Origin of the sequence: Larkinella punicea, from assembly GCF_003334855.1 — a bacterium.
Classification (GTDB): Bacteria; Bacteroidota; Bacteroidia; order Cytophagales; family Spirosomataceae; genus Larkinella; species Larkinella punicea.
Genome location: NZ_QOWE01000005.1, coordinates 230686 through 286864, shown reverse-complemented (window position 1 = coordinate 286864; position 56179 = coordinate 230686). Strand labels below are relative to the sequence as shown.

At 51.7% G+C, this 56179-nt stretch carries 55 protein-coding genes (2 of these 55 running past the window's edge); 27 read left to right on the top strand and 28 right to left on the bottom strand.

Features of this window, described 5'->3' with window-relative positions:
• Positions 1 to 333 carry the 5' portion of an RNA polymerase sigma-70 factor gene (locus DUE52_RS08125; protein ID WP_114405486.1) on the bottom strand. The gene continues 327 nt to the left of window position 1, outside the view, so 333 of the gene's 660 nt are visible here — the first part of the coding sequence; it begins with the start codon at positions 331 to 333; its stop codon lies beyond the left edge, outside the window.
• A 404-nt stretch (positions 334 to 737) separates the two neighbouring features.
• On the opposite strand from DUE52_RS08125, the gene DUE52_RS08120 reads away from it, so the two are divergent.
• Positions 738 to 3743, top strand: coding sequence for a DEAD/DEAH box helicase (locus DUE52_RS08120; protein ID WP_114405535.1), 3006 nt, complete (start codon positions 738 to 740; stop codon positions 3741 to 3743).
• A 5-nt stretch (positions 3744 to 3748) separates the two neighbouring features.
• Here the strand turns inward: DUE52_RS08120 and DUE52_RS08115 are convergent, their stop codons facing one another.
• Positions 3749 to 4240, bottom strand: coding sequence for a GtrA family protein (locus tag DUE52_RS08115; protein WP_114405485.1), 492 nt, complete (start codon positions 4238 to 4240; stop codon positions 3749 to 3751).
• Positions 4241 to 4530: 290 nt separating this feature from the next.
• Between DUE52_RS08115 and DUE52_RS08110 the strand changes: the two genes are divergently transcribed.
• The 4 genes from DUE52_RS08110 (at position 4531) to DUE52_RS08095 (ending at position 7562) form a co-directional block, all read left to right on the top strand.
• On the top strand, positions 4531 to 5682 hold the full coding sequence (locus DUE52_RS08110) for a 5-(carboxyamino)imidazole ribonucleotide synthase (RefSeq protein ID WP_114405484.1): 1152 nt from the start codon (positions 4531 to 4533) through the stop codon (positions 5680 to 5682).
• 84 nt (positions 5683 to 5766) lie between these two features.
• The gene (gene purE / locus DUE52_RS08105; protein ID WP_114405483.1) at positions 5767 to 6249 is read left to right on the top strand and encodes a 5-(carboxyamino)imidazole ribonucleotide mutase; all 483 of its coding nucleotides are present in this window, start codon (positions 5767 to 5769) and stop codon (positions 6247 to 6249) included.
• Positions 6250 to 6323: 74 nt separating this feature from the next.
• A complete protein-coding gene (locus tag DUE52_RS08100; protein ID WP_114405482.1) occupies positions 6324 to 7100 on the top strand; it encodes a LysM peptidoglycan-binding domain-containing protein in 777 nt (258 codons plus the stop codon).
• A gap of 75 nt (positions 7101 to 7175) precedes the next feature.
• Positions 7176 to 7562 carry a Dabb family protein gene (locus DUE52_RS08095; protein WP_114405481.1) on the top strand — a complete coding sequence of 129 codons (387 nt, stop codon included), beginning with the start codon at positions 7176 to 7178 and terminating at the stop codon, positions 7560 to 7562.
• A gap of 105 nt (positions 7563 to 7667) precedes the next feature.
• On the opposite strand, the gene DUE52_RS08090 is transcribed toward DUE52_RS08095, so the two are convergent.
• On the bottom strand, positions 7668 to 8237 hold the full coding sequence (locus DUE52_RS08090; protein WP_114405480.1) for a YcxB family protein: 570 nt from the start codon (positions 8235 to 8237) through the stop codon (positions 7668 to 7670).
• A gap of 191 nt (positions 8238 to 8428) precedes the next feature.
• On the opposite strand from DUE52_RS08090, the gene DUE52_RS08085 reads away from it, so the two are divergent.
• Entirely contained in the window at positions 8429 to 8938 is a 510-nt protein-coding gene (locus DUE52_RS08085) for a phosphoribosyltransferase family protein (protein ID WP_114405479.1), read from the top strand.
• An 11-nt stretch (positions 8939 to 8949) separates the two neighbouring features.
• Here DUE52_RS08085 and DUE52_RS08080 read toward each other — a convergent pair whose 3' ends face one another.
• The 5 genes from DUE52_RS08080 to DUE52_RS08060 all read right to left on the bottom strand — a co-directional run bounded on the left by DUE52_RS08080 (position 8950) and on the right by DUE52_RS08060 (position 15463).
• Positions 8950 to 9762 carry a class I SAM-dependent methyltransferase gene (locus DUE52_RS08080; protein WP_114405478.1) on the bottom strand — a complete coding sequence of 271 codons (813 nt, stop codon included), beginning with the start codon at positions 9760 to 9762 and terminating at the stop codon, positions 8950 to 8952.
• Positions 9763 to 9989: 227 nt separating this feature from the next.
• Positions 9990 to 10907 (bottom strand): helix-turn-helix domain-containing protein, encoded by a 918-nt coding sequence (locus tag DUE52_RS08075; RefSeq protein ID WP_114405477.1) that lies wholly within the window; start codon positions 10905 to 10907, stop codon positions 9990 to 9992.
• Positions 10908 to 10910: 3 nt separating this feature from the next.
• Entirely contained in the window at positions 10911 to 11825 is a 915-nt protein-coding gene (locus DUE52_RS08070) for an NAD(P)H-binding protein (RefSeq protein WP_114405476.1), read from the bottom strand.
• Positions 11826 to 11932: 107 nt separating this feature from the next.
• Positions 11933 to 13684 carry a M14 family metallopeptidase gene (locus DUE52_RS08065; RefSeq protein ID WP_114405475.1) on the bottom strand — a complete coding sequence of 584 codons (1752 nt, stop codon included), beginning with the start codon at positions 13682 to 13684 and terminating at the stop codon, positions 11933 to 11935.
• Positions 13685 to 13786: 102 nt separating this feature from the next.
• A complete protein-coding gene (locus DUE52_RS08060; RefSeq protein WP_114405474.1) occupies positions 13787 to 15463 on the bottom strand; it encodes a M14 family metallopeptidase in 1677 nt (558 codons plus the stop codon).
• A 173-nt stretch (positions 15464 to 15636) separates the two neighbouring features.
• On the opposite strand from DUE52_RS08060, the gene DUE52_RS08055 reads away from it, so the two are divergent.
• On the top strand, positions 15637 to 16569 hold the full coding sequence (locus DUE52_RS08055) for a sugar phosphate isomerase/epimerase family protein (RefSeq protein ID WP_114405473.1): 933 nt from the start codon (positions 15637 to 15639) through the stop codon (positions 16567 to 16569).
• Between the two features lie 302 nt (positions 16570 to 16871).
• Here the strand turns inward: DUE52_RS08055 and DUE52_RS08050 are convergent, their stop codons facing one another.
• Both DUE52_RS08050 and DUE52_RS08045 read right to left on the bottom strand, forming a co-directional pair.
• Entirely contained in the window at positions 16872 to 18104 is a 1233-nt protein-coding gene (locus DUE52_RS08050; RefSeq protein WP_114405472.1) for an ABC transporter permease, read from the bottom strand.
• Positions 18105 to 18110: 6 nt separating this feature from the next.
• Positions 18111 to 18737, bottom strand: a complete 627-nt coding sequence (locus tag DUE52_RS08045) for an ABC transporter ATP-binding protein (RefSeq protein WP_114405471.1) — start codon at positions 18735 to 18737, stop codon at positions 18111 to 18113.
• 74 nt (positions 18738 to 18811) lie between these two features.
• Here DUE52_RS08045 and purN point away from each other — a divergent pair, with 74 nt between their 5' ends.
• Both purN and DUE52_RS08035 read left to right on the top strand, forming a co-directional pair.
• Positions 18812 to 19405, top strand: coding sequence for a phosphoribosylglycinamide formyltransferase (purN, locus tag DUE52_RS08040; RefSeq protein ID WP_114405470.1), 594 nt, complete (start codon positions 18812 to 18814; stop codon positions 19403 to 19405).
• On the top strand, positions 19405 to 19839 hold the full coding sequence (locus DUE52_RS08035; RefSeq protein ID WP_229312101.1) for a YbjQ family protein: 435 nt from the start codon (positions 19405 to 19407) through the stop codon (positions 19837 to 19839). Before purN ends, DUE52_RS08035 begins: the two co-directional genes overlap by 1 nt.
• Before the next feature lie 3 nt (positions 19840 to 19842).
• On the opposite strand, the gene DUE52_RS08030 is transcribed toward DUE52_RS08035, so the two are convergent.
• From DUE52_RS08030 to DUE52_RS08010, 5 genes are all read right to left on the bottom strand, one after another.
• Positions 19843 to 20079 (bottom strand): DUF4834 domain-containing protein, encoded by a 237-nt coding sequence (locus tag DUE52_RS08030; protein WP_114405469.1) that lies wholly within the window; start codon positions 20077 to 20079, stop codon positions 19843 to 19845.
• Between the two features lie 66 nt (positions 20080 to 20145).
• On the bottom strand, positions 20146 to 20580 hold the full coding sequence (locus tag DUE52_RS08025; protein ID WP_114405468.1) for a putative toxin-antitoxin system toxin component, PIN family: 435 nt from the start codon (positions 20578 to 20580) through the stop codon (positions 20146 to 20148).
• Positions 20581 to 20656: 76 nt separating this feature from the next.
• Complete coding sequence (locus DUE52_RS08020) at positions 20657 to 20872, bottom strand: hypothetical protein (protein ID WP_114405467.1); 216 nt, start codon at positions 20870 to 20872, stop codon at positions 20657 to 20659.
• Positions 20873 to 20975: 103 nt separating this feature from the next.
• Positions 20976 to 23870, bottom strand: coding sequence for a carbamoyl-phosphate synthase large subunit (gene carB / locus DUE52_RS08015; protein WP_114405466.1), 2895 nt, complete (start codon positions 23868 to 23870; stop codon positions 20976 to 20978).
• Between the two features lie 308 nt (positions 23871 to 24178).
• Positions 24179 to 25012, bottom strand: coding sequence for a class I SAM-dependent methyltransferase (locus DUE52_RS08010; RefSeq protein WP_114405465.1), 834 nt, complete (start codon positions 25010 to 25012; stop codon positions 24179 to 24181).
• A gap of 140 nt (positions 25013 to 25152) precedes the next feature.
• Between DUE52_RS08010 and DUE52_RS08005 the strand changes: the two genes are divergently transcribed.
• On the top strand, positions 25153 to 26631 hold the full coding sequence (locus DUE52_RS08005) for a hypothetical protein (RefSeq protein WP_114405464.1): 1479 nt from the start codon (positions 25153 to 25155) through the stop codon (positions 26629 to 26631).
• 14 nt (positions 26632 to 26645) lie between these two features.
• Positions 26646 to 27437, top strand: coding sequence for a class D beta-lactamase (gene blaOXA, locus DUE52_RS08000; protein ID WP_114405463.1), 792 nt, complete (start codon positions 26646 to 26648; stop codon positions 27435 to 27437).
• Positions 27438 to 27517: 80 nt separating this feature from the next.
• Here blaOXA and ggt read toward each other — a convergent pair whose 3' ends face one another.
• Positions 27518 to 29275: a gamma-glutamyltransferase gene (gene ggt, locus DUE52_RS07995; protein WP_229312100.1), complete on the bottom strand. Its 1758-nt coding sequence runs from the start codon at positions 29273 to 29275 to the stop codon at positions 27518 to 27520.
• Positions 29276 to 29436: 161 nt separating this feature from the next.
• Between ggt and DUE52_RS07990 the strand changes: the two genes are divergently transcribed.
• Entirely contained in the window at positions 29437 to 29742 is a 306-nt protein-coding gene (locus DUE52_RS07990) for a GNAT family N-acetyltransferase (protein ID WP_114405462.1), read from the top strand.
• A gap of 113 nt (positions 29743 to 29855) precedes the next feature.
• Here the strand turns inward: DUE52_RS07990 and DUE52_RS07985 are convergent, their stop codons facing one another.
• Positions 29856 to 31208 (bottom strand): DUF418 domain-containing protein, encoded by a 1353-nt coding sequence (locus DUE52_RS07985; protein ID WP_114405461.1) that lies wholly within the window; start codon positions 31206 to 31208, stop codon positions 29856 to 29858.
• Positions 31209 to 31405: 197 nt separating this feature from the next.
• Here DUE52_RS07985 and DUE52_RS07980 point away from each other — a divergent pair, with 197 nt between their 5' ends.
• Both DUE52_RS07980 and DUE52_RS07975 read left to right on the top strand, forming a co-directional pair.
• A complete protein-coding gene (locus DUE52_RS07980) occupies positions 31406 to 32077 on the top strand; it encodes a DUF4369 domain-containing protein (RefSeq protein ID WP_114405460.1) in 672 nt (223 codons plus the stop codon).
• Between the two features lie 94 nt (positions 32078 to 32171).
• A complete protein-coding gene (locus DUE52_RS07975) occupies positions 32172 to 33095 on the top strand; it encodes a phosphate/phosphite/phosphonate ABC transporter substrate-binding protein (protein ID WP_114405459.1) in 924 nt (307 codons plus the stop codon).
• A 12-nt stretch (positions 33096 to 33107) separates the two neighbouring features.
• Here the strand turns inward: DUE52_RS07975 and DUE52_RS07970 are convergent, their stop codons facing one another.
• On the bottom strand, positions 33108 to 34040 hold the full coding sequence (locus DUE52_RS07970) for a sugar phosphate isomerase/epimerase family protein (protein ID WP_114405458.1): 933 nt from the start codon (positions 34038 to 34040) through the stop codon (positions 33108 to 33110).
• Positions 34041 to 34330: 290 nt separating this feature from the next.
• On the opposite strand from DUE52_RS07970, the gene DUE52_RS07965 reads away from it, so the two are divergent.
• Complete coding sequence (locus DUE52_RS07965) at positions 34331 to 36358, top strand: caspase family protein (RefSeq protein ID WP_165840892.1); 2028 nt, start codon at positions 34331 to 34333, stop codon at positions 36356 to 36358.
• Between the two features lie 31 nt (positions 36359 to 36389).
• Here the strand turns inward: DUE52_RS07965 and recG are convergent, their stop codons facing one another.
• Positions 36390 to 38492, bottom strand: a complete 2103-nt coding sequence (gene recG, locus DUE52_RS07960; RefSeq protein WP_114405456.1) for an ATP-dependent DNA helicase RecG — start codon at positions 38490 to 38492, stop codon at positions 36390 to 36392.
• A gap of 235 nt (positions 38493 to 38727) precedes the next feature.
• Between recG and DUE52_RS07955 the strand changes: the two genes are divergently transcribed.
• Positions 38728 to 41127 (top strand): T9SS type B sorting domain-containing protein, encoded by a 2400-nt coding sequence (locus DUE52_RS07955; protein WP_165840891.1) that lies wholly within the window; start codon positions 38728 to 38730, stop codon positions 41125 to 41127.
• 176 nt (positions 41128 to 41303) lie between these two features.
• A complete protein-coding gene (locus DUE52_RS07950; RefSeq protein WP_114405454.1) occupies positions 41304 to 41774 on the top strand; it encodes a response regulator in 471 nt (156 codons plus the stop codon).
• Here DUE52_RS07950 and DUE52_RS32760 read toward each other — a convergent pair.
• The 5 genes from DUE52_RS32760 to rplU all read right to left on the bottom strand — a co-directional run bounded on the left by DUE52_RS32760 (position 41760) and on the right by rplU (position 45936).
• On the bottom strand, positions 41760 to 42911 hold the full coding sequence (locus DUE52_RS32760; protein ID WP_229312099.1) for an OmpA family protein: 1152 nt from the start codon (positions 42909 to 42911) through the stop codon (positions 41760 to 41762). The two genes, DUE52_RS07950 and DUE52_RS32760, sit on opposite strands and share 15 nt — an antisense overlap.
• A 12-nt stretch (positions 42912 to 42923) precedes the next feature.
• Complete coding sequence (locus DUE52_RS07940; RefSeq protein WP_114405453.1) at positions 42924 to 44363, bottom strand: DUF5723 family protein; 1440 nt, start codon at positions 44361 to 44363, stop codon at positions 42924 to 42926.
• Positions 44364 to 44466: 103 nt separating this feature from the next.
• Positions 44467 to 45069 carry a NifU family protein gene (locus tag DUE52_RS07935; protein ID WP_114405452.1) on the bottom strand — a complete coding sequence of 201 codons (603 nt, stop codon included), beginning with the start codon at positions 45067 to 45069 and terminating at the stop codon, positions 44467 to 44469.
• A 154-nt stretch (positions 45070 to 45223) separates the two neighbouring features.
• A complete protein-coding gene (rpmA, locus tag DUE52_RS07930) occupies positions 45224 to 45535 on the bottom strand; it encodes a 50S ribosomal protein L27 (protein WP_114405451.1) in 312 nt (103 codons plus the stop codon).
• A gap of 89 nt (positions 45536 to 45624) precedes the next feature.
• Complete coding sequence (gene rplU, locus DUE52_RS07925) at positions 45625 to 45936, bottom strand: 50S ribosomal protein L21 (RefSeq protein WP_114405450.1); 312 nt, start codon at positions 45934 to 45936, stop codon at positions 45625 to 45627.
• A gap of 279 nt (positions 45937 to 46215) precedes the next feature.
• Between rplU and DUE52_RS07920 the strand changes: the two genes are divergently transcribed.
• From DUE52_RS07920 to DUE52_RS07910, 3 genes are all read left to right on the top strand, one after another.
• Positions 46216 to 46845 carry a thioredoxin family protein gene (locus tag DUE52_RS07920; protein ID WP_114405449.1) on the top strand — a complete coding sequence of 210 codons (630 nt, stop codon included), beginning with the start codon at positions 46216 to 46218 and terminating at the stop codon, positions 46843 to 46845.
• A gap of 136 nt (positions 46846 to 46981) precedes the next feature.
• Positions 46982 to 47497, top strand: coding sequence for a sll1863 family stress response protein (locus tag DUE52_RS07915; RefSeq protein ID WP_114405448.1), 516 nt, complete (start codon positions 46982 to 46984; stop codon positions 47495 to 47497).
• A gap of 221 nt (positions 47498 to 47718) precedes the next feature.
• On the top strand, positions 47719 to 48414 hold the full coding sequence (locus tag DUE52_RS07910; RefSeq protein ID WP_229312098.1) for a DUF3291 domain-containing protein: 696 nt from the start codon (positions 47719 to 47721) through the stop codon (positions 48412 to 48414).
• Here the strand turns inward: DUE52_RS07910 and DUE52_RS07905 are convergent.
• Together DUE52_RS07905 and DUE52_RS07900 are read right to left on the bottom strand one after the other, a co-directional pair.
• Positions 48409 to 49101 carry a YjjG family noncanonical pyrimidine nucleotidase gene (locus tag DUE52_RS07905; RefSeq protein WP_114405447.1) on the bottom strand — a complete coding sequence of 231 codons (693 nt, stop codon included), beginning with the start codon at positions 49099 to 49101 and terminating at the stop codon, positions 48409 to 48411. The two genes, DUE52_RS07910 and DUE52_RS07905, sit on opposite strands and share 6 nt — an antisense overlap.
• A gap of 79 nt (positions 49102 to 49180) precedes the next feature.
• Positions 49181 to 49486: a (2Fe-2S) ferredoxin domain-containing protein gene (locus tag DUE52_RS07900; protein ID WP_114405446.1), complete on the bottom strand. Its 306-nt coding sequence runs from the start codon at positions 49484 to 49486 to the stop codon at positions 49181 to 49183.
• A 406-nt stretch (positions 49487 to 49892) separates the two neighbouring features.
• On the opposite strand from DUE52_RS07900, the gene DUE52_RS07895 reads away from it, so the two are divergent.
• From DUE52_RS07895 to nth, 3 genes are all read left to right on the top strand, one after another.
• A complete protein-coding gene (locus DUE52_RS07895) occupies positions 49893 to 50492 on the top strand; it encodes an RNA polymerase sigma factor (protein WP_114405445.1) in 600 nt (199 codons plus the stop codon).
• Positions 50467 to 50703 (top strand): hypothetical protein, encoded by a 237-nt coding sequence (locus DUE52_RS07890; protein WP_114405444.1) that lies wholly within the window; start codon positions 50467 to 50469, stop codon positions 50701 to 50703. The genes DUE52_RS07895 and DUE52_RS07890 overlap by 26 nt, the downstream gene beginning before the upstream one ends.
• A 138-nt stretch (positions 50704 to 50841) precedes the next feature.
• Positions 50842 to 51495, top strand: coding sequence for an endonuclease III (gene nth / locus DUE52_RS07885; protein ID WP_114405443.1), 654 nt, complete (start codon positions 50842 to 50844; stop codon positions 51493 to 51495).
• A 58-nt stretch (positions 51496 to 51553) separates the two neighbouring features.
• Here nth and DUE52_RS07880 read toward each other — a convergent pair whose 3' ends face one another.
• Entirely contained in the window at positions 51554 to 51973 is a 420-nt protein-coding gene (locus DUE52_RS07880) for a nucleoside-diphosphate kinase (RefSeq protein WP_114405442.1), read from the bottom strand.
• 109 nt (positions 51974 to 52082) lie between these two features.
• Here DUE52_RS07880 and DUE52_RS07875 point away from each other — a divergent pair, with 109 nt between their 5' ends.
• The 4 genes from DUE52_RS07875 (at position 52083) to rdgB (ending at position 55847) form a co-directional block, all read left to right on the top strand.
• A complete protein-coding gene (locus DUE52_RS07875; RefSeq protein WP_114405441.1) occupies positions 52083 to 53099 on the top strand; it encodes a DHH family phosphoesterase in 1017 nt (338 codons plus the stop codon).
• A gap of 182 nt (positions 53100 to 53281) precedes the next feature.
• Positions 53282 to 54196: an FKBP-type peptidyl-prolyl cis-trans isomerase gene (locus tag DUE52_RS07870; protein ID WP_114405440.1), complete on the top strand. Its 915-nt coding sequence runs from the start codon at positions 53282 to 53284 to the stop codon at positions 54194 to 54196.
• Between the two features lie 111 nt (positions 54197 to 54307).
• On the top strand, positions 54308 to 55198 hold the full coding sequence (locus DUE52_RS07865; protein ID WP_165840890.1) for an FKBP-type peptidyl-prolyl cis-trans isomerase: 891 nt from the start codon (positions 54308 to 54310) through the stop codon (positions 55196 to 55198).
• A gap of 61 nt (positions 55199 to 55259) precedes the next feature.
• Positions 55260 to 55847 (top strand): RdgB/HAM1 family non-canonical purine NTP pyrophosphatase, encoded by a 588-nt coding sequence (gene rdgB, locus DUE52_RS07860; RefSeq protein WP_114405438.1) that lies wholly within the window; start codon positions 55260 to 55262, stop codon positions 55845 to 55847.
• A 122-nt stretch (positions 55848 to 55969) separates the two neighbouring features.
• Here the strand turns inward: rdgB and DUE52_RS07855 are convergent, their stop codons facing one another.
• On the bottom strand, positions 55970 to 56179 hold the 3' portion of the coding sequence (locus DUE52_RS07855) for a peptidylprolyl isomerase (protein WP_114405437.1). It continues 1899 nt past the right edge of the window; the window shows 210 of its 2109 coding nt (coding positions 1900-2109); its start codon lies beyond the right edge, outside the window; the stop codon is at positions 55970 to 55972.

Sequence of the window (56179 nt, the reverse complement as noted above, 5' to 3'; positions counted from 1 at the left end):
GGCGCGGTTGCGGGCGGCCGAAAACAGGTAGGCCCGGAACGACCCGGTGATCTGGGTATACTGATTCGTTTGCCACAGGTGGAAAAACAGATCACCGACCAGGTCCTCGCCAATTTCGCGGGAATAGACCAGCCGGGTAACGTGGCTGCACAAGGGGCCGTAATACCGCTGATAGAGCAACTCGAACCCTTTTACCGGGTCCGATTGCAGCATCCGCCGGATCATCCACTCCGGGTCAGCAGCACGGTTTGGGTCCATCGGCACCACCAGGCTTATGCGTGCGTCCGGGCGTCGTTCGTCCGAAAAATCCGGTTGCAGGGGCGATTCATTCATACAGTTCAGGGTCTACTACAAAGACAAGAAAAATTGGCACAACCCTCGCTTGCTTTCTGAATGAATTGCAATTTTTTCTCACTTAGGTACTAGGCGGTTTTGTTTTCGGGGTCGTTTCATCGCTCCGACCGGGCAAACCGGCTTTTAAAATTTACCGCGTAAAAATGCCGCTGGGACTATTCACAGGCCGTAAAATCAGTTCGCACAGGCTTCCGTGTTTTTCGATTTGCCTTTGTTGTAGCTCTTCGTATATTTGAGTTTGTTGCATATTCTAACCGGACGGCAAATCAGCCTTTTTGCTTTCTTTTTTAAAGCTTATCCATACCGTCCGGAAGCGCGATTTTTTTACGATCAACCCGGTATTTCCGGGCCTGGTGCAGTCAGGCAGTAATCAATACGGTGTTATGAAAGTCTCTCCCGCGGAACCGTTTCAACTGGTCTATTCACTCCTGCAACATGAGTTTCTGGGGTATCTGTTTGAAGCCTTCGTCGTGCAACTCAATGCGCGCGGTGAGCTGACGCTGCAGAACCAGACACTGTCGGCCAAAAACGCCGGGGAGTTTGCCAGTGAACTGGACGACGCTGATTTTGAGCTGATTCGGATCATCGACGAAATCCAGCAGGACGTCATTCTGAAAAAATTTAATCCCAAAAAATTACCGGCGGTCGATTTCTTTCTGAAGGTTTACGACGCCCAGAAAGGCGATAAAGAACTGCGGGAACGGATTTGTGACTACCTCGAAACCCGTCGGGCGCTGATTCTGGAGCGGCTGGCCGAAAAACCGTTGTATGTCATGGGCAACGACGGCAACCCGGCCTGGATGTCCGTTGAGCGGATGCCGGACAAGGCCCGCGTCTTTTTCAATTTTGTGCGAACCGAAATTTCCACGGAATATTTTCCGATTATCAAATACGCCGGGGAACGGGTCGAATTTCAGTTTAAGGATGCGCTGTTGATTTGCGACGATCCGGCCTGGATGATGGTGGGCAAGCGGTTGTTTCATTTCGATAAAAATGTCGATGGCAAAAAACTGCGCCCGTTTCTGCAAAAGAGAAATATCGTTATTCCGAAAAACATTGAAGATCAGTACTATCACCGCTTCGTAGCCCCCCTGATTGCATCCTACGACGTATACGCCAGAGGGTTTGAGATCCGGAACGAAGTGCTGCCGCCCGCGCCCGTGCTGACGGTTTCGGAACATGCCGTTGCGCACCGGGCCACACCCGCGCTGTTTGATCAGGCGGCTTCGACCGGCCATCGGAACGGAAACGGGGCGTCGGAACGGATGAATAACGTGCTGACGGAAATGGCTCATGCTGCGCCCGTCGACGATTCGCAGGTGGTTTTCGACTTGCTGTTTCAGTACGGTCAGTTTACGTTTCGCTACGACGGTTTCACGGATTCGTCCAACGTCAGCATCGAAAAGAAGGGCGATGACTACGTTTTTCACAAGATTCGCCGGGATGTCCGGAAAGAGAAATCGACGCTTTTCTGGCTCAAGGAAAACGGCCTCGAACTGAAAGACAACGGCCATTCCAAACTGGGAAAAGCGGCCGCTTTCGAGTGGCTTCAGCAGAACCACAACCGGCTGGTAGAAGCCGGTTTTCAGATTTCGCAACACGCCAACGACGCCAAACGGTATTTTTTAGGCTATTCGTCCATTGTGGTTTCGATCAACGAAACCCGCGACTGGTTCGACATTTACGCGAAAGTGCAATTCGGAGAATTTGAAATCCCGTTTATCAAGCTCCGTTCGCTGATTCTGAACAAGAAACGGGAGTTTACGCTGCCCAACGGCGAAGTCGCCGTCATTCCCGAAACGTGGTTTACGAAATATTCGGAACTCTTCGCGTTCATGGAACACGAGGTCGACAGCGACCGGCTGGTGCTTCACAAACACCACATTGCGCTGGTGCAGGAGTTGCAGGAAGAAAGTTTGGCGTCGGCGGTAATCAGCCGAAAGCTCGAAAAACTGCGGAGTTTCGAAGAAATCAATGCGCACCCGCTGCCCGCCGGTTTTAAGGGCGAATTGCGGCCTTACCAGAAAGCCGGTTACGACTGGCTGCAATTCCTGAACCAATACCGGTTTGGCGGTTGCCTGGCCGACGACATGGGGTTGGGCAAAACCGTCATGACGCTGGCGATGTTGCAGTCGCAGAAGGAAGCCGGTTTTACGGAACCAACGCTGCTCGTGATGCCCACTTCACTGCTGTATAACTGGGAACTGGAAGCCAAACGGTTTACGCCCGGCCTGCGCGTGATGGCGTATACCGGAACCTACCGCGACAAAAATACCGCCCAGTTCGATGGCTATGATGTGATTTTGACCTCGTACGGCATTGTCCGGATCGACATCGATTTGCTGAAGATGTACCGGTTTCATTACATCATTCTGGACGAATCGCAGGCCATCAAAAATCCGTCGTCGCACATCACCCGGGCAGTGATGCAACTCGACTCGGCCCACCGGCTTATTCTGACCGGAACGCCGTTGGAAAACAGCACGATGGATTTGTGGACGCAGATGACGTTTATCAACCCCGGTTTGCTGGGCAGCCAGACGTTTTTCCGCAACGAGTTTCAGATTCCGATTGAGAAAAAGAACGACGAGCAGAAAACGCAGCGGCTTTACGGCATTATCAAACCGTTCATGCTCCGGCGGCACAAGTCGCAGGTAGCGCGTGATCTGCCCGAAAAAGTGGAGAATATCCACTACAGCGACATGTCGCCGGAACAGGAGAAGCAGTACGAAGAAGCCAAGTCGTATTACCGGAACCTGATTCTGGAACGCATTGAAGAAGACGGCATGGCCAAATCGCAGATGGTGGTCTTACAGGGATTGACCAAACTCCGCCAGATTGCGAACCACCCGCGGATGATCGACGAAACGTACGAAGGCAACTCCGGCAAACTGGACGACATGGTAATGCGGCTGGAAGGTGCGATGGCGGACAATCACAAGATTTTGGTATTCAGTCAGTTCATCAAGCACCTGGACGTTGTTCAGCAGTATTTGCAGGAGCGCGGGATTCAATATGCGTACCTGGACGGTTCGACGCAGGACCGGCGGGGGCAGGTGGATCTGTTTCAGAACAACGATTCGATCAAGCTGTTTCTGATTTCGCTGAAAGCGGGCGGACTGGGTCACAACCTGACGGCGGCCGATTACGTGTTCATTCTCGATCCGTGGTGGAACCCGGCCATCGAGGCCCAGGCCATCGACCGCGCCCACCGGATTGGGCAGAAACGGACGGTTTTTACCTACAAATTTATTTCCCGCAATACCGTGGAGGAGAAGATTCTGGCCCTGCAACGTTCTAAGCAAAAGCTCGCCAGCGACCTGATTACGACCGAGGAAAACTTCATGAAATCGCTGACGAAGGAAGACATTCTGGCGTTGCTGGATTGACCGGATTAGTTCAGATTCAGCAGCGATTTCAGCCGTTCGTAGAAACCGGTATTTTTGAAGGTAAAGGTTTTGTGCAGAATGTAATTGGAGATAAAACTCAGGCCCATGCCAAAGGTGTGGGAGAATAACTTGTTTAGGTTCACGGTTTTAACCGACCCCGGCAGCGTGAATATATAGATCCCGTTCTGACTGATCGAGAAGTTGTATAAGGCCGACGCACCATAGACCGTAATTAGGCAGGAAATCACCGAAACCATCGCAAATTTAACCATCTCCCGGCGGGTTTTGGCCGAGTTTTTGGCGTTAAACGCCAGCAGTTTGGTGAGAAAAAAGCCGATGAAAAACGAACTGATGTAGCCCAGTAAGACGCCATTTTCGTAGGAAACCTTAAACCACTCCTGAAGCAACGAACTCACAACAATTTGCAGGGAGGCACCAATGGCCGCAACAATGAAATACGCAATTAGGTCTTTTTGATTGAATAGTTTGTCCTTCATAGGTTAAATAGAGATGAAAGAGGTTAGACGTGAGAAATGAGATAGATGATTGATAGTCAAATAGTTGACTCGTCTTTTGTCTTTCATCTCATGTCTCATAATCTACTTTTAATACTTCCCGCTTCAGGTATGAACGTGCAAATTAACAGGAAGAGTTGGAATTGTTGAGAACCGGGCGGGTCTCAAACGAGGATAAACCTATTAACCGATCCTAAATTGATAAAACAAGTGTCTTAAAAAGTACGATAAACTCCGAATTGGGGCTACTTTTGCAGAGGATTGTTACAAGTATGCTTACATTCAACCCCACTACCCGCATTGGAATCCTCGGAGGAGGTCAACTGGGTCTGATGCTGATTCAGGCCGGGATCGACTGGAACCTGATTGTCCATATTCTGGACCCCGATGCCGAAGCACCCTGCCGCCACCTGGCTACGTCATTCACGCAAGGGGCACTCACCGACTACGATACGGTTTATGAGTTTGGCCAGCAGGTCGATGTGCTGACGATTGAAATTGAGCGCGTCAATGTCGATGCCCTGGAAGCTCTGGAGCGCGAAGGAAAGCGGGTTTTTCCGCAGCCGTCGGTGATCCGGATTATTCAGGACAAACGGGCGCAGAAACAATTTTACCGCGAGCACAACCTGCCAACCGCCGATTTCATTCTGACCGAAAACCGGGATGAGGTAGCGCAGGCTTTAGCGAAAAATCCGGATTTTCTGCCAGCTTTCCATAAACTGGGCCGCGATGGCTACGATGGTCGCGGGGTGCAGCGCATTGCTTCCGTTGACGACGTGGATAAAGCCTTCGACGCGCCGGGCGTTCTGGAAAAAGCCGTCGATTTTGAAAAGGAACTGGCAGTGATTGTCGCCCGCAACGAGCAGGGCCAAACGGCAACCTTTCCGACGGTCGAAATGGTTTTTCACCCCGAACAGAATCTGGTGGAATACCTGTTTGCCCCCGCAGCGGTTTCCGAAACCGTCGACCGGCAGGCCCAGGAAATTGCCCGAAAAACCGCCGACGCCTTCGGAATTGTCGGTTTGCTGGCGGTGGAACTGTTTCTGACGAAAGACCAGCAAATCATCGTTAACGAAGTGGCACCACGTCCGCACAACAGCGGTCACCACACGATTCGGGCGAATGTGACGTCGCAGTTTGAACAACACTGGCGGGCCATCCTGAACCTGCCGTTGGGCGATACGGCCATCCTTTCGCCAGCCGCCATGATCAACTTACTGGGCGAACCCGGCCACAGCGGCCCCGCCCGGTATGAAGGCATGGAAGCCCTGCTGGCAATGCCGGGCGTGTTTCCTTTTCTGTACGGTAAAAAAATCACCCGCCCGTTTCGCAAAATGGGACACATTACCGTTATTAGTTCAGATTTAAATACACTGAAAGCGAAAGCCGATTCGGTGAAAGAAAGCATAAAAGTGAAGAGTTAAGAATGATGAGTTAAGAATGATGAGTTAAGAGTTGTATGCGTCAGCCAACTTTTAACTTTTAACTCTTAACTCTTAACTAAAAATATGGTTGGAATCATCATGGGCAGCAGCTCAGACCTGAGGGTCATGCAGGAAGCGGCCGACATATTGGCGGATTTGGGAGTTTCGTACGAAATTGACGTCGTTTCGGCCCACCGGACGCCGGAAAAAATGGTGGAATATGGCAAAACCGCCCGCCAACGGGGTTTGAAAGTAGTGATTGCCGGCGCGGGTGGTGCCGCCCATTTGCCGGGGATGGTTGCTTCGTTGACGACCTTGCCGGTGATTGGGGTGCCGGTGAAATCCAGCAATTCGATCGATGGCTGGGATTCCGTTCTGTCGATTCTGCAAATGCCTTCGGGTGTCCCGGTTGCAACGGTGGCCCTCAATGGCGCCCGCAACGCCGGGATTCTGGCGGCTCAGATTGTAGGCACGTTCGACGAAACCGTCGCCCAACGGTTGCAGGATTACAAGGAAGACATGAAAGTGAAAGTGGAGAAAATGAGTCAGGAGGTAAGAAAAAGTTAATTGGTTTAATGTCCAACGTTTGAAGGGAAGCCGCACAACGTTAAACGTTAAACCTCAGACGTTAAACCCCAATTATGGAAACCGAAAATGCGAAGCGTAACCCCCGGTCGACGGAGGGTTCAAGTTTGCCCACCATTACGCTGGCCGTTCTGATTCTAACGATTCTGGCCCTGTTGTACGTGGGCTACGAGTATGTGGCCGATGACACGAAAGGGTCGGAAGAGCTAACCAGCGTCGCGTTGGATACGACGGTGCAAAAACCGGTGGAACTACCGCTGGAACCGGAACTGGTGGCACCCATCGAAATCGATACGTCCAGCCGGAATGCGCCCGTCGATTTGTCGCAGACGGCTCCAGCGCCCATCGATGAGGAAAAAGAGGTTTCTAAAAAACCGGCTTTGGATTCCGAAGAACGCCCGGCAGTGGGCAAACCGGCGGAGAAACCGGTAGCGGAAGTCAAAGAAGAAAAACCGGTGCGGGAAGAGAAACCCGTTGAGGAAAAAACGAAAGAAGAAAAGCCCAAAGTGAATGTTCCGGCGGGTGGGGTGTCGATTACGCATACCGTAAAACCGGGTGAAACGATCTACAGTGTGGCTACTAAGTATAATCTGAGTATCAGTACGTTAAAAGCGCTGAATCCGGATTTGAAAGACAACGCGGTGAAGGCCGACGTGACAAAACTGAAGGTGAAAGCGCGGGCGTATCATACCGTTGGTGCAGGCGATATTCTCCGCGTCGTGGCTGAAAAATACGGTGTTACGGTCGATGCGCTGATGAAAGCCAATGGGAAAACCAAGAATTATGCCGCCCGGGGTGAGAAACTGGTCATCCCGTATGCCGAGAAGCAGTAGGCAGTAGTTTCCGAAGTAGATTGACTTATTTGAAACATTCTGCAGTCGCAGCGTTAAAACTTACAAACCAATTTCATGAAAACCGTTTTTGCAACCCTTCTTTTTATTGGTCTCGCCCTGACCGGCGCTTCCGCTCAAAACAAAATGACTCCATCCGATCTCACCCACGTCGTCCTGTTTAAATTCAAACCTGAAGCTACGCCCGCGAAGGTGAAAGAAATTGTAGCTGCTTTTGAAGCGTTACCGTCAAAAATAAAGGAAATCAAGAGTTTCAAGTGGGGAACGAACAACAGTCCGGAGAAACTCGACAAAGGTCTGACGCACGCTTTTGTGTTGACGTTCGCGAACGAAAAAGACCGGGATACTTACCTGCCGCACCCGGCTCACAAAGAATTTGGCAAACTCGTTGGCGGCTGGCTGGCCGACGTAACGGTGGTCGATTTCACCAATCAGGCAAAGTAGGGGGAAAGGGGTGAAAGGAAGAGGGGATGAAAGGGAAGAGGGGATGAAAGACATAGGATTTTCCCTCCTCCCTTTCATCCCCTCTTCCTTTCACCCCTTTCTCCTTTATTTTTCCACTTCCCCCAAAAAGCCCTTCCGTTTCAGGAGCGTATCCATGAACTTCAGTTCGTTTTCGGTGGTGAAAATCGAATACGGCAGGTAGAGGAACTGGGCATTTTTCATGCCTTTGGCCACGATTTTGGCCAACCAGTTTACTTTCATGCCGTTCATCGCCTGGTCGTTGGAAACCACCATGACATAAGCGGTTTTGTCTTTGGTCACGCTCCGGATTTGATCCCATTTCAGGATACCGCCTTCGCGGGCGTTCAGTTTCAGCAGAATCTGGCGGCTGTCAATCTCGTAGACATACTTCTGAAACAGCGATTTGGTCTGTTCCATTTGCGTGATGCCCGTAAATTGGACGGCCCAGAACAGCACGTAGAGGATGGTGAGGAGCACAATGACGAGGTAAATCCACCAGTTTGGGTAGACGCCCGTCACGTTCAGGATGGCATTGGCAAAAATGAGACCCAGTGGGACGAAACCCCAGTACCAGTTGTTTTTTACCCAGCTACGCATCGCCAGACTGATGTAGGTTTTCTGGTCGAGGGCGTATTTTTTGGTTTTGATAATCATTGAAATAAATTACATTTTAGACAAGAGAGTTGAGACAAGAGAATAAAGAGAAGAGACCTCAGGTCTTTTGTCTCTTGTCTCAACTCTCTTGTCTGAACAGTTTGCAAAAGTACGAAAAGGCTTCGTTTATTTTGAGCATTCGGCGTTTTCGGGTAATTTTCATTTTTTACCATCGACTTCCCTGATCGGTTATGACTTCCGAGACCACCCAGATTCTGACCCGCGTACAAGTAGAGCAAAAAATACGCCGGATTGCCTTTGAGATTTACGAGAACAACTTTGAAGAATCCGAAGTGATTCTGGCCGGCGTGTCGGGCGAAGGGCATGTGCTGGCCGAGCGGCTGGCGGAGGTATTGCGGCAGATTTCCCCGCTGGAGGTCATGGTGATGAAAATTACGCTTGACAAAACGACGCTGGAACAACCGCCGGTTCATCTGGATGGCGAGATGTCGGTTTTTACCGGCAAATCGGTCATTGTGATCGATGATGTTCTGAACTCGGGCCGAACCCTGGCGTTTGCCCTGCAACCGTTTTTGAATGTGCCTGTGACCAAGCTGAAAGTCGCGGTGATTGTCGACCGTGATCACAAACGCTACCCCGTTGCTGCCGATTACATTGGCTACAAACTCTCAACCACCCTGACCGAACACGTGCTGGTGGTGCTGAGTGACGAAGAACGGATTGGCGTCTACATGCAGTAGAAAGTGTACGTTTACCGAATAACTGTAACCCGCAGGAACATGGCATCTACCGAGGTGAGATTCGGATCGATGCTTTTGTTCTGACTGGCAAACAGGTCTTCCAATTCCCGCTGTAGCTCCAATGCTTTCCCATTTTTTTCGGCGGCTTCAAACGCATTCATGGTCGGGCCGTAATAGTTTTTGAACGCCTGAACGAATTCGGAAGGGGAATACGGGGCATTGAAGGTAAACGTATCTTTCAGAAAGGTTATGTTGTCTTTGGACACACCGGCTTTCTCAAAACGCTCGGTAACGTGGCTCTCGACACCCCACAACATGGGACTGATGAATCCTTCCGGCGGTGGGGGCGTATAGGCCGAGCTGATCCTTAGTATTTGGGCAACCAGCGTAGGATCGCCCGGTATCCAGTTTCCCATGATGATCCGGCCACCCGGACGGGTCATCCTAACCATTTCTTTGGCGACCTCAAAGGGTTTTGGAGCGAACATGGCACCAAAGATGCTGACAACGAGATCAAAGCTTTGGTCTTCCAGTTCCTGCAAATCGGTCGCATCCCCTTCCTGAAACGTGCAGTTGGTCAGCCCTTCCGCTTTGGCCCGACGGTTGCCGGCTTCAACCAGATTCCGGGCGATGTCAACGCCTAAAACCGTAGCACCGAGTTTGGCTTCCGGGATGGCCGTGGTACCGTCGCCACAACCGAGGTCGAGCACGTGAAGGTCTCTGGTGATGTTCAGGTTGGCAACCAATTGCTCACCGCTTTCCCGCATGGTGGCGGCAATTTGGGTGAAGTCCCCTTTTTCCCATAACGCTTTGTTTGGATTCATCTTTCCTGGATTTAAACGTGTGAATTGATCGCTGGTTGGACTACTGGCAATAAGTCGATTTGCAGTTAGCTTAGTGGTCTGATCTTCAGCACGATTCAAGATGATCGCTCCCTTTCAGATCGTTCGAAAGGTAAGTAAACTTCGCGAGCGGGAGGCATAGTATTGAGTAAACGGAACGAAGGGGATTATTTTCTTACATCCGTCCGTACAAAGCCAATATCGGTTGCTTAATTGAAAGAATGTCGAAATTCCAGCGGAGAAAGGCGGGTTTTGGTCTTGAATAATTTACTGAACGACTGCGGATGTTCGAACCCTAATTCGTAGGCAATTTCGCTAATGGATAAATCAGTGGCCGATAATTTTTCTTTGGCTCTTTCGATCAACTTGTCGTGGATGTGTTGCTGGGTGGTTTGTCCGGTTACCAATTTGAGCAGACCACTTAAATACGTGGGAGATAGATGTAGGTTTTCGGCAACGTATTGAACCGTTGGCAATCCCTGTTTCATCAGATCATCGCTGTTGAAATAGTCGGCAATCAGCTTCTCCAGACGATCCAGGATTTTGTGATTGGCTATTTTTCGGGTGATGAACTGACGCTGATAAAACCGGTCTGCATACTTGAGCAACAAATCGAGTTGGGCGATGATGATATCCTGGCTGAACTTGTCGATGTTTGCGTGGTATTCGTGTTGAATGCTTTCGACAATCCCGGCCATAATAGCTTCTTCTTTCTCGGACAGAAAGAGGGCTTCGTTGACGGAATAGTCGAAATATTCGTAGTGTTTGATGGTTTTGGCTAGGGGCGTATTCCATAAAAAGTCGGGGTGAACCAGTAACATCCACCCCGTCTGTTGCAGAATAGTATCCTTCTCCATCTCAATTTTCAGAACCTGGCCCGGGGCCATAAAGAACATGACCCCTTCATCAAAGTCAAATTCCTGCTGCCCGTATTTCATCCGGGCATTGAAGTTCCTTTTCAAGGCAATGGAATAAAAATCCTTCACTATACCGGTTTCGTTGGCAGGCAACTGCCTGGTTAATTCTAAATTGATTACGCTGATTAATGGATGCTCAGGCTTGGGCAGTTCCCTATACTGGTGAAATTCACCAATCGTTTTAAACCGGCGTGGTTGCGTGGTAGCCATACGTCAAGATACTTGTTTTTGGTGAAAGGCAGCCGCAAATTCTTTTGCAAAATCCTTCAGTTTTACGTTGCCCATCACCGCCGGTTTATGGCGGTAATAGTTTTCGGCCAGAACACCCGTATACAGACTGGCATACATTTCAACCAGCCCGGCCGCAATGGTCGGATTCATCCCGATGGCGACCAACCCCTGCTGCGTTTGTTCATCCGAAATCAGAACCCATTTCAAATCAGGCATTTCGAGAGCAGCCCCTAAAATGGCAGCAGTCTCGTTACCCGTCAATTCTTCACTGGCTACATACCGCACGGTTCGGCCAACAAGCGGTTTTTCGAGTTCGTTAGCAATTGCAGCCGCAATATCGACTGGCGAGACCCAGGGGATCGTGCCGTCGGCCCCGTAGTTGGCGGCAATGATGCCCTCCGCTTCGATCATCCCGGAGTAGCCATACAAATTGTAGTAAAACGAAGTGGGGCGCATGTGGGTGATGGCCACGTCCGTGGGTAGCGTGTTCAGGATCTGCTCTACAGTGTATGCACCAAGTAAAATACCCGAACCCTCACCGGCTGCTAAATGGGCACCAATCGTACTGAGATTCACCACCTGCTTTACGCCCGACTGGCCGATGGCCTGTGCATAGTTGGTGCCGATGCGGTGATAATGAGCCAGTAGGTCGAGGGTATGATCGAAATAATTGGCTGGTGGCACCATCGTATACACTGCATCGGCACCGGTGAACGTTTCCGTCAGAAAATCAGCGTCTTGCAGGGAGCCAATGGCGGCAATAGCTCCCAGGGCTTCGATGGCGGATTGCTTGTCGGGCTTGCTGCTGATGACGGTAACCGCATGTCCTTTTTCTACCAATTCCTGCGTCAGAGGTTTGCTGATGTGCCCTAACGAACCAGTTAATATGATTTTCATTTTTCTATTTTTTTGTTTCTGCAAAGGTCAGCAGCCCCCAAAAAATAGATGTAGTCGAATCTATGGTTGTTGTAGTCGAAACTGGGTTTGTCGGCGTTCGTTGAGCGTTACAGCGTCTTCTCTACCACGCCACCCTTCCGGCTGTCGACCGAAACCGTGTATTTGCCACCACTGCCTTTCACGATCCAGCGGACTTTCACGTACCCCATGCCCGGAATGTTCGGCACCTCGATCGTTGCGGGATTGGTTTTCTGCTCTTTTGTGATATTCAGATCGGCATTTTCGACAATCATGGCCGCCAGTGGTGTGGCTCCTTTGAGCGTGATGTAATCGGGTCGTTCAATCTTAAAACGGATGTCGTGCGAGGAATGCGTAGGAATCACGCGCTGGTTCACAATCGTAGCTGTCACTTCCGTCAGGCCGTTGCCGAGCGGTTTCGTAGTGATGGCCTGAACGTCCAGCTTCGGCGTCTGGTGGGCGTGAAAAAGTGTGAACGACATGTTCCGGTGGGCGTCTTCTTCCAGCATAAAACCGGGGTGGTTGCGGATGTAATTTTTCTTGGGACCGCCAATTTCGATGTCGCCATACTGCGGGTGTTTGAACGGTTTCCAGGCCACATACGCGTCATCGAACAGTAGGTATTTCCCAAACTGATTGAACTCGTCGTTCTGAAACCGGTTGCTTTCTCCCGGTTTTTGCCGGAACAGCAGATACGACGACATCAGCTCGTTCGAGAACGTGAAAACGCCCCGGCCCAACGCCAGCCAGTCGATTTCGCCACCATAAACCGTATACAAGTCCTTGTAAATCACATAGTAATTGTAACCGGGAATGATTTTCTCGCCCGTACGACCGATGACGTCATACACCGCAATATCGCTCGGATTGTAATACTGCTGATCTTCTTCGGCACCCGGTCCGCGCAGCATCATCCCGCCGTAGTTGTGATAGCTCTGAGCACCAGCGATGTTCGGGTGACCGATGATGTATTTCTTGATGGCCTGCGTTTCGGGCAAGGTACCGGGATAAAAAAGCGCCCCGCCCTGAATATAATCCGGTTGCCAACCCCAGCCCCAGTCGCGGTTGGGATCGTAGCGTCCGGCCACATCTTCGTTCACCTGTCCGTCGCCGTCGTTGTCGATGCCTTCGTAGCCCAGCAGTTCGTATTCGCCCGGTTCGTCGGCTTTGGCCGGGATCATGCGCGTCGGGTCGTTGGGGTCCTGTTTCATGCGGCCCAGTGGCGTTTTCCGGCGCATCAGCACAATGTTGCCGTCGCCGTCGAGGTCGTCGTATTTGTCTTCATCGATCTCCCCATCCCCATCGTCGTCGAACGGCATCAGCCCCGAGCGGGGTGAATTGGGGTTGTTGGGATTTTTGATGAAATCCTCCCGCGCGTCGAGGTTGATGCTGGGCGCGATGTAAAACACTTTGTCTTTCAGCAACTGGGTCGTAAACTCGATGGTGCCAAAATTCTCAGCCAGATACCAGGCCGTATACATTGCAATTTCTGATCCCTGCAACTCGTTGGAGTGAATGTTGCCATCGATGTAAAAACCGGGTTTGCGATCGGCGTTGCCGGTTTTGAAATCACTGACCACCAGCACCCACAAATCGCGGCCCTGAAACGTTTTGCCCATCGATTCGAGCTTCACCAGGTTCGGGTGAGCCTTGGCCATATCCTGGCAAAACTTCATAATCCCGGCGTAGTCGTTGTAATGATTCCAGCGCATCGGCACTTTCGGATTGGCGGGCGAACCCACGGCCCGCAACCCGGTTAAATCGTCATTCTGCGCCGGTTTCTGTTGCGCAAAAACAAAGAAGGGTAGCGTTGCTAAAAATAGGAAGAATATCTTTTTCATATTTTTTTCTCCGCTTACCTCTGCATTCTCCGCTCAACTCCGCGAAACACTTTAAAAACTATTTCGCGGAGTTGAGCGGAGAATGCAGAGGTAAGCGGAGGTTTATTTAAGGGTGATGTCGATTGATTTAAGGCCGGTCATGGCGTTGCCGGCTTCGAGCGTGGCGCGGCCCGTGCCGGAGACGAGGAACGTGACTTCCATCGACTCGCCAGCCGCCATCGGACTGCGCAGAATCCGCTTCCGGCCCGACACCACAGCTTGGCCGTTGCCGGTTCGCAGCTCAACTTTCATTTTCGGGACAAACCGCACCCGGTCGCCGATTTCGGAACCCGTCGGCAGCAAACCCCGGTTGATGACCTGCGCCGTGACCCGCGTCAGTCCGCCCGAAAGCGATTCCGTCCGCAGGTTCACGACATCGATCACCGGCATTTGGCGGACAAAAGCCGTCATGAATTTCAGGTGTTTGTCGGCAATCTCGTTCAGAAACGAAACTGGCGGATTTAGTTTGGCAAACGGAGCCATACCGCCCACCTCCGCTTTCCGGCCCGGAAAATCAGGATGCTCGATGGGTTGCCAGTTGACGAACACCTCGCGCACATTGTTGGCATCGGCCCATTTCAGAAACTTCACGTCGTCGTTGTCCGACGGTTTTGCAGCGGCTTTTCCCTTCGTGGTATCTGCCGAAGCGGGGGATTTGGGTGTCCACCAGCCCGGTGTCGAGAAACTGAACCGACCGTAGTGGTAATAGGCGGTTTGGGCAAAATTGCCTTTGGTGGGTGGCATCGGTGGCGCATCTTTCAGCGCCGTCTGGCTGTTGTAGAGTTTTGAAACCTGATCGCCGACGGGGGCGTCTTTTTCCAGAATACCGGTAATGATTCGCCGGGCGGTTTTGGTTCGGTCGAATTTCGGCGCTTCCGAAAGGTTGTTGTATGGCCCGAAGGTGAAAACCGCGTAGACGTTGGGGGCTTTGTACAGGAAGTCGAGCAAGGCCCGGTTTTCTGGTTCCGACACCGGCATTTCGCCCGAACCCGGCGTGAAGAACGGATAATCGAAGGTGAAATTCTTGTCCAGTGCCACGCCACCCGCGCCGTCTTCGTTGAAAGCGCCGTCTTTATCGTTGTCTGTTCCTTCCGAAATCACCAAATAACGCCCGGTTTCAGACTTTGCCGGATCGGCTTTAACCAGCACGCGCGGGTCGTCTTTGCTGGAAATAAACGTGCCGGTCGGATCTTCTACGCGGATTTGCGTGATCAAACCGTCTTTGTTCAGGTCTTCAAAAAGGTCTTCGTTCAGCCGACCGTCGCGGTCGTCGTCGGTATCGGCACCGTTGCCGGTTCGTTCGAAGCGTGGTTTGGCCACAAATTGTTCCTGCGCATCGGGGTTGACGCTGGGGAAAATATAAAACGTCTTGCTGTCGAGCAACCGGGCCACGCTATCCTGACCGGAAGCCGCCAGCAGTTTTTCGGCGAGTTGAACGGCCAGTTCCGTTCCGGCCAGATGGGCACCCTGCACACCGGCCACAATCGCAATAGCCGGTTTTTGGGCTGCCGCTCCGCGACCCACCGTCAGCAGCCACACGTCTTTTCCTTCGCGTGATTTGCCGATGGACTGGAGGTTGGTCAATGCGCCGTAGCGGCTGGTCAGGGTTTTTAATCGGGTTGAAAGTAGAGCAGAAGAGGAATATGATCCGGCGGGTGGCGTTTGCGCAACGGCCTGAAAGAAGACCGCAAAGCAACTCAGAACGCCCGCCAGCCCAGTCGGGAGAAAACGGTGTTTCATGAAAAACAGGTAAACAAAGTTTGAAAGATGGAGCGAAGCGTTAAATTTAGATAATTTGCGGTAACTTTTTCACCGCTGTCAGGGTCTTCGACCGCTGACGGGGTGAAAACGCAATATTCCTTATAAACCCTGTCAGCGGTCGAAGACCCTGACAGCGGTGAACCCCTAAACCCATGAACACAGATCGTCGTACTTTTTTACAGTCGCTGGCCGGTTTGGCCGCGTTGCTTCCGGTGACCAAAACCGCTGTGGCCGAAGCAAAAACCGCTGCCGCCGAGCGACCGCAGATTGCCTGCAACCAGTATACCTGGCACACGTTTTATCAACGGCAGGGCCGCAACTGGTCGGCGGATTTGGATGCGTCGCTGGCCGATTTTGCGAAGTCGGGAATTGTCGGGTACGAGCCATCGATTACGTCGGCGGATGAAATCCAGAAACTGGCACCCTTGCTGAAAAAACACAAGCTGGAAATGCATTCCCTGTATGTCAACAGCACGCTGCACAAGGCTGACGAAGCGGATAAAACGCTGGCGACGGTGACGGCCATTGCCGACGCGGCCCGTCCGCTGGGGGTGCGGCTGGTGGTGACCAATCCCAGCCCCATCAAGTGGGGGAGTGGGGAGGACAAAACCGATGCGGATCTGGCCACACAGGCCGCCAACCTGGACCGGCTCGGGGCTGAACTCCGGAAGCGGGGCATGACGCTGTCGTACCATACGCACGACGTTGAAATGCGCAACGCTGCCCGCGAATTTCACCACATGATGCTGGGAACCAATCCCAAAAATGTGTCGCTTTGTCTGGATGTCCACTGGATTTACCGGGGTTCGGGCAATTCGCAGATCGCTTTGTTCGACATTGTGAAACTCTACGGAAAACGCATCACGGAACTGCACCTCCGCCAGTCGAAAAACGGCGTTTGGGCAGAAACGTTTGGCGATGGAGATATTGATTACCCGCGATTGGCCAAAGAACTAAAAGCCATTGGCGTTCGCCCACATCTGGTACTGGAGCAATGCATCGAAAAACAGTCGCCGAACACGATGGACGCTCTGACGGCCCACCGGCAGGATTTAAAGGAAGTGAAAGCGGTTTTTGGGAGTTAAAAAATGAATTAAGAGTTATGAATTTAGGACTTCCGCTCTTTGCCCCTAAATCCCCTAAAGGGGACTTGGACGCAGCCTAATCCGGATGCTGAAAGTCCCCTTTAGGGGATTTAGGGGCAAGAGCGGAAGTGCAATGAACTATCAGACGTAAGTCCTAGAGTTATGAGTTAAGAATTAAAAGTTAAAAAATATGAATTTAAGTTATTGAAAACCAGTATAATAGAGTTTGGTCTGAGTTTCAACTCATAACTCATAACTCATAACTCATAACTCATAACTCATAACTCATAACTCATAACTCCCTATTCCTCCGCCAGCGTCTGGGAAATATTCATCCGGTAAACGCCCAAAGCCGGGAGTGCTGCGGCAATAATGCCGATCAGGACGGCGACGCCCAGCACCAGCCATTCTTCGGGCAGGATGCTCAGGTTGTTCAGGCTGTAATGGAAATTGCGTTCGGCGCGCATCGAGAACAGGAGCAAACCGATGCGGCTGAAAACCAGTCCTAAGATGAAACCGATTAAGGAAAGCGTTAGTCCTTCCAGCAGCAACATGCCGAAGAGCTGCGTTCGTCCAGCGCCCATCGACAGCATCAGGGCCATTTCGTACTTGCGTTCTTTCAGCGAATTGTAGAGCGACACAAATACGCTGATGCCGGCGATGAGCATGATGGCTACCGCCAGTCCGCGCAACGTATCGACGCCAATACCCAGTAAATCGAACAGGCGGTTGATTTCGATGGCAGGCAGAGCCGCCAGCAATTTGGAGTTGTCGTTGATGCCACGGGCCACCATCATGCCCATTGGATTCCGGAACTTCACCAACATACTGGTAATTTCGCGGGGTGCTTCGGCTTCGTGGTCATGGTCTTCGTCGGCGTGTGTTTCACCCTCATGCTCCTCACCTTCGTGTTCTTCGTGGTGCTCGTGAATCGCCCAGACGCTCGATAAGGGCGTGAGAATCAGTTGGTCGATGACGCTGTTGCTGGGGTTGAAAATACCGACGACCTTGTATTTCGTCTCGCCGTGTTCTTCGCCATTGCCGTCCAGCCCGTGCGAACCGGAGAACGTATCACCCAGTTTCAGACCAGTCGTTTCGGCCACGCGGGCACCAATGGTCACTTCCAGGTCTTTCTGAAAGAGCGCGCCCTGATCGACGGTGGCTTCAAAGTGATCGACGTATTTTTTGTTGGTCCCGACGATCCGGAATGTCTTATAACTATCACCCATCGACAGCGGAATGGCGGTTTTGATCATCGGGTTGCGGGTCAGCCGTTCGGCATCTTCCAGCGGAATGTTACCCGTGGGCGAATCGATCTGGTAAATGCTCGACAGAATCAGTTGCAGCGGGCTGCCTTTCGCGCCCAACACCATGTCGATGCCTTTGACGTTGCGGGAAAACTGCTCGTCCAACTGCTTGTTCAACAGCAGCAACAGCGAAATGATCGTGATGCCCAGCGTCATCAGCAAGCCACTCAGGAAACTGCTGAGCGGTTTGTCTTTCAGATTGGCCCAGCTTATTTTAAAAAGATTCATACCGGTCTATAAAATCACCTGATTCGAAAATTCGTCTTTCAACCGCTGGTCGTGCGTCACCACAATCAGACTGGCTCCAATTTGCTCGGATTGTTCGCGCAGCAACGCCACCACCCGGGCGCAGTTGACGTCGTCGAGGCTGGAGGTAGGTTCATCGGCCAGAATCACCCCCGGTTTGTTCATGACGGCCCGTGCAATGCTCACCCGTTGTTGCTCGCCCTGACTCATCTGGTGGGTTTTCTTGTTCAGGTGTTCGGCAAAGCCCAGATGCGCGGCCAGTTCACGGGCCCGGTTTTTGTCCTGTGGGTTTTTAGCTAAATAATTGGCCAGCAGGAGGTTGTCCATCACAGAAAGCGCACTGACAAAATGCGGTTTTTGGTAGATGATGCCCACATGAGCGGCCCGGAAGGTGGCGGTTTTGGCCGGGGGCAATTGGGTCAGATCGGTTTGGTCGATGGTCACCGAGCCGTTCTCCGGCCGAAGGAGCAACGCCAGCAAATGCAGCAGCGTGGTTTTGCCCGTACCGGATTTTCCCAGAATCAAAACCGCTTCGCTGTCGTTGCAGCGGATGTCCGGAAAGGCGAATCGTTTGGTCGGTGCGTACGAAAAGGTCAGTTGATGCGATTGAAGCATACGGCTAATATCATCAATTTTTTTCGAAAGATACGTAGGTTTGTAGCGTTATTGCGTTCCATTTTGATCAATCCATGAAGCGAATTGCCATTTTTGCCTCCGGCTCCGGAACCAACGCGGAGAAAATTGCCGGGTATTTGACCGATCATCCCGACATTGAGGTCACATTGATCCTGTCCAACAACCCGAAAGCCGGGATCATCGAGCGCGCGCGCCGGGGGTTTGGCCCCGACCAGAAACTCCATGTTCCGGTTTTGGTGTTCGACCGAAAGACGTTTTACGAAACCAATCGCATTGTAGAACTCCTTCACAAACAGGAGATTGATCTGATTGTGCTGGCGGGTTTCATGTGGCTTATACCGGAAACACTGGTTAAAGCGTTTCCTCAACGGATGATCAACATTCACCCGGCTTTGTTACCGAAATTTGGTGGCAAAGGTATGTACGGTCATTTTGTACACGAAGCCGTAGTCGAAGCGGGCGAACTCAAATCGGGCATCACGATTCATTATGTGAATGAGCACTACGATGAGGGAGCCATTCTTTTTCAGGCTTCCTGCGCACTCGAACCGTTTGATACGCCGGAGGATGTGGCCCAAAAAGTGCAGGTTTTAGAGCACCGGTATTATCCGGAAGTGGTGGAAAAAGTGTTAATGAATATCGAATAATGAATATCGAATATCAAATAGCGAAGGTTGGCCGATACGGTTTTGTGGGGTTGATTTTCCTGATGGTCAGTCTGGCGGGGTGTTTTCGGCCGGCGATTCCGATCTTGATGTCGCCCAATTATCCGGTAGATGTGTTCTACGAGAACCAGCAGCCCGACCGGCCGTTTACGGAAATGGAATGGCTGGAATACAAGGAAGAAGTGCCGCTGACCCAACAGCAGCAGGAGCCGATTAAGGGGCGCATGGTGAAACGGGGCAACAACATCGAGCAGAAAGAACTGCTGCTGGCGCGCTTAACGATGCAGGCTAAAAAACTGGGAGCCGACGCGTTGATTGCCGTTCGGTACCAATACTACAGTTCGGCAACCGTCAATGGGTATTCCATGCGGGGAATGGCCGTGAAGTACCAGAAGGAGCGTGAGGTGAGTCAGTGAGATTTACTTCACTTCGTCGTAATCCACATATTCACCACCTTTCAGCTTGGAGTCGGTGGCACCGGGCGTCGTGGTATAAACGCGGGTTTCGCCTTCGCGACCGCCCTGATTGAAACGCTCATTGGCTTTACGCTGTTCTTTGGCAAGTTGGCGGCCGACCAGCAGCCAAAAGAAAAACCGTCTTACCGGCGGTACAAAGGCGATAAGGAGCAGAAGAACGAATAAGAATTTAAAAATCATGCTGAACGACCGGGTGTTCGGGTTATGAGATAAAGATATAACGCAAAAGCGGATTAAACAGTTGCTCTACTGTTGAATATATCGATTATAAAACTCGCGTGGTGACAAAATCTGGGTCTTCTCAAAGGTAATCAGGTCCAGCAGATCACGATCGCCGGTGATAATAAAATCCGCATCAACAAATTGAGCTACTTGCAGGATGTGGTTATCGTCGGCATCACGGCAAACTGTAGGTAACTCGGAGTCAGGAAAAACCACTTGATGGCGTATCCGTATTATTTCATTAATGGCAGAACGGCGTTCGATAGAACAGCGGAATTTGGGAAGGCCTAATTTCTCATCTAACTCGTTGAGAATCCATTCGGAAGTGAATAGTTGAAAATTTACCGCGCAAAAATCGTGGACTTTGGCAGAGAAACCGGGAAAGACAAAGGTAGAGATAAAGACGTTGGTGTCGAATACAATGACTGTCGAAGCCAGTAGGCTTGGGCGAGTTTCCATGGTAAAGTTAAATTAGAAATGGAAACCGACTACCCCTTAGCCGATTGGTGTAAAATTAAGCAATTATTTGTTAAACTCAGGAAATCTCTCTGAAAATATCATCTTCCGATTGGAAGCCTGCTTCTTGGGCAACACCTTTCATTTCCTGGCGAATCTGATTCACTTTTTCCAGATACAAATAGTCGGCTACAATCTTCTGAATTAACTTTTCGGAGGATATGTTGAGTTGCTTTGACTTTTTCTGCAAGTCATTGAATGCATTTTCTTCAAGAGATAAAGTCAGGACTGTCATAATTCTCTTTTTAATAAATATCCGACTTCATAACGTAAAAAACAAAAAAACAGTTGAGTTACACCGAACGGGCTGACTCAACTGTTTTGTAATTAGTATTCGACTACCGGCTCAAATACAAATTACGCTCGGAGTAGACTTTCTGGAAAAATTCGTCTTCCAGATCGTCGATGAAGTAAATCCCTTCACCGGTCGACTTCATTTCCGGGCCGAGTTCCTTGTTCACATTCGGGAATTTGTTGAACGAGAAGACCGGTATTTTGATGGCATAGCCTTTTTTGACCGGTTTGAAGTCAAAATCCTTCACTTTTTTCTCGCCCAGCATCACCTTCGTCGCGTAGTTGACATACGGTTCCTGGTAGGCTTTGCAGATGAACGGCACCGTCCGCGATGCCCGGGGGTTGGCTTCGATGATGTACACCATCTCGTCTTTTACCGCAAACTGAATGTTGATCAGGCCGACGGTTTTCAACGCTTTGGCAATCGTCCGGGTGTGGGCTTCAATCTGCTGGATGACGGCGTCACTCAGGTCGAAAGTCGGCAACACGGCGTAGGAGTCGCCCGAGTGAATCCCGGCCGGTTCGATGTGTTCCATCACCCCGATGATGTAGACGTCTTCACCGTCGCAGATGGCGTCGGCTTCGGCTTCAATGGCGTTTTCCAGGAAGTGATCGAGCAGGATGTTGTTGTCGGGAATGTCGTGCAGAATCTTGACGACGTGTTGCTCCAGTTCCTGTTCGTTGAGCACAATCTTCATGCTCTGCCCCCCGAGAACGTAGCTGGGCCGCACCAGAAGCGGGAAACCCAGTTCGCGCGACAGCTCAACGGCTTCGTCGGAACCGCGCACCGTTCCGAATTTCGGGTACGGAATGTTGTAATCCCGCAGCAGTGCAGAGAAGCGTCCGCGATCTTCCGCCAAATCCAGTGATTCGTAATCCGTACCGATGATTTTAATGCCGTAGCGCGTCAGTTTTTCGGCCATTTTCAAGGCCGTTTGTCCGCCCAACTGCACAATGACCCCCACCGGATTTTCGTGCATGATGATGGCATGAACGTGCTCCCAGAAAACCGGCTCAAAGTACAGCTTGTCGGCAATGTCGGGGTCGGTCGAGACGGTTTCGGGATTGCAGTTGATCATGATCGTCTCATAACCACACTCCTTGGCGGCCAGAACGCCGTGTACGCACGAGTAATCGAACTCGATGCCCTGCCCGATGCGGTTCGGGCCTGATCCAAGAATCACCACTTTCTTGCGGTCGCTTGTGATCGACTCATTTCCGGCTAGCAAACCAACGGGTAGAGCGCCTTTTTCGGGAAAATCGCCACCGGCACTGGGCAATTGCGGGCTGTTGAACGTCGAGTAGTAATAGGGCGTCCGGGCTTCGAACTCAGCCGCGCAGGTGTCTACGCATTTGAAAACGCGCCGGATGTTGTGCTCCTGACGGAAATCGTAAATCTTGCTTTCCTTGACCCCCAGCAAATGGGCCAACTGGCGGTCGGCATAGCCTTTCTGTTTGGCTTTCAGAATCAAAGCGGCCGGTATATCGTCCAGATCATACTTTCCGATTTCTCTTTCCAGTTCCACCAGTTCCTCAATCTGATACAAAAACCACTTGTCGATTTTGGTCAGATTCTGGATGGTTTTGAACGACATACCAATTTTGAAGGCGTCGTAAATGTGGAACAGTCGGTTCCAGCTTGGGTGCGCCAGACTGTGGGTGAGGGCAGCCTGGTCGGTCAGTTCCCGGCCATCGGCACCCAGGCCGTTGCGCCGGATTTCGAGCGACTGGCAGGCTTTCTGCAAGGCTTCCTGAAAATTGCGGCCAATGCCCATGGCTTCACCCACCGATTTCATTTGCAGACCCAGCGAGCGGTCGGCACCCGGAAATTTGTCGAAATTCCAGCGCGGGACTTTTACAATCACGTAGTCGATGGCGGGTTCGAAGAACGCCGAGGTCGAGCCGGTGATCGGGTTGATCAGTTCATCCAGATTGTAGCCAATCGCCATTTTGGCCGCGATTTTCGCAATCGGATACCCGGTTGCTTTCGACGCCAGGGCCGAAGACCGGCTGACACGCGGGTTGATTTCGATGGCAATGATGGAATCGTCGGCCGGATTGACCGAAAACTGAACGTTACAGCCGCCGGCAAATTTCCCGATGCCGTCCATCATTTTAATGGCCAGATCGCGCATTTGCTGGTAGAGCGTATCGGGCAGGGTCATCGCCGGAGCCACCGTGATGCTGTCGCCGGTGTGAATCCCCATTGGGTCGAAGTTCTCGATGGAGCAGATGATGATGAAATTCCCGGCCCCGTCGCGGAGGAGTTCCAGCTCATATTCTTTCCAGCCCATCACGCTTTGTTCAACCAGTACTTCATGCACCGGCGACGCGTGTAGTCCGTTGTTGAGCGCCTGATCGAAGTCTTCCGGCAGGTCGACAAAACCGCCCCCGGTTCCGCCGAGGGTATAGGAAGGCCGGATAACGAGCGGAAAACCAATTTCCTGGGCAATTTCTTTTCCTTCGAGAAACGAACGGGCTGTGCGTCCTTTGCAAACGCCAACCCCCAACTCGATCATTTTCAGCCGGAATTTCTCGCGGTCTTCGGTGGTCTCGATGGCTCTGATATCCACACCGATGATGCGGACGCCGTATTTTTTCCAGACACCGGCTTTATCGCAGTCAATGGCCAGGTTTAAAGCCGTTTGGCCACCCATCGTTGGTAAAACCGCATCGATGGGATGACCTTCTTCCTGATGCTTTTTGAGAATTTCGACGATGGATTTTTTCTCAAGCGGTTTCAGATAGACGTAATCGGCATTGATCGGATCGGTCATGATCGTGGCCGGATTCGAGTTAATCAGCGATACCTCGATGCCTTCTTCGCGCAGCGAACGGGCGGCCTGTGAACCGGCATAGTCGAATTCGCAGGCCTGACCGATGACAATAGGGCCGGAGCCGATAATGAGAATCGAACGGATGGAGGAGTCTTTGGGCATTACAGTGAGACGAATGAATAATGAATCTGGCGACCGTTGCCACGGCAAACCGATGAAAAATGTGTGTCAATCCTTAACACACAATCACTATTCCTGACCCCCTGAAACGTACTGGCCCGAAGCGAAAACAGGTTGGCACAGCGACCGGAACGCAGACACAGGGCGAACCGTTTAGTTGCTTCCGAAGCCAATCTGTTTCGGTATGGTCAAAAATCCCACAAAATTAGTGGATGGAGACGAATTAGGAAGAAAAACTTTTAAATGTTTTTGTCGTTGCACCCGGAAACCGCAGTGCAACGACAAAAACGCTATTTTTTAGTCACAAAGATCAAATCCTGGTAATCAACGGTATTGAGTCGACCACACCAGTTGCCAAACTTAATATCGCGAATGGTCAACCCCGCTTTTTCAAACGCTTTCCGGGCGTAGGTCTCATCGAACGCAATCATACTTTCGGGCAGATCCTGCAAATACACCATCGTGTTGTCCGTAAAAGGCGTCAGGTGTCGATCGTACTTATTTTTTCCTTCGGCATTCAACCGGCGTGATTCCTCGTTCAGCAAAAACATGGTGATGTAGCCCCGCGCGCCCTTCTTCAACGTCCGCGAGATTTCGGCCAGATACCGCTCAAAATCCGGTTCGAGCATGTGGGTGAACACCGAATTCAGAATGACATAATCGAAGGTTGTAGAATCAAACGGAAACCGCAGCTCGTGGCCCTGCATGGTTCCGTTCGGGTTATACATCTTGTTGTAGACGTTCAGGTGGTGAAAGTTGAAGTTCGGGAAGCGTTTGTGTACTTCCTTGTTACACCAGTCTACGCCGTCTTTGACGATCTCGATGCCGTCATATCCACCGGGCGTTTTCAAGTATTCGGTCAGGGGAATGGCCAGCCGGCCAATGCCGCTGCCGACGTCCAGAACGCGGTCGGTTGACTTAAGGTTACCGATTTCTTTCATCCGGTCAATCGTGAGTTTCCCTACTTTCCTGAAATCGCCGTCACCGATAAAAATCATCCTGGACGGAGGAGTGAGAGCATCCCGTTCGCCGGTAATAATCTCCAGTTGATCGATGACGGAAACCGGAATGACATTCTTTAGTGCGGTTTTTATCGAGTTGGGAATCAAGCTTTTCAGGCCCATTATTGAATTGCTTTTGGTTTAAATAGCGGCCAAGTTAAACATTAAAGCCATTATTTTGTAAACTTATCCCCAAGTTTACGTTTTGAAAGAAACAGATATTTATTGATCGGAAAATTAACGGGTTAGTCTCCTTTACAACTATGATGGTACGTCGACGTGCATGGGTCCTGATAGCGGTGGTTGGTCTGACGTTTGCAGGCTGTTACAAATACGAAGAGCGGGTTTGGCGGACGCCTTCCAACCAGGGAGGTACACCCGGTACGCCGGGTACGCCGGGTACGCCGGGGGGAAATACGGGCGGGAGCGGTCCCGGAACCTCGCCCATCACCGGTTTGCCCAATCCACCGGCCCGGCCTTCTTACATCGATAACGGGTCACTTCGCCTGAGTGTCGATCTGAACATGGGGGGGGCTATCACCTACCTGGCCACGTCGGCCAATGGGCAGAACCTGGTGAACAACTGGGATTCGGGCCGCCAGATTCAGGCGTCGTTTTATGCCGGGCCAACACCCTTTGCGCCGGGCGGCAAACAACCCCATCCGCAGTGGCAGGAGTTGGGCTGGAACCCGATTATGTCGGGCGACGTTTTTGGCAACCGTTCGAAAGTGCTTGAGTCGCGGAATGATGGGCGGGAAATTTACGTCAAAACCGTGCCGATGATCTGGCCCAACGATAACGTGGCTGGCGAATGCACGATTGAAACCTGGATCACGCTCGATAAAAATACCGTTAAAGTGCGTCACCGGCTGAACAACAACCGGAGTGATACGAAACAATATTCGGCGAAACCGCAGGAGTTGCCGGCCGTCTTTCTGAATGCGCCGTTTCGGAATGTCGTTGCCTACACGGGTGCGCGCCCGTTTACCAATGATGTGCTCACCAAAACGAGTAGCCAGACCGTCAACGAAATTTTTGGCGGACAACCGCTGATCTCTCCGGAAAACTGGATGGCGATGGTCAACGATGCCAACTGGGGGGTAGCAGTCTATAAACCGAACCACCACTATTTTATCGGCGGTATTTTCGGAACCTCACCCATTGGGGACGAATACGACTTCACAACGGCTTACATTACGCCTTCGGCCTACGAAGTCATCGACTATAATATTCAGTATCAGTACGATTACACGCTGGTCGTCGGCACGCTCGACGACATCCGGAAGTATGTCTATGCGCAACCCCGCCCCAAACTGGCTCCGGATTATCGCTTTGTGGCCGACCGGCAATCGTGGTGGTATTATCAGGGAACCGATCGCGGCTGGCCCATTAAAAACGAACTGGATCTGCCGCTCGATAACGGGAGTTTCCTGATGATCGGCCCCAACGAAATGTACCAGGCCGCCGATGTGCCGAAGATGTACATCAAAGGGGCTTTCAAAACCGATGCAACCCAGGCCCGGCTTCGGTGGATGGTGCCGAAAGACCCCGAATTTGTGGCCGGGAATTTTGTCGATTTTCCGATTATTGGCGACGGTCAGTACCGGACGTATGAAATCGATATGACCAAAGTGCCCACCTGGAAAGGGTCCATTATTCAACTCGGTTTTGAGCCGGCCCTGGGTGAAAAAGGCGGAGCGGGTAAGTTTGCCAAAATTCAGTCCATCTCGTCCAAACCGTAACGGTTGCCCTTTCTATGAAGATACTGGTTGCCCTCGCTTGTCTTTTTCTGCTGAGCTACCGCCCCGCTTCCGTGACGGAACGCCCGGATTTCGAACGGTTTTTTACCGAACAGAAACTGAAAGGGTCTTTTCTGCTCTACGACCCGCAGCGTGACCATTACACGGCGTATCAGTTTGAACGCACCCGGCAGGGCTTTCTGCCCGCGTCCACGTTCAAGATTCTCAACACGCTGATCGGTCTGGAAACCGGTGTTCTGAAAGACGAGCATTCCGTTATGAAATGGGACAGCGTCAAACGGGACATCGAAACCTGGAACCGTGATAATACACTCGAAACCGCCTTTAAAGTTTCCTGCGTGCCGTGTTACCAGGAAGTGGTCCGGAAAGTGGGCCTGAAACGGATGCGCGAGTGGGTTGCTAAAGTTGGTTATGGAAAACCGGACATCAACGCCGACAACCTGGATTCGTTCTGGCTGGAAGGCAAATCCACGATTACACAGGAGCAACAAATCGATCTGTTGCGCCGGATTCACGAGGGCAAGGTGCCGTTTGCACCCAAAAATCTGGCGATTCTGAAAAAAATCATGCTCATCGACGAAAAACCGGGCATGAAACTGTACGGCAAAACGGGCTGGGCCGGCGGCAGTGCCAATCCCAACATCGGCTGGTTTGTAGGCTACGTCGAGAAAGGCGACAAGGTCTATTATTTTGCCACGAATATCGAAAGTCCAAAACCGGTTCCCGCTACGTTTGTTCCCGCCCGTCGTCAGATTACGGAAGCGATTTTGAAGGAGTTGGGAATTTGAATTAAGAGTTAAAAATTAAGAGTTAAGAGTTAAGAATTTGCTGACGCATCCATAACTCTTCACTCTTAATTCTTCACTCATCAATACCCCACGGCTTGCCCATCTTTCCGCATTTCCGAGGCCCCGTGATAGACTTTGTGCGTGGTATCGGACAGGATGGCCTGGTAACCGCCGAAGAAATCCTTCGGAATCAGGTGGTGGCCCCGGCGCTCCAGTTCCTTGCGGACTTCGTTTGAAATGCCGCTTTCCAGCGCCAGGTGACCGCCGTCCAGCATTAAGGTGCCAATGGGTTCGCTGCTGCCGGAGTGACTAAACCGGGCCGCATCGCCCGCTTCCTGCACGTTCATGCCGAAATCCAGGAGATTACACAGAATCTGAACGTGACCCTGCGGTTGCATGGCTCCGCCCATGACGCCAAAACTCAGGAACGGTTTTCCGTTTTTCAGGACAAAAGCCGGGATGATGGTGTTGAAGGGACGTTTGCCCGGTTTGTATTCGTTGGCGTGGCCGGTTTGCAGGCTAAAACTCGTTCCCCGGTTGTGAAAAACAAATCCCAGCCCGTCGGGAACCAGCCCACTGCCAAATTCGAGCATGTTACTTTGAATCAACGACACCATATTCCCTTCGTCGTCGGCCACGGTGAGGTAGGTCGTGTCGCCCTCCCGCAGTGGCAGCGCACCGGAATCGACTCGTTTGGCGGCCTGTTTCGGATCGATCAATTTCCGACGCCGGGCGGCATAGTCCTTCGATAACAGCCAGGCTAGTGGTATTTTGGCGAAATCCGGATCTGCATAAAACCGGGCGCGGTCCTCGAAAGCCAGCTTTTTGACTTCCGTCAGTACGTGCAGATACTCCGCGCTGTTGTGTCCCATTTTCTTTAAATCATACGCTTCCAGCATGTTCAGCATCTGGAGAACGGCGATTCCCTGGCCGTTGGGCGGTAGTTCAAAGACATCGAAGCCCCGGTAATTGACCGAAACTGGATCGACCCAGGTGCTTTTGTGACTAGCCAGATCTTCTTTGCGCAGGTATAGCCCGTTTTTTCGGGCATACCGGTCGATGACGGAAGCAATCTCTCCTTTGTAAAAAGCATCCCGACCGCCGTTGGCAATCTTTTCATAGGTAGCCGCTAAATCCGGGTTTTTGAAGACTTGTCCTTCTTTGGGAGCCAGTTGATTGATCAGAAACGTTCGGCGGAAATTGTCAACTTCCTGAATTGTTGACCGGCTCGCTTCCAGCCGCCGAACGGCTTCCTGCCACGAATAGGCAATGACCGACGGAACGGGAGCACCTTCGCGGGCGTAGCGGATTCCGGGCGCCAGCAGGGTTTTCATGGCGAGTTTGCCAAACCGCCGGTGCAATTCGAACCAGCCGTCTACGGTTCCCGGCACTGAAACCGACAGGGGCCCATACAGCGGAATCGTCTTGCTATCGCCTAAAACCGCCTTTAATTTGTCAGATGTCAGCCCCCGCGGAGAACGACCGCTGGCGTTCAGACCGTACAGCTTCCGGACTTTGGCCGACCAGACGATGGCGAATAAATCGCCACCGATGCCGCAGTTGTTGGGTTCCAGAACGCCCAGGGCCGCGTTGGCCGCAATGGCCGCATCGACGGCGGTTCCGCCCTGTTTCAGCATGTCGAGGCCGATTTGCGACGCCAGGGGGTGAGCCGTCGCCACCATGCCGTGGCTGGCTACGACCGGGCTCCGGGTAGCGAAGTTCAAACCGCTGATGCGATCTCCTTTCCCCGCTTGCGCCAGTCCCTGTGTGGAAAAGAGCAGAAACAGGGCATAACCGGGCAAGAAAAGCATCACCAAACGTTCCATTTTTGATTTCATACCGTGATTGCGTAGGCTTGGCGGGTAAGTTATCAAATAATGAGAAACGGGGTGGAATTTCTCCCTGAAAAGCGGTCGCAATTCGATTTATTCCTATATTTCCGCAAACCGGCCGCCATTTTTTCAACGACCGGTGCAGCATTCGTTTACCGTACCATACGATGGCAGAAATCAAACCAGACCTGGACCAGAAAAATCCCGGTGCTTTTTACCTCTACGAAGAGGGCGTTAAAATTGGCGAAATGGTGGTCAATATCACCGATGGTAACCTGACGGTTTACCACACCGAAGTGGTGCCGGAAGCCGAAGGAAAGGGCTACGCCAAACAGATGCTGGATGCGATGGTGGCGTATGCACGGGAACATAACCTGAAAGTCATTCCGCTTTGTCCATACGTACATGCCCAGTTCAAGCGGCATCCGAAGGATTATGCGGATGTTTGGACGAAGGAAGAAGACGGATTGTGAAAAAGTAATTTTAAATGTAAAATGAGAAATGATGAATGTTAAATGTAAAAGTGGTCGGATTTGAAACACTTTTACATTTAGCATTCATCATTTCTCATTTGAAATTCCCTTCTTTAACCCTGCATGGGTTGCCGTTTCCAGTAGGTCAGCGATCGCCAGAGCCATTCGAAGGGGCCGAAGCGGAAGAACCGGAGCCAGAGGGCCGAGAAGATGAATTGAAACAACCACACGGCGGCTACGACGAAGTAAAGTTCATAATACGACAGCTTGCCGAAGTAGCCAAAACCGTATCCGTAGAAAAACAAGGTGCAGATGATGCTCTGCATCAGGTAGTTGGTGAACGCCATTTGTCCGACGTTGGCCAGGGCTTTCATCAGCCAGGGAACGATGCCCGAGCGGTAGATCAACAACAGCAAACTGGCATGTCCGAGGGCGGAAGCGGCCCGGCGAATCTGGTAGAAAGCCTGGAACGGAAACGAATTTGCATCCAGTACTTTGCCGGGATTTGTATACCAGGCGACGCCATCCCAGAAGGCAAACCAGCCCAGCGACAGACCGATGCCGTAACCGGCCAGCAAGGTCAGAACGTAGGTTCGGGTGGGCAGTTGATTGGAAAAGAAGCCCCATTTGAACAGCGCCATACCCAGAAACATCAGCGCCCAGGCGTCCCAGATGAAATTCTGGTAGAATTTAACCGACTCAAATTTGGTATTCAGCGGCAGATACGATTTGAAAATCGTGCCGTAATCGCCCTGCATGGTTTTGTTAATTTCGTCTTCTTTCTTCTTGTCGTATTTCGCGTTTTTTTCCACGGCGAGCCAGCCTTCTTTGGCTTTTTTGAGTTCGTCGGTCAGCGGTTTTTTCTGTTTCTCCAGTTGAATGGCTTTGAGGTAACCTTCCCGATTCTCCTGGGTTTCCATCGCCTTGAAAAATCCTTTTACGCCCAAAACCGCCACGCAGAAAAACGCGATCAGAAGGTAGGTTCGGGGCTTCATGTTGCGAAACGGAAACAGAAACAAACCGCAAACGCCGTAGGTATACAGAATGTCGCCGGGCCAGAGCAGCACAAACGCGTTGAACATACCGAACAGAATGAGCCAGAATAACCGCCGGTAGTAGTAATCGGGCATGCCGTAGCCATCGGTTTGGGTGTCTTTCTTGGCCATAAACAGCAACATTCCCGCGCCGAAGAGCATGGAAAATAACGCCCGCATGGTCCCTTCAAAAACCACCGAAACCGTCAGGAAGGTTCGGAAATCCGGCGAATCGACCGGGGCCGTGAAAAACCGGGGCGTGGCCGTGTGCGACAGGCCAAAGTACGGGATGTTCATCATCAGAATGCCGAGTAGCGCAAAACCACGAATGACGTCGATGGTTTGAATGCGGTCGGCTTTGGCAACGGGCTGAACGGCGACGTAGCCGGGAGATTCGGAAGTCAACGAGACGGTGGGGGAAAGGGCATCCATGGAGCAGAAAGGTAGAGGTTGACGATACCGTTTTGATTTGAAAAGGCCAGAGGATAAGTTTACTGCCGGTTACGGACAACAAACGCAGACAGAAAGGGTACTTTTGTTGTTTATTCTCTGTAATATACCCGGTTACATTCTGGGTATCAAAACGTTTTATTTAACGGCAAATCTTAAAAGAGCCTCACCATCGTGTCATGAAAAAAAGTATTTATAGTCTCGTCCTCCTCCTCAGCGTTGGATTTTTTACGTCGGTTCAGGCCCAGAAGAACGTCAGGCTGCAGGGCAATGTCAACGGACTGGGTACGGTTATGGTGTACCTCAAGAAAACCGATAATGCCAACAGCAAGCCGTTGATCGTGGATTCGACCCGGGCAGTGGATGGTAAGTTTTCGTTCAGCCGTACCATTCCTGAAATTGATTTCTACAACGTAGTAGCGGCCGGTTTGCCGGGACAGGTACAATTTATCTGGGACGGCGATCTGACCCTCGAAGGCACCCGCGACGCGTTTCGCGAAGCCGAAGTGAAAGGCTCTCCGCTGACCGACCGCTGGCTGAAATTTCAGAATGAAGTGGACCTTCCCTATCGTGAAGTGCTCATGGATTTGTATAACGACCGCCAGCGTTCGACCGGCGACACGGCCATTGCCAACCGGGTGGCACGGGAAGAAAAGCGGCTGAAGGCAGAACAAAACCAGAAAGTAGCCGAGCAGATCAAGGCCAACCCTGATTCGCAACTGAGCCTGTATTTGCTGAACTGGTACTGGAACCAGTTTCCCAAAGCCGAAGCCCGCGCCATGTATGACAAGCTCAGCAGTTCGTTCAAGAGCCACACGCTGGCCAAACGTTTGCAGAATCAGTTGAAGTAGGAGCGGTTTTTCATTTCCGTTTGATAAATCGTTGTCAGCCCGTTTGGATTGATTGGACTACTTTCGCGGTTTCATTTCAACCCATCCACGCTGTATGAATCCTGTTTTGCTCCGAATCCGGCTGATCGTCCTGATTCAATGGTTTGCTTTTCCGGCGTTTTGCCAGATGCCGAAACTAACACTGGCCACGTATACTTACGCCGACAACAACCGCCTGGGCAATATTCAGCCCCTGGCCGACGTCCTGAGTCAGAAACTGGGAATGCCGGTTCAGACCAAAAGTTACGGGAACGTGGCCTCGTTCATTGCCGGTATCGAGGCTGGTGAAGTTGATCTAGCCCTCATCAGCACGTTTGGGTATTTGCTGCTCATCAACCGGGGGGCCAGCCCGTATACGCCGGTAGCGGCTTTGCAGGTGCCGCCCGATGTGCGCGATAACTACAAAACCGCCCTCATTGCCCACGCATCGTTGCCGGTCAACCGGATGACCGATCTGACGAAACAGGCTGCTCAGTATCGCATAACCTTTGTGAGCGAAACCTCCACCTCCGGTAACCTCATTCCACGGGCTTATCTGTACGCCAACGGCCTGCCGGAACCCGAGCGCCAGTTTCAGGCGGTCGCGTACAGTAAAACCCACGCCAACGGATTGACGCAGGTGCTGGAACGGAAAACCGATCTGGCGGCTTTTGGCAGTGAAGAGTACCACCAAGCCGTTCGGAAAGATTCGACATTGAAAAACCGGATTAAACTGGTCTGGGAGTCGGAGGAGATACCGCTGGGGCCGGCTTTGCTGAAAAATACGCTGGACGTTTCGTTGCAGAAAAAGATCACGGACATTCTGTTAGCCTTGCACACCGAAAATCACGCTGCGTTGGTGGCGCTGCGTTCGGGCTGGTCGGAAGCGCGGCAAGCCGAGAAATTCCGGCCCATCGACCGGGCTTTTTACCAATCGTATCAGCAACGAATCGGCGCTCCGAAGACGCTGATCGAGCAGTTTGCTAATTTGATTCGGTAGCCTCTTCTTCCCCTACGCCAGCGGAATCCCGGCTTCGGTCGCTTTGCGGATAACGAATTGCCGGGCTTCGTCGTATTCTTCCGGGGTGCGGAGGTGTTCGAGCATAAAGGGAACTTCGTTCGACAAGGCCGTAACATTTTGGATGTAGGCAACGTAATCGAGCGTTCCGCGACCCGGCATCGTTTCGGCAAAATGGACATCCTTGCCGTGGACATCCTTGGCATGAACTGCCACAATCCAGCGCCCTAACGTGCGGAAAGTCTCGTTGATCAGGGCCGTGTTGTTGTAAAACCGTTCGGGCGTGTTGATGATGTTGGCGATGTCGATGTGTGCGCCAAAAGCCGGGCGGTCGATGGCTTTGATGAATTTGAGGTACGAATCCGGCCCGTCGGGCAAACTCCAGCCCATCATTTCGAGCGCAAATTTGGCGGTTTTTGGTTTAACGGCATCGATGACCTTCCGGCAGTTTTCCACCGTCGCATCGAAGTATTCTTTCGTTACATTGCGGGCATCCGGGCCGTCCCACTGTTTCGGGTTGTAGGAACCGGCGATGTTTACGCAGGTCAGCGCCCCGATCTCTTCGGCCAGCGCCAGCCGCTCGGTCACATACGCCAGGTTTTTGTTCCGTTTTTCGGCATCCTGATCCAGCATATTAACCCAGGCACCGACTTCGGCGATGAGAACGTTCTGCTCCGCAAAAGCCTTCCGGATGGCCGCAATTTTGGCGGTTTCTGTCAGCTTGACCGCCGGAACATAGGCCGAGCTGTAGTGCAGCCGCCGGTGTTCGCGGGCTAAGGCTTCCGGGTCATCGCTTTTCAGGAAGATGGGGCCGCCGAGCCGCAGCGGTTTTGGGGCTGTTTTCAAAACCGGTAGCGGTGGAACGAGCAGACTGCCCACCATCAGGGTGGAGGATTGTAGGAAGTGGCGACGGGAGAGGGGTTTCATTCGATTTTTTGGGGTAAATATATAAGGATTGGGGTAAATGTTTTTTATTATCGTTTCTGCCGTTTTTTTCAATTCAGATGATAACTTATTGCCTGATTGGGCATTTTTAGCTGACGGTGTTTGATGGAGTTTGTTTCTGATCGGTTCTCTTTTCGCCGGTTTAGGTCTTTGTACCCATACTACCCATCCAACAGACGCCTGTTGTTTAAGTCGGAACTTTGAAGCGAAATGAAAGCATGTTGAAACTAGATAGAAAAACAATTGTCACCCTACTGTGGCTTTTTATCAGTGTGTTTGAATGCATACCACCTGCCCAGGCGCAGAAAAATGAAGCAAAAAGGTATACGGATTTGATGGAACTGGGCGTTGCCGCTTTTCAGAAAAAAGACTTCACGGCCGCTATCCGATACATGTCGGAAGCTAGTAGCCTCATGCCAAATGACACCATTGCCCCACTTTACACCGGAATTGCCGCTCAACAACTAAAAGATGAGCCAACCGCAAAAACACAATTTGAAAAATACGTTGCGCTTGGAGGGCGGGATGCTGCAGTTTTTTACACCTTGTCATCGTTTTATAAAGCCGATCAGGACTATGAAAAGGCCCTTTCTACGCTCGACAAAGCCATTGCCATCCACCCCGCTAACCGGGATCTTGCCAACGAACGAATCAATATTTTTTTGACTTCCAATCGGATCGATGAGGCAATTGACGATTTAAAAAAGGCGGTTGAGCGAAATCCGAACGATGTACAAAGTCTCGTTAATCTTTCCATCATCTACACGAATAGGGCTACTAAAACGGACGAGGAAGTTGGCAAACTGGAAATTGAGACCAAGAAAGAAAGCGATCTGGGGAAACAACTGGCGGATACGAAAAAAACGCTGGACGTCTATCTGACTGAGCAGAAGCGACTCAATGCGCTTCTCAGGAAACAACCCCAAAATGCCGAATTGAAACGTCAACTAGGCACGGTAAAACAACGCATTACTGATAATCAAGCTACAATCGTTCAACTGGAAGCGAATGACCAATCGGCCATGCACGCTTCAGCCGCGTTGGAATCTGGCAGGCGGCTGGCGGAGGTCAGGGAGAAATTTGTCGGAGAAAAAAAACTGGAAAAAGCTTATCTGACCCGCGCGCTAGCCCTTGATCCTGGTAATTACGATGCCAATTTTAACATGGGTGTATGGTATTTTAACCAGGCTGTTAAACTTAAAAAAGTAGTCGATGGCATGAATTTGGCGGAGTATGCCCAGTATGGCAAACGGATAGAAGGGCAGGTATGTGGCACGTTCAAAAAGGTAGTGCCGTATTTTGAACGGGCCAGAGAGACCAAAAGTACAGAAGCTGATCTGAACGAGCATTTAACCAATCTGCAAAACATTCTGAAGCAGTTTGAGGAGAAAAAAGTGGCTTGTGTCATGCCCATCGGCGACGAACCATTTTTGACCACAATACCCGCCGACCCCGTTGCACAGCGCCCTCTCGAATCTAAACCGACTACCACGCCGGGCCCAAAACCGGGCCAGACCACCCCTACTACCACGGCTGCTGCCCAGCAACCGGTCGATTCGAAACCCGATAGGCCGACTGAACCACCGACTAGCCAAGCCGTTGTCGTAGCCTTTCCCCGACGCTTTGCGCTCGTGGTCGGCAACTCCGCTTACCAGAATGGGTCGTCGCTGGAAGGAATGCCCGTCAATGATGCCACTGATATCGCCGATCGGCTGCGCGCGCTGGGTTTTTTGGTGACGCTGGTGACGAATTCTACCAAATCCACGCTTGAAACAAGCATCGGTCAGTTCAATCAACAGCTTAAAAACGCCGATGTCGCGCTTTTTTTCTATGCCGGACACGGTATTGAATTCGATAATCACAACTACCTGATTCCGGTGGATGCAAAGCTGACGGATCCGGACGATGTGGATCTCCAGGGGGTCGATGTGCAGAAACTGATTGACCGGATGCGCCGGAATACCCATGCGGCTTTTAACGTCATTATCATGGACGCCTGCCGCGATAACCCTTTTAAATCCTTCAGCCGGGGCGGTTCCCGAGGATTTAAACCCGTTGGTGATCTTTCCGGCGAAGGCAATATGTATCTGGCAATGGCAACCGGCTGGGGAAACGTTGCCGAAAATAGTTCCGGAAGAAATGGCGTATACACCCGTTCGCTTCTCAACCACCTTCGGTCGGGCGAAGTGCTGGATGATGTCTTGTTACGTACACAGATTGAGGTGAAACGGCAAACCAAAAACCGGCAAAATCCGCAAGTTGTTACCGAAATGGCGCAGGAAATCAAGTTGAAATTCTGATAAAAACTGTGCAGATCTTGATCTGCGGACGCTAACTGATCCGGCTCCAGTTCGTTTCGTCCGCCCGCTGCATTTCTACCTGGTTCCGGATCGGGGCGTGTTGGGGCAAAATCAAATCGGGGTCTTCGTCCAGAATCTGTTGCGCCGACTCCCGGGCCGCCATCAGAATGGCTCCGTCTTTGGCCAGGTCGGCCAGAATCAGGTCGGCAATGCCGCTTTGCTGCGTGCCGGAAAGGTCGCCGGGGCCGCGAAGCTGGAGGTCTACGTCGGCAATTTCAAAACCGTTGTTGGTTTTCACCAGCGTCTCGATGCGGGTGCGGGTTTCCTTCGAGAGTTTATAATCCGTCATCAGAATGCAATACGATTGCTCGGCACCCCGCCCAACGCGCCCCCGCAACTGGTGCAACTGCGCCAGACCGAACCGCTCGGCACTTTCGACCACCATCACGCTGGCATTCGGTACGTTTACGCCGACTTCAATTACGGTTGTAGCCACCATGATTTTGGTCTCGCCCTTCACAAACCGGTCCATTTCAAAATCCTTGTCGTAGCCCGTCATCCGTCCGTGCAGAACGCCAATGGGGTGATTCGGAAACGCGCGGGTGATGCTTTCGTGCCCGTCCATGAGGTCTTTGAAGTCCAGTTTTTCCGACTCTTCAATCAACGGATACACAATGTAAATTTGCCGCCCCTGCTCAATTTGCTGCCGGATGAACCCAAATACTTCCAGCCGGTGCGTATCATACCGATGAACGGTTTTGATCGGTTTCCGACCCGCCGGGAGTTCGTCGATCACCGACAGATCGAGGTTGCCGTAAAGTGTCATCGCCAGCGTCCGCGGAATGGGCGTGGCTGTCATGACCATCATGTGCGGGTAAATCTCCTGGTTTTTGTTCCAGAGCCGGGCGCGCTGGGCCACGCCAAATCGGTGTTGCTCGTCGATGATGCACAAACCGAGGTTCTTGAACTGCACCACGTCTTCCAGCAGCGCGTGCGTGCCGACGATAATGTGCATCATACCGCTCTGCAACTGGTCATGGATGATCCGGCGGCCTTTGGTACGGGTCGAGCCCGTCAGCCGCCCGATGGTCAGGCCCAGTTGGTCGGCAAACATTTTCAGTCCGTAGTAATGCTGGTCGGCCAGAATTTCGGTCGGGGCCATGATGCAGGCCTGGGCGCCGTTGTCGATGGCCATGAGCATGGCAATGAAGGCGACGATCGTTTTGCCGCTGCCGACGTCGCCCTGCAACAGCCGGTTCATCTGTTTTCCGCTGACCAGATCGCCGTGAATTTCGCGCAAAACCCGCTTCTGGGCATCGGTTAGTAAGAACGGCATGAACTCCTTATAAAACCGGTTCAGCAGCGTCATGTTCCGGAATACCTGGCCGGGGTATTCGGTTTTGTGAATCAGCTTGTTTTTGATCAGCCGCAACTGGTTGTAAAACAGTTCTTCGAACTTCAGCCGCCGTTCGGCCTGTTTGAGCCAGGCCTGGCTTTTGGGCAAATGGATGTTCTCAATCGCGTCGGCTTTCGAGATCATCCGGTATTTTTCCAGCAGCGAATTGGGCAGCGTTTCATGAATGTGCGGATACGCTATTTCGAGCAACTGTTGCATCATGCGGGCAATCAGCTTGCTGTCGACCCGCATCCGGCGCAGCTTTTCGGTCAGGTTATAAATCGGGTGAAACGTACTGCCCTGCTCGTTTTCGGCGGTTAAGGGATCGAGTTCCGGGTGCGTGATGCTGTATTTGCTGCCAAAAGCAATGGGTTTGCCGTAGGCGATGTATTCGGCACCGGGGCGCAGAAATTTCTCAAAATGCGAAATGCCCTGAAAAAAAACCAGATCCATCGAACCGGTATGGTCGGTAAACTCAGCCACCAGCCGCTTCTTGGGGCCTTCGCCAATCACCGCCCAGTCGCGGATGCGGCCGATGACCTGGGCCGCCGGGAGGGCTTCCGAGAGTTCAATGATGGTGGTGAAGCGGGTGCGGTCTTCGTGACGGAACGGGTAATACTGAATCAGGTCCCGGTATGTAAAAATGTTGAGTTCGGTATTGAGTAACGACGCCCGCTGAGGGCCTACACCCTTCAAATAGTCAATTTTTGTGTCGAAAAACGTTACGCGCTCAGTCATACCCTCAATTTGTTGAACAACCCCGCCGGAGCGGAATGGTTCGGGAGTCAGCCATGTGGTTAACCAAAACTACAAAATTTCGTAAAAGATACTGTTTTTCGGATGAGTTGATACCAATTTGTCGCTTGAAATCAGGGAATAAAGGGCTGAAAATGAAAATTTTTAGAACGATTCTTTTAACTTCTGCCATAATGGCTTACTTTTTGTAAGAATATACCGGGATAGCATGTGGTCTATGGCTCAACGGAATACGTTTCTTTTACTTCTGGTGTTTATCGGCTTAAGTCGTTGGACATCAGCTTCACACATCGTCGGCGGCAACGTCCGGCTTACCGCCGGGGGAACGCCTGACCGATACACCTTGTCGCTGGATTTGTTCATCGACGAACAAAACAGCCAGGCGGGTGACATCAAACCAAGCCTCAAACTGGCCATTTACCGCCGACGGGACAATCTGAAAATGGGTGAGTTCGAACTCCCCCTACTCAGTGAGCAGGCTCTCGCCGTTTCTAACCAGGCCTGTGCGCAACTGCGGCCCCTGAAACTTCGTGAGGTGGTTTATAGCAAAGATATAGAACTTTCCGGGGATCGCTTCGACGACCCCGACGGCTATTACGTCGTTCACGGGGTGTGTTGCCGCAGTGGAGCCATCGATAACATCGTTCAGGCCGACGAGTCGGGCATGGTTTTTTATCTGGATTTTCCGCCTATAAAAACCGTCCCGAATTCCTCACCGGTTTTTTCGGTTCCCACGGGCGAGTACGCCTGCAAGGGACAGCCGTTCACCTTCAGCTTCAAAGCCACTGACGCCGATGGCGATCAATTGAAATATTCGATTGTCACGCCCTACAAAGGTTTTACAAATCAAGGTGTTGCCTTTGACAACCAGCCCAGTTCGACCTATCCGACCGTCGGGTGGAAAGCCGGGTTCAGTGCGGCCAGTTCCGTACCCGGTACGCCGGGTCTTCAGGTCAATGCCGAAACCGGGGTGCTCAACGTAACCGCCAGCCAAATTGGCCTGTTTGCTTTTGCGGTTTTGTGCGAAGAATACCGGGATGGGAAACGGATCGGTTCTGTTCGGCGGGATTTTCAACTGGCCGTTGTCGATTGTCCCAATAACACGCCACCCGCACCAACGATTACGCTGGAAAAAGCCCCGGAAAATGCCCAGATCGGCAAGGCCGCAGATGGCACCATTTCGAGCGTATCAGCCTGCCAGGGTCAAAGCGTAACCCTCAAAACCGAGGCTTCCCCCACCTGGTCGTTTCAGTGGCAACGCGATGGTATCAATCTGCCGGGCGATACGCTGGCTACGCTGGTGGCCCGAGAATCCGGAAATTATACGGTGGTCAAACAATTCCGGAACACCTGCGGCAAACCCAGCCCGGCGCAAACCAGCGTGAAAGTCGATCTGTCGGAAGCCGAGACCCTGAAGCTGACGGCGACGGGGCCGACTACGTTCTGCGACGGGAAATCCGTTATCCTGAAAGCCCCCGAAGGCCCGTATTCGTACGCGTGGTTCAAAGATGACCGCGTGTTTCCGGGGGCCAGCGAGCCGGATTATCAGCCGCATGAAACCGGCGAATACAAGGTTCAGATCACGAGTGCTATTACCGGCTGCGTCGTCACCGACAGCGTCATGGTTCGGGTGAAACCCAAACCGCAGGCGTCGATTGTGCCCCCCGCATTGACGACGGCCTGTTCCGGCGATACCATCCGGTTGAACGCCATCACCCGCCCGACCTATACCTACCAGTGGGCCAATACCGGAACCGTCATCGACCAGGAATCAGGCGCGTCGCTGGCGGTTACACAAGCCGGTCATTATGTGTTAACCGTTACCGACACCAACCAGTGTCAGGCCACTTCTGAAGAGGTTCTGCTGCAATTTAAAACCGCTCCCACCGTTACGATGGCGCCTTTACCGGCTCTTTGCGAAAATGCCACCGCACGTCTGGCCCTGAGTGCCGAACCCGGTGGCGGAACGTTTGCCGGTGTGGGGCGGGCGGCCGGTGCCGTTTCGGGGCTGGAATTCGATCCGGCCAAAACCGGCCCCGGTCAGTTTGTGATTACCTACACGCTGTCGATGCCGGGAAATACCTGTCCGGGCCGGGCGCAACAGACGGTGGTTGTGCATCAGGCGCCGACCATTGCCGTTGCCAACGCGACGGTTCGGCGGGGAAGCGAGGTTCAGTTGAACAAAAACAGCATCGATTCGCTCCAGTATTACTGGACACCCTCCATCGGATTGAGCAGTCCGGTGGCCGCCGAGCCTTTTGCCAGCCCCGACACTACCACCACGTATCGGGTGAGAGCCACTACCCCACAGGGCTGTGAATATACCACCCGGCTGACGGTGACGGTGGTGACGGCCCTTTTTATCCCGGATGCTTTTACGCCCAACAACGACGGAATGAATGACCATTGGGTGATCCGGGGAATCAGCGATTATCCTGATTGCCAGGTTGAAGTATACAACCGCTGGGGCAACCCGGTTTTTGTTTCGCAGGGGTATTCGCAGCCGTGGGATGGCAAAAGCGCAGGGCAGGATTTGCCCCCGGCGGTCTACCATTATGTGATTAAACCCGGTGACTCGCAGCCCCACCGGAGCGGCAGTTTGCTGATTACCCGGTAAAAGGGCAAAACCGTCATTGAATCGTTTCAGGCCAGGATGCAAGCCGTCTGTCGGCCGGTTTCTGTGGAATTTTGTTTAATTTTTCTTCTACATTCTTCGTTTTTTGATTGAATGGGCTTAACCATTGCCCACGATTGCCGATTTTTGGCGCTTCTTGTGAACGAAAATTGGATCGCATGGAAACACAGTATACTAATTCTGAGAGTAGACCAACGGTTTTGTTGGTAGATGACGACGAAGAGGACCGGATGTTGATGCGAATGGCGCTTGAATCGATGGAAATGGCGGCCCCGATTCGGGAGTTTGACAGTGGAGAGCGGCTGTTAAGTTTTATGGAGCAGGAAGGCGATTCGCCGGCTGCACTGCGTTCGTGGATCATCATCTTGGATAAATACATGCCGGGCCTGAGCGGATTCGACACGCTGCGGGAAATCAAGGGAAGATCGGTCTGGCAACGCATCCCGGTAGTCTTGTTTGTCAATACGCAGAATCAGGGCGAGATGGAATTGTGCGTCGACCTCGGAGCCACGGTTTGTATCGGTAAACCCCTATATTTTGAAGAAATTAAAGAGCTGATGCGGCAGGTCTACCAGCATTGGCTGGCGTTGACGTCGGCGTCATCGACCAATAATTTATCCGTCCAGTAACCGCACTTCAACCCGCCGGTTTTTCCGTTTATTCTCTTCCGTGTCGTTGGCCGCAATGGGTTTCGTCTGACCGTATCCTTTGAAACGAAGGCGGTTTTCGGGAATGCCGTTGCTAATCAGGTAGGTCGTAATGACCCGGGCGCGGTTTTCGGAAAGCGCCAGATTCAGCCGGGGATCGCCCACGTTGTCGGTATGGCCCGAAATCTCAATTCGCAAACCCGGCCGGCTTTTCAGCAGAGCCACCAACTGATTCAATTGGGTGTAGGATTCGGGGCGCAGTAAATAACTGCTCTGGTCGAAATAAACGTTGTTGAGCGTAACGGTTTTGCCCGTTGTCAGCGTGGCTAAATCCGTATTGACCGGGGCGGCTGCGGTCGCTGGTTTGGCTTCCGGCACCACCGGTTTAGTCTCGGCCACGACCGGGGGAGCCGTTGGCTTGGGGCTGGGTGTGGTCACCACCGGCGGGGTGGTGGCTGGTGAAACCGGTTCTGCGGTGGGCTGCGTTTCGGCTACGACCGGACTTTTGGCCCGCTGCAACCGAATCGTGATGTCGTGCTGGTCTTTCACATCAACGGTATATTCGTAGGGCTGATAGCCTTCAACCTCCACGGTAAACCGGATTTTTTGCCCGAATTCTGCCAGAAACGTAAAGCGTCCTTCGCGCGGTGGCCCGGTCATAATCACCCGTTTTCCGTTAAATTCCTGAATCTGGACATTCAGCTTCTGCCGGATGAGTTGCTTGGTGTCGTAGTCGACCACGGTGACATTAACGGGTGATTCGGCCGAAACTTCGCGTTCCATTTCGAGCACGATGGTTTGCTGGGATTGCTCCGGGTCCGTTACGTGGTCGAGACGAAGAATTTTCTGCGCCGGTCGGTAGCCGGCATAATTGGCATCGAGCCGGTAGATGTTCCCGGCTGGTAGCGCCACCGTATAGGAACCCAATTGCAGCGTACCGCGCTGGACTTTCCTGGTTTTTTCGTTGGTAATGGTCAGGGTTGCCGGAAGCAGGCGGCCGCTGCGGTCTTTCGTTTCAATCCGAACAGTGTATTCTTCCACCGGACTGGTTTGTCCGGCACTAACTACGGCCTGTAGCGTCAGGAGTAGGGAAAGAATAAAAGCGTTAAAACCTTTCATTTCGCTTGAAGACTACGGTTTTCGGCGACGGCTGCCCAGGGCCAGCCCGGCATAGACATCGGCCCCGCGCGGACGCAATTTATTGGAATTACTGCCAATCATCCCAAACAAATTATCGGTTCCCAGAAAAACCGGCCCCACGCGGACGGAAGCCCCGGCCATGAAGGCGTTGTTCAGAAACACCAGCGGAATGGCCACGCCAACCGTGGATGTTTCGAGCCGGGGCGTTATCGCAACCAGCGAAGGCTGGCGAATGGCAATGGCGTCTTTGGCCCGCAAATCCTTGAGTAAAGTCCCCGTCAGGTAGAAGCCCCGCCCGATGTTGATGTCTGCATTGAGAGAAAGTGCCGTTGGCAATCCGGACGTAAACCGCCCGGTGTTGTTGGCTTCGGTCAGATTCAATTCATTGCGAACCACTTCGGCAATGCCTTCGCTGCCTTTGGCGTTGATGAAATCGTCGGACGTAAATTGCTGGTTGGTGGTGTTGATCGAATACCGTTGGACGTACCGGTTATCCTCGTACCGAATGGCACCGATATCCATTAACGCTACCCCTAAACGGAGCGCATACTGGTCCGGGTCATCGGCCGATTTTAGCTGGTACGAAAAGCCAATGTCGGCTCCCCAGCCTCTGCCGGGGTTGTTGCCGTCGAAAAACTGACGCAGGCTGACCGACCGCCCCTGATCCTGCAAATAGGTCGTGTAACCCAGTTCAGCGTTGAGCTGATCGACCTGCATATAATAAGACCCGGAATTGGCGGTATCCGACAGGACGCGGTAGGACAGCCCTTTGTTGTTTAGAAAACCGGCCGTGATGCCCTGAAGGCGTTTCACCGTGACGCCAATCGAAAGTTGCTGATACTCGTCCTGAATGAGTGCTGCCGCCAGTGTCAGCCCAATTTCGGCGTAGGTGTTGGTGTTGATACTGAACTGGTTATCCTTATTCGGAATGTTGTAGAGCTGTTCGTCCTGCAAACCCGCCCGCACCACCGACAGCAGCGATTCCGACGCATTGCGGATCTGGGCCGTGGCCCGTAGCCGGGTTGTCAGCCCAATGGCCGCCCGCCCGCCCAGTTGAAGCAACAGAGACGGCCCGCGCAGATCGGTCCAGGCGGTGGCATTTTTGGGCTTTCCGTTGGCAATTTCTTCCAGGTATTCGGGGCGGAATAAAACGGCTCCATCGGATAGTTTATATTGATCCGGCACCCGTTTCAGTGCAAGCGAAGAGAGCGAATAGGGAGCCTGGTAGCGAACGTAATTGTTGTCGATGTGGGCATTTCCGGCCCCCAGATTCAGGTAAAAACCGTATTTGGAGTCGGTGGCAAAAGCGGGATTCAGATAAAGGCTCTGGGTGCCGCCGTATGGGCTGGGCGCGACACCCAGAAAATTTTGGGCCGCAACCGAAGAGGTAAACAGACAAAAAAATAGAAAACGGGTGAGCCGTAAACCCATAAACAAAAAGGTTATAAATCTAGATTATGAATGATGGATGATGAACGATGAATTAGCTAACGCATACAAGATTCATCGTTCATCACCCATCGTTCATAATTCTTTAAACGCCTTCTGCTTCGACTTGTTTTACTTCGGGCACTAAACGCGTCAGGAGATTTTCGATACCGGCTTTCAGGGTCAGGGTGGAAGAGGGGCAACCACTGCAGGAACCTTGCAGCAACACCTTCACGGTGCCGTCTTCGTCGTTGAACGAGTGGAAGCTGATGGCCCCCCCGTCGGATTCAACGGCCGGGCGAATGTATTGGTCCAGAACGGACTTGATTTTTTGAATCGTCGGCGAATCCGCTTCCACTTTGGTGGTGTTGGAGTCGATGGTTTGCTGGGCAAAAACCGGTTTCTGGTCGTTGAAATACGCCCGGATGTATTGTTTAACCTCAATCAGAACATCTTCCCACTCGGTTTGTTCGTCTTTCGTAACGGTGATAAAGTTGCTGGCAATAAACACCCGCTTCACGTAATCGAAGCCAAATAAAGCCACGACCAGGGGCGAATTTTTCCCGTTGATCAGAGCTTCCGACGCGTCGGCATAATCGAACGAAAGTCCTTCCGGTGCCAACGGAAAGTTCACTACGAACTTCATTGAGTTGGGATTCGGGCTGCTTTCGGTATACAGCGATAAAGCAGGATATAACGTACTCGTCATTTTCGTAATCGTTTCAGTTGTGTATCAAAAACCGCTACTGGGCAAACACCCGTCCGGATTGATTAGTTTACCAACAATAAAAAACCTGTCCGGTATTCCCAGACAGGTTTTGAAGATCGCTGTGAAACCGTCCGGAATCACAACCAGTATTTGATTAAGCTACCGGGGCTTCGGCTACTTCCGTTGCCGGAGCCGCTTCTACCGCTGCCGGGGCTGACGTGACGATGCTCACGAATGAACGACCACCTTTGCCTTTGCGGAAATGTACGGAGCCATCGACCAACGCAAACAGCGTGTGATCACGGCCAATGCCGACGTTTTTGTCGGGGTGATGCTTGGTGCCGCGTTGACGAACGATGATGTTACCGGCAATGGCCGACTGACCACCGAACAGTTTCACACCCAAGCGTTTGCTCATCGAGTCGCGGCCGTTCCTTGAACTACCTACACCTTTCTTGTGCGCCATTTTTTTAGAAAGTTTGAGGTTTGAGGTTTAAGGTTTAAGGAATTTCCGTTTTACACGTTAAACCTTAAACCTCAAACCTTAAACGATAATTACAGAGTTATGTCTTCGATTAATACTTTGGTCAGATACTGACGGTGGCCATTTTTCTTCTTATAGCCTTTCCGACGTTTCTTTTTAAAGACGATCACTTTTTCGCCTTTCAGGTGTTCCAGAATTTTGCCGGAAACCTGAGCGCCTTCGACGGTCGGGGCGCCTACCGAAATAGTCCCGTCATTATCGACAAGTAGTACCTTGTCGAACACAAGTGCAGCGTCCGTGTCGCCTTCTAACCGGTGGGTATAGACGTATCGGCCCTTTTCAACTTTAAATTGCTGCCCTGCGATCTCTACGATTGCATACATGATTGATACAGAAAATGTTGTTTCTCAGAAATGAGGTGCAAATATAGGAGTTTTTGTTTGAAAAAAGAAACCAGAACCTTCTATTCGCCAGAAATGTTAAATTAACAGGAAACGCACTGGTTATTTGTTGGTTAGCACGAATTTTGTGCAGCGTTTTCGGGTTAAACGGCTCGCGGAACGTAGGAGGGGCTGGCCGTCGGTTACCTGGCCGAAAGGGTGTGTGGGTTCGGCATTGTATCGTCCTACGAAGAAGATTATTCCGACTTTAACTCGATTCGTATGAAAGCATGGATAAGCCTGCTTGCTGTGCTGATGATTGCGGCAGCAGCCACGTTTGCTCCGGCACCTCCTTTTGCCGGGGAGAAAGTATATGCCATTGGCGACGCCGTCGTGGATTTTAAGCTAAAAAATGTCGATGGTCGCCTGGTTTCACTGAGCGATTATAAAAACGGGAGAGGGGTCATTCTGGTCTTTACGTCCAATCACTGCCCGTTTTCGAAAGCCTACGAAGAGCGCGTGATGGCGCTGGACCGAAAATACGCCGTGGCCGGTTTTCCGGTGATTGCCATTCAACCCAACGACCCGGGTGCCTACAGCGAGGATTCGTTTGAGAATATGAAAATCCGGGCGCAGGAAAAAAACTATTCATTTCCGTATTTGTCGGACGAAAGCCAGACCGTGGCCCACGCCTTTGGTGCCACCCGCACACCCGAAGCGTTCATCCTGAAACGTTCCGGCGACCGGTTTACAGTCGAGTATACCGGCTCCATCGACGACAGTCCGCAGATTCCTTCGGGCGTGCGACGGCGGTATGTGGAGGACGCGGTCAATAATCTGCTGCAGGGCCGCCCCGTTGTCCTGACCACCACCAAAGCCATCGGCTGCGCCATTAAGTGGAAAAGCATTTGAGGAGTGAAGAGTTAAGAATTAAAAGTAGGCTGACGCATACAGTACTTTTAATTCTTAACTCTTCACTCTTAACTCCCTTTCTTTTGGCACTGCTTTTGACAAGGGGTGTTTACAAACCAATCAATCAGTAAATCGTATGAAAAAGGTGATCATGACGTTCAAACAGATTCGTATGTTGGCCGGGGCAGCTTTCCTTGTGGCTTCATTATCGCTGACGTCTTGTCAGAATGACGGGAAAAATGAATCCCGCACCGAAGATGCTATGGAAAAAACGGGTGAAGCTGTAGAGGCTGATGCCGAAGAAGCCGGTGATAAAATGGAAGCCAAAGGCGATGAAGCGGCTGCCGATTTTCGGGAGGAACGCGACAAAGTCGTGGCTGATATTAAGGAAGAACAACGGGATCTGGATGCCCGTATCGATAAGTTAAAGGCGGATATCAACCGCGAAGGGGCGGAAGCCAAGGCAAAATCCAAAGAAAAACTGGCCGAACTGGAAGAAGACCGGAAGGAACTGGGTCAGGATCTGGAAAACGCTCAGAACGCCACCGCAGCCGCCTGGAAAGATGTGAAAAAAGGCTTTAAGGAAGCGGGCAAAAGCATCGGCGATGCGTTTGACAAAGCCGGTGAAAAACTCGATAACGACAACAACTAATTTCAGTTAGGTAAGTAGAAAAGCCGCTCCGACCGCGCTGGTTGGGGCGGCTTTTTTGTGGAAAAATGTACCCAAAGTGTTGGCGTAAATGAACAGTGTCCGGGAAAAAAGCGTTGGGAATTCGGTGGTTTTGAAAACCTGACCATTATTTTTTTCAGGCTTCAAAAAAATAATTGGTGGCAGTCAGCGATCCCGTAGGCGTATTTAACCCTCATAAACCTTTGATTGTAACGTTCACTTTGCTGCGGTATCCGGCACGGGGCTGGTATCCGGCTTTTGCCAACATGGGCCGGTGGGTCATGCAACCTTTTCGGGCGGAAGGGCTGCAGTTTCAGAAAATGATGGGCTGTGGGCGCAACTTCGGCCTGATTCCGGATTTATCGGCCTATGTTTTTCTCGGCGTCTGGACGGACGAAAAAGCCGCCCGCTTGTTCTTTGAGTCAGACCGCTGGAAAACGCTTTGCAAAAGCACGAAGGAGGTGGGAACCCTGTATATGAACCCGTTGCGGTCGCACGGCGCATGGGATGGACAAAATCCGTTTGAAGGGCCGGAGCCCTCGCGTTCGACCGGTTTTCCGGTGGCCGTGCTGACGCGTGCCACACTTCGGCTGGCGGCTTTGCCCGATTTCTGGCGGCACATTCCGCAGGCCCGTCAACGCCTGAAAGCCTACGCGGATGATCTGCTTCTGGCCATTGGTGTGGGTGAAAAACCATTTACGCAACAATGCACGATCAGCGTCTGGAAGGACGAGAAAACCATCGATCAGTTTGCCTACCGGCAGAGCGGCCACAAGGAGGTGGTTCGGCTGACGCGCGAACGACGGTGGTATTCGGAAGAACTGTTTGCCCGGTTTGCCGTCGTCGGAAGCGAAGGGACTTTTTCCGGGAAACCGCTCCTGTCGGGAACCGCTCTATAAGATCGCCATCAATTCTTTCAGGTGCTGGATTTCGTAGGTTGGCGCGACTCCTTCAATGGGCAGGCTGGCGGTATTGTAATAGACCACGTCCATGCCCGCGTTCAGGGCTCCGCAAACGTCGGCTTCATAATTATCGCCAATCATCAGGCTTTCACCGAGGGATGCGCCCGACACATTTAGCGCAAACTCGAAAATGCGCGGCTCCGGCTTTTTGGCTTCGGCTTTCTGGATGGTCACAATGTGCTGAAAATAGTCGGTCAGGCCTGAACTGGCCATTTTCAATGCCTGAATTTCGTCAAAACCGTTGGTAATGACGTGCAACTGATAGCGCTCTTTGAGGTAGTCCAGCACATCGGCGGCCGATTCCATCAGGTGCGGTTTGCGGGGCAGCAGTTGCAGATAGGCCTCATTCATCTGGTCACAAACGGAATGATCCGAAACGCCGACGGCATCCATGACCATCCGAAACCGGTACTTCCGAATGTCGGTATGGGTCAGCCGGTTGTTGTAAAAATCGGACCAGAGCTGGTTGTTGATGGCAATAAAGTGGCGGTTAAACTCGTCGGCGGAGGCAATACCGGCCTCCGAGAGCCGGAATGTCTCATACAATTCAAAAATCGATTCCGTTGAGTTCCGGTCAAAATCCCAGAGGGTATGATCGAGATCAAAAAAAAGATGTTTATACATGGCTCAGAAAGTCAGGCGTCAGGACGCCGACAGACGTTGCGTACCACTGCCCGGCCGGTATGTCCTGACGCCCGAACCCTTAAAACGGGAGCACCAATCGCTCCACCGGTTGATCATTGACGAGGTGGCTTTCTACAATTTCTTCGACGTCCGAAAGTTGTACATTGCCGTAATAGGTGCCTTCCGGATACACTACCATTGAAGGCCCCAGGGCGCAGGTGTCGAGGCAGCCGGCGCGTTGGGCGCGGATGTCAATTTGTAAACCGCGTTGTTTCAACGCATCCTTGAACGCATCGACCAGCGCCAGGCCGTGGGCTTCTCCACAGCTTTTTTTTGGGGCTGGTTTTTGATTGGTACAAATAAAAACGTGTTTCTTAAATTTCATGAGAATGGATTCAATCGCGCCGATGGCGAATTTCGTATATGAGTAAGAATTACAAAGTTCTGTTAAAAATCTCAGGAGTGCTACCCGAATTGTAAGGAAAGAATTTCGGCCGGTTTAAACCCTTTGGTATCATTTTGGGTCTATCCAACAGGGCAGTAAAAAAAGTACAAATCAATCCTTGAATAAGGCAGAAATGTATAAATGATCAGGAATTAAAGTTTTTTTTACAATTCACACAATAAAGTGTTGTATTTTGACTGATTAGTATGAAAATAATTTTTCCGCCTATTGCAAAGTACAATGAAAATATTTTACTTTGAGACAACCAATCAGATCTTTCACTAAAAATCCCAACGCTCACACACTATCGATACAAAGCTCTACGTTACCTAACTGATTACTGAAAATGGACAAATTGCAGGTTAGCGACAGTGAGCTTATATCCCTGTACATCCGCGGTAGTGAAAAAGCCTTCGAAAAACTGGTTCAGCGCCACAAATCGAAAGTTTATACCACGATTTATCTGATTGTAAAGGACCAGTACGTTGCCGAAGACTTAATGCAGGACACCTTCATCAAGGCCGTTGAAACATTAAAATCCGGTAAGTACAACGAAGAGGGTAAATTTTTGCCCTGGATTATTCGGATCGCTCACAACCTGGCTATCGACTTTTTTAGGAAAGAAAAACGCTACCCCAATGTAGTGTTTGAAGATGGTAGTAATGTGTTTAATACGCTGGAATTTGCCGAAGACTCCATCGAGTCGGTGCAGATTCGGCAGGAAACACATGAACATCTGCGTGAGCTGATTCAACGGCTGCCCGAGCAGCAGCGTCAGGTTCTGATTATGCGGCATTATGAGGAAATGAGTTTCCAGGAAATCGCCGATGCAACCGGAGTCAGTATCAATACGGCATTGGGGAGAATGCGTTATGCTTTAATTAATTTGCGTAAGCAGTTAAGCAAACGTTCCCCATACTATGATACAAATTTTTACCAACGATGACGTAATCCGGTATGTCTACGAAGAGACTTCCACCGAGGAAAACCTCTTGATCGAAGACGCCCTCATGGCAGAACCGGAATTGATGAGCTTCTATTTGGATACGCTCGAAATCAAGTGTTTGATGAACAAAATCGAACGCAAACCGGCCGAGCGCACCGTTCAAAACATCCTGAGTTATTCGAGAAATTACGCGGCAAACCCGTCAGCTTAAGACTTTTAGGCTGACGGGTTTCTGTTTTCTCCGCTCAACTCTTTTTATCTCTGCTTAACTCCGCGAAATCGTTTAAAAATTGTTTCGCAGAGTTGAGCAGAGTAAAAAGAGTTGAGCGGAGTGGATTATCTTTGCTTTATGCTAAAGAAAGAACGGTTTCGCCATTTTCTCGATTATTTCATTACCAACTTTCCGGAGCCTAAAACCGAATTAAACTTCCGCAATCCGTATGAATTGCTGGTGGCGGTTATTTTGTCCGCTCAATGCACCGATAAACGGATCAATCAGGTGACACCGAAACTGTTCGAACGGTTTCCCGAACCGGAATCACTCGCGGCAGCGTCGGTCGATGAGGTGTTTAGTTACATTCGGAGTGTTTCCTATCCGAACAACAAGGCGAAGCACCTGGTGGGCATGGCGAAGGTGTTGACGGAGGAGTTTGGGTCGGAAGTCCCGGCGAAAGTGGACGACTTGCAGAAGATGCCGGGGGTAGGTCGAAAAACCGCCCACGTCATTGCGTCCCTTATTTTTAATCAGCCAACGATGGCGGTCGATACGCACGTCTTCCGCGTGTCGCACCGGCTGGGATTGGTGCCTAAAACCGCTACGACGCCCCTGGCGGTTGAGCTGGCGTTGGTGAAATACATCCCGAAAGAATACGTCCCCAAAGCCCACCACTGGCTGATTTTGCACGGACGGTATGTGTGCATTGCCCGTTCACCCAAATGTTCGGAATGCGCCTTGACGCATTTTTGTCTATATTTTGAAAAATCAATCGGAACACGGATTTAACGGATAAAAAAACAGATAAATCATTTTAAATCCGCTCCATCCGCGTTCCCATTAGCAATTAGAACTGCTCGATACCTGCAAAGAAGAAGTCACCCTCGATTTTCGCGTTATCGTCGGAGTCCGAGCCGTGAATGGCGTTGGCTTCGATCGACTTGGCAAACCGCTTCCGGATGGTTCCCTCTTCGGCCTGGGCCGGGTTGGTGGCACCAATCAGCTTGCGGAAATCAGCCACGGCATTGTCTTTTTCCAGAATCATCGGAATGATGGCTCCGGACGACATATAGGCGCACAGGTCGTTGTAAAAAGGGCGTTCGCTGTGAACGGCGTAAAACTGGCCGGCCCGCTCTTTCGTTAGCAGGGCTTTCTTTACGGCTACAATCCGAAATCCGGCTTCTTCGATCATTTGAATGATTGCACCGGAATTACCCTCCGCTACGGCGTCGGGTTTAATCATCGTGAACGTACGGTTGGTCGTCATCAGGGAGTGAAACAAAATATTATTTGGCTCCAAAGGTATAAAGATTAGAGAACAATTCTTCGTAATTTTGCGAATTGATACCTGCCCGTTCACCCGGGGTAATTCATAAATGCAAGACTTCGACGCTATCCGTACGCTGATTGACCAGCCCCAGACGGTGCTGATTACCACCCATCTAAACCCTGATGCCGATGCCATGGGCTCGTCGCTGGGCCTGGCGGGTTATCTGAAAAAACGGAACCACCATGTAACGGTGATTACGCCGACCGATTATCCCGAAAACCTGTACTGGTTGAGCGGTAACGACGACGTGCTGGTGTTCGAAGAAAAGAAACGGGTTGAAATCAGTCAGTTGTTCGAACAGGCCGACGTTATTTTTTGCCTGGATTTCTCCGCACTCAACCGCATCCGGGATCTGGAACCACTGGTGCGGCAGTCACGCGCCAAAAAGGTGATGATCGACCACCACCTGGAACCGGAGTCGTTTGCCGATTTTGCCTACTGGGATACGAAAGCAGCCGCAACCGCTCAGCTTGTGTTTCAACTGATCGATCGGTTCGGTGATAAATCTCTCGTCGATGTGGGCATGGCCGAATGCCTTTACGCCGGTATTATGACCGATACGGGATCATTCCGACATGCCAGCACCACGGGCGATGTACACCGGGTGGTCGCCGAATTGATCGATATTGGCATTGAAGTGAGTCCCATCCACCGCCGGATTTACGACAACGTTTCGCTCGATAAACTTCGGTTTACGGGCTATGCGTTATCGGAGAAGCTGGTGGTTTTGCCGGAATACCGGTTTGCCTACATTACCATTACCGATGCGGAACTGAAGCGGTTCCGGTCGAAAATGGGCGATACGGAAGGTCTGGTCAATCAGGCGCTGGCGGTCGAGGGCGTCATTATGGCGGTCATTCTGATCGATCGGGGAGACGAGGTGAAAATGTCGTTCCGGTCGGTGGGTGACTTTTCGGTGCGTGATCTGGCCAGCCAGCATTTCAGCGGGGGTGGTCATAAAAATGCCGCCGGTGGCCGGACAACGCTGTCACTCAAGCAAACCGAAGAAAAATTACTGAGTGTATTACCGGCGTATCAGGAGCAATTGCTGGAGTCGGTTTGAAGACGGTTTATGGTTTATAATGTATCGTTTATGGTTGGCTGATCGATATGACACGTCAGCCAACTATAAATTATAAACCGTAAACGATAAACTATTTTTGTCAACTAAACAAAGTCCCGTTTGTGGTGTGTAGTTAACCACAAATTTTAAAACCAAACTACGAACTACAAACACTAAATTTCATGACTATCAAAACCGTTAGTAAACTCTCTCTGCTGGTCGTGGTACTGGCTTCCTGCGACAACAACCGGGTGCAAGTAACCGAAACCGGCTTGAAGTACAAGTTTCACGAAGACGTTGAAGATACGCGCAAAGCGAAAGTCGGCGACGTGATGACCTTTAATTTAACGGTCAAAAACAGCAAGGATTCACTTCTGGGCAGCAGCTATCAGAACGGTGCGCCCGTGAAACAGCCTTTGCAGGCATCGACATTCAAAGGCAGCCTCGAAGAAGGTCTGGCTCTGTTGAGTAAGGGTGATAGTGCCACCATTTATGTCAACGCCGATTCGATTGCCGGCCGGTCGCAGCAACCCCTGCCGCCGTTTATTCCCAAAGGCTCCGACATTGCCTACACCATCAAAGTGATCGATATCCAGTCGATGGAAGAATTCCAGAAAGCGCAGGTATCGCTTCGGGAAAAGCAGAAAGGCACCGACGACAAAACCATCGCCGATTACGTAGCCAAAAACAAACTGGCCGGGCAGAAAACCGCATCCGGTTTGTATGTCGTCATTACGCAACCGGGAACGGGTGCAAACCCGGGCTCGGGTGACGTCGTGAAAGTAAAATATACCGGTAAACTGATGAACGGAAAGGTGTTCGACAGTTCCGACAAAAATCCGCAGACGCAGGCCGGGATCGACTTTCCGCTGGGTCAGGGAGCCGTTATTCCGGGCTGGGATGAAGGTGTTCGCCAACTGAAAAAAGGCGGTAAAGGACTTCTCATCATTCCGTCGGGCCTGGCCTACGGCATAGAAGGCGCACCGGGTGCCATTCCGCCAAACTCCGTGATCATGTTCGATGTGGAACTGGTCGATGTTAAAAAAGGAGCCGCGCCGACCCCGCAGATGCCACAAATGCCGCAGGGCGGACGGTAACCAATACCCGAAATCTGTGAACGAACCCGATACCAGATTCGTATCGGGTTCGTTGTTTATTAATAGAAGTTGAGTAAAAGCGTATTTAGATACACGAATGAGATGGCAGGAATGAAAAATTGGCTGAAATGGAACGTTGCTGTTTCGCTGATTGGGCTGTTGATCGCACAGGAAAGCTGTGCGCCGGATCCGGGCGAAGCGTTGAACGATCGCAAGCGACGCGAAAACGAGGAGGAAATTAAGGCTTATATTGCTCAGGAAAGCCTCCCGGCCGCTAAGGATGATGTAACCGGTTTGTATCTTGCTAAAACGAAAACCGTTCCGACCGGGCAGACTCCGGTAGTGGGCGACGAAGTTCGTTTTTATTTTGTGCAACGTCGGCTGGATGGTGTCATTGTCGACAGTTCCGAAACATTCGCCAAAAAGCCGAGCGTCGTCACGATTGGAGCGCCCTTGCAGGGAACCATCACGGCCCGGCTTTACACTGGCTTGCAATTGCTGAAAGAAGGCGAAGAAGGCATCGTATTGGCGCCCTACGACCCAACCGACAACAAGAGTGGCAATTTACTCCTCCCGGCTTATACGCCCGTCCGGTATGACATTACGGTGGTCAGCGTCCGAACCGAAGAAGAACAGATTCAGGATTATCTGGTTGCCAAAGGCTTGACAGCGGCTGAGAAAACCGCTTCCGGTCTGCGGTTTCTGCTGACAAAAGCCTATCCCGATTCGGCCCTCGTGAAAGTAGGGCAGTCGGTAAAAATCAAATACAAAGGCACCCTGCTGAATGGCAATCAATTCGATGCCAATGCCGATGGGGCCGATTTTAACATTGGAACGGGTGCGGTTATTGCCGCCTGGGATGAAGCGCTGGTAAAAATGCGGGAAGGTGAAAAAGCCACGATCGTTCTGCCTTCGACCATTGGGTATGGGCAGCTAGGAAAGGCTCCCATTCCTCCCTACGCTTCGCTCGCATTTGATATAGAAGTCGTTAGTGCCAAATAAATAATCTTTCCAGATCAATAGGCTGCCTTTAGCGAGGCAGCCTATTTTTTTAATCCATTTTATGACACTTTGTTTCGCCACCAACAACGCCAACAAACTGGCCGAAATCGCGGCACTGCTGGGCGACCAGTTTACCTTGAAAACCCTACAGGATATTGGCTGTTTTGAAGAAATTCCCGAAACGCAGGCCACCATTCCCGGCAATTCCCGCCAGAAAGCCGAACACGTCTGGGACCATTACCAAGTCAATTGTTTTGCCGATGATTCGGGCCTGGAAGTCGATGCGCTGGACGGCGCACCGGGCGTCCACTCAGCCTATTATGGCGGTCACCCGCGCAGCTACGAACGCAACCTGAATTTGCTGCTGACCAACCTGAAAGACCAGACCAATCGCCGGGCGCGGTTTCGGACGGTGATCACGCTGGTCATCGACGGGCAGTATTGGTCGTTCGAAGGCGTTGCCGAGGGGCAGATTCTGACTGAGCCACGCGGTACCGGCGGGTTTGGCTACGACCCCATTTTTCAACCCGACGGCCACGATCGCACCTTTGCCGAGATGAGCATGGAGGAGAAAGGCGACATCAGCCACCGGGGAAAGGCATTTGCTAAACTGGTGGCGTTTTTGAAAGAGTTGCCCCCGACAACTTAAAGGGCAGGGCTGTTAGGTTCTGCACTTGTTTGCCCCCCAACCCCGACGCTTCGGGGTTGGGGGCAAACAACAAAAAAGGCTTCCCGTTCAGGAAGCCTTTTTTGTGCGTAAGATCAGCGCTATTAATAGAATTTCGCCCGGCGATCTTTCACTTTGGCGTTTTCACGAATGGCTTCATTGATCATAAAACCGGTGCGGCTGCTGGCATTTTGCTGAAGCTGGGTCTTGTAAACCGTGTAATCAGCTACCGTTGGGGCTGGCGTTACGGAGGTGGTTTCCACGATCAGGACACCGGCATCGCCCGCAAAAGGCTTCGAGCGTTTGCCGTTTTT

What these genes read in the sequence shown, in the direction of transcription:
- ggt (WP_229312100.1), bottom strand. Translation starts at nt 29,275, where the DNA reads ATGAAATCAAAAATGGAACGTTTGGTGATGCTTTTCTTGCCCGGTTAT.
- rdgB (WP_114405438.1), top strand. Translation starts at nt 55,260, where the DNA reads ATGACACTTTGTTTCGCCACCAACAACGCCAACAAACTGGCCGAAATC.
- DUE52_RS08020 (WP_114405467.1), bottom strand. Translation starts at nt 20,872, where the DNA reads ATGACAGTCCTGACTTTATCTCTTGAAGAAAATGCATTCAATGACTTG.
- DUE52_RS08110 (WP_114405484.1), top strand. Translation starts at nt 4,531, where the DNA reads ATGCTTACATTCAACCCCACTACCCGCATTGGAATCCTCGGAGGAGGT.
- DUE52_RS08070 (WP_114405476.1), bottom strand. Translation starts at nt 11,825, where the DNA reads ATGAAAATCATATTAACTGGTTCGTTAGGGCACATCAGCAAACCTCTG.
- DUE52_RS07970 (WP_114405458.1), bottom strand. Translation starts at nt 34,040, where the DNA reads ATGAAACCCCTCTCCCGTCGCCACTTCCTACAATCCTCCACCCTGATG.
- DUE52_RS08090 (WP_114405480.1), bottom strand. Translation starts at nt 8,237, where the DNA reads ATGATTATCAAAACCAAAAAATACGCCCTCGACCAGAAAACCTACATC.
- DUE52_RS08060 (WP_114405474.1), bottom strand. Translation starts at nt 15,463, where the DNA reads ATGAAACACCGTTTTCTCCCGACTGGGCTGGCGGGCGTTCTGAGTTGC.
- DUE52_RS07880 (WP_114405442.1), bottom strand. Translation starts at nt 51,973, where the DNA reads ATGACGACCAACCGTACGTTCACGATGATTAAACCCGACGCCGTAGCG.
- DUE52_RS08025 (WP_114405468.1), bottom strand. Translation starts at nt 20,580, where the DNA reads ATGGAAACTCGCCCAAGCCTACTGGCTTCGACAGTCATTGTATTCGAC.
- DUE52_RS07900 (WP_114405446.1), bottom strand. Translation starts at nt 49,486, where the DNA reads ATGAAATTTAAGAAACACGTTTTTATTTGTACCAATCAAAAACCAGCC.
- purN (WP_114405470.1), top strand. Translation starts at nt 18,812, where the DNA reads ATGAAGCGAATTGCCATTTTTGCCTCCGGCTCCGGAACCAACGCGGAG.
- DUE52_RS07895 (WP_114405445.1), top strand. Translation starts at nt 49,893, where the DNA reads ATGGACAAATTGCAGGTTAGCGACAGTGAGCTTATATCCCTGTACATC.
- DUE52_RS08055 (WP_114405473.1), top strand. Translation starts at nt 15,637, where the DNA reads ATGAACACAGATCGTCGTACTTTTTTACAGTCGCTGGCCGGTTTGGCC.
- DUE52_RS08085 (WP_114405479.1), top strand. Translation starts at nt 8,429, where the DNA reads ATGACTTCCGAGACCACCCAGATTCTGACCCGCGTACAAGTAGAGCAA.
- DUE52_RS08030 (WP_114405469.1), bottom strand. Translation starts at nt 20,079, where the DNA reads ATGATTTTTAAATTCTTATTCGTTCTTCTGCTCCTTATCGCCTTTGTA.
- carB (WP_114405466.1), bottom strand. Translation starts at nt 23,870, where the DNA reads ATGCCCAAAGACTCCTCCATCCGTTCGATTCTCATTATCGGCTCCGGC.
- DUE52_RS07865 (WP_165840890.1), top strand. Translation starts at nt 54,308, where the DNA reads ATGAAAAATTGGCTGAAATGGAACGTTGCTGTTTCGCTGATTGGGCTG.
- recG (WP_114405456.1), bottom strand. Translation starts at nt 38,492, where the DNA reads ATGACTGAGCGCGTAACGTTTTTCGACACAAAAATTGACTATTTGAAG.
- DUE52_RS07920 (WP_114405449.1), top strand. Translation starts at nt 46,216, where the DNA reads ATGAAAGCATGGATAAGCCTGCTTGCTGTGCTGATGATTGCGGCAGCA.
- DUE52_RS08045 (WP_114405471.1), bottom strand. Translation starts at nt 18,737, where the DNA reads ATGCTTCAATCGCATCAACTGACCTTTTCGTACGCACCGACCAAACGA.
- DUE52_RS07870 (WP_114405440.1), top strand. Translation starts at nt 53,282, where the DNA reads ATGACTATCAAAACCGTTAGTAAACTCTCTCTGCTGGTCGTGGTACTG.
- DUE52_RS07915 (WP_114405448.1), top strand. Translation starts at nt 46,982, where the DNA reads ATGAAAAAGGTGATCATGACGTTCAAACAGATTCGTATGTTGGCCGGG.
- rpmA (WP_114405451.1), bottom strand. Translation starts at nt 45,535, where the DNA reads ATGGCGCACAAGAAAGGTGTAGGTAGTTCAAGGAACGGCCGCGACTCG.
- DUE52_RS07950 (WP_114405454.1), top strand. Translation starts at nt 41,304, where the DNA reads ATGGAAACACAGTATACTAATTCTGAGAGTAGACCAACGGTTTTGTTG.
- DUE52_RS08115 (WP_114405485.1), bottom strand. Translation starts at nt 4,240, where the DNA reads ATGAAGGACAAACTATTCAATCAAAAAGACCTAATTGCGTATTTCATT.
- DUE52_RS08010 (WP_114405465.1), bottom strand. Translation starts at nt 25,012, where the DNA reads ATGGGCCTGAAAAGCTTGATTCCCAACTCGATAAAAACCGCACTAAAG.
- DUE52_RS08005 (WP_114405464.1), top strand. Translation starts at nt 25,153, where the DNA reads ATGATGGTACGTCGACGTGCATGGGTCCTGATAGCGGTGGTTGGTCTG.
- rplU (WP_114405450.1), bottom strand. Translation starts at nt 45,936, where the DNA reads ATGTATGCAATCGTAGAGATCGCAGGGCAGCAATTTAAAGTTGAAAAG.
- purE (WP_114405483.1), top strand. Translation starts at nt 5,767, where the DNA reads ATGGTTGGAATCATCATGGGCAGCAGCTCAGACCTGAGGGTCATGCAG.
- DUE52_RS07890 (WP_114405444.1), top strand. Translation starts at nt 50,467, where the DNA reads ATGATACAAATTTTTACCAACGATGACGTAATCCGGTATGTCTACGAA.
- DUE52_RS07905 (WP_114405447.1), bottom strand. Translation starts at nt 49,101, where the DNA reads ATGTATAAACATCTTTTTTTTGATCTCGATCATACCCTCTGGGATTTT.
- DUE52_RS08050 (WP_114405472.1), bottom strand. Translation starts at nt 18,104, where the DNA reads ATGAATCTTTTTAAAATAAGCTGGGCCAATCTGAAAGACAAACCGCTC.
- DUE52_RS07875 (WP_114405441.1), top strand. Translation starts at nt 52,083, where the DNA reads ATGCAAGACTTCGACGCTATCCGTACGCTGATTGACCAGCCCCAGACG.
- DUE52_RS07940 (WP_114405453.1), bottom strand. Translation starts at nt 44,363, where the DNA reads ATGGGTTTACGGCTCACCCGTTTTCTATTTTTTTGTCTGTTTACCTCT.
- DUE52_RS07975 (WP_114405459.1), top strand. Translation starts at nt 32,172, where the DNA reads ATGAATCCTGTTTTGCTCCGAATCCGGCTGATCGTCCTGATTCAATGG.
- DUE52_RS07955 (WP_165840891.1), top strand. Translation starts at nt 38,728, where the DNA reads ATGGCTCAACGGAATACGTTTCTTTTACTTCTGGTGTTTATCGGCTTA.
- blaOXA (WP_114405463.1), top strand. Translation starts at nt 26,646, where the DNA reads ATGAAGATACTGGTTGCCCTCGCTTGTCTTTTTCTGCTGAGCTACCGC.
- DUE52_RS07985 (WP_114405461.1), bottom strand. Translation starts at nt 31,208, where the DNA reads ATGGATGCCCTTTCCCCCACCGTCTCGTTGACTTCCGAATCTCCCGGC.
- DUE52_RS32760 (WP_229312099.1), bottom strand. Translation starts at nt 42,911, where the DNA reads ATGAAAGGTTTTAACGCTTTTATTCTTTCCCTACTCCTGACGCTACAG.
- DUE52_RS08035 (WP_229312101.1), top strand. Translation starts at nt 19,405, where the DNA reads ATGAATATCGAATATCAAATAGCGAAGGTTGGCCGATACGGTTTTGTG.
- DUE52_RS08095 (WP_114405481.1), top strand. Translation starts at nt 7,176, where the DNA reads ATGAAAACCGTTTTTGCAACCCTTCTTTTTATTGGTCTCGCCCTGACC.
- DUE52_RS07990 (WP_114405462.1), top strand. Translation starts at nt 29,437, where the DNA reads ATGGCAGAAATCAAACCAGACCTGGACCAGAAAAATCCCGGTGCTTTT.
- nth (WP_114405443.1), top strand. Translation starts at nt 50,842, where the DNA reads ATGCTAAAGAAAGAACGGTTTCGCCATTTTCTCGATTATTTCATTACC.
- DUE52_RS07980 (WP_114405460.1), top strand. Translation starts at nt 31,406, where the DNA reads ATGAAAAAAAGTATTTATAGTCTCGTCCTCCTCCTCAGCGTTGGATTT.
- DUE52_RS07935 (WP_114405452.1), bottom strand. Translation starts at nt 45,069, where the DNA reads ATGACGAGTACGTTATATCCTGCTTTATCGCTGTATACCGAAAGCAGC.
- DUE52_RS08080 (WP_114405478.1), bottom strand. Translation starts at nt 9,762, where the DNA reads ATGAATCCAAACAAAGCGTTATGGGAAAAAGGGGACTTCACCCAAATT.
- DUE52_RS08100 (WP_114405482.1), top strand. Translation starts at nt 6,324, where the DNA reads ATGGAAACCGAAAATGCGAAGCGTAACCCCCGGTCGACGGAGGGTTCA.
- DUE52_RS08075 (WP_114405477.1), bottom strand. Translation starts at nt 10,907, where the DNA reads ATGGCTACCACGCAACCACGCCGGTTTAAAACGATTGGTGAATTTCAC.
- DUE52_RS08120 (WP_114405535.1), top strand. Translation starts at nt 738, where the DNA reads ATGAAAGTCTCTCCCGCGGAACCGTTTCAACTGGTCTATTCACTCCTG.
- DUE52_RS08065 (WP_114405475.1), bottom strand. Translation starts at nt 13,684, where the DNA reads ATGAAAAAGATATTCTTCCTATTTTTAGCAACGCTACCCTTCTTTGTT.